Origin of the sequence: Pedobacter sp. R-06 (genome assembly GCF_049913135.1) — a bacterium.
Classification (GTDB): domain Bacteria; phylum Bacteroidota; class Bacteroidia; order Sphingobacteriales; family Sphingobacteriaceae; genus Pedobacter.
This window is the reverse complement of record NZ_CP183977.1, coordinates 5,190,232-5,247,902: the sequence shown is the minus strand read 5'-3', so window position 1 is coordinate 5,247,902 and position 57,671 is coordinate 5,190,232. Positions and strand designations below refer to the sequence as shown.

Here is a 57,671-nt window from a genome sequence, read left to right as displayed (position 1 = left end):
AAAATTGGCTGATTTTGCAGATGTAAATATTTCGGGAAGTAAATCTACCATCGGTTTCGGATCTATCGATTCGAAAGTGAGTGAACGGAACCGTGCCGATAATGTATTGCTGGATGTTTCTTCTGCCATGGAATTAGGTAAGTTTCTGCCGCAAAAATCGGGTGTGAAAATCCCGATGTTTGTGAGTTACTCTAAACAGGTTTCTACACCGCAGTACAATCCTAGAACACCGGATATTGAGCTTAAAAATGCATTGGAGCAGTCGACAAAAGAACAGAAAGATTCGATTTTGAACTTTGCACAGGATTATACCGTTAGAAGAGGCATAAACTTTACCAACGTTAGAAAAGAACGGACCAATAACAGTAAACCTGTTCGCCTATGGGATATTGAAAATTTTGCTGCCAGTTATGCTTATACGCAATATAATCATCGCGATTTTATTAATCAGAGCAGTATTCAGAATACCTACAGGGCATCGCTGCAGTATAGTTATTCTAGAGAAGCCAAAACAATAGCACCGTTTGAAAAAATTATTAAATCGAACATGCTGGCCTTACTGAAGGATTTTAACTTCAGCATTTTTCCAAGCGCTATTAATTTCAGGATTGATGTAGACCGCTTATATTCAGAAAATACCTTACGGAATAACGACCCGAATAATACCATCGGGGTTTACCAGAGTGGTTATGGTACCACCTTTAACAAAAACTTTACCATGAGCCGGATTTATGGTATCGCCTGGAACCTTACCCGTTCGTTACAGTTAGATTTTAATGCCACAAATTATTCGATCATTGACGAACCAGATGGAAGACTTGATGGTTTAAAACGCGATACCGTTTGGCAAAACTTAAAACGTTTAGGGCGTACAACCGATTATAACCATAATTTAAACGTTACCTATAACCTGCCAATTGATAAAATACCAGGACTAAACTGGATTACAGTAAAAACCCGTTATGGTACCAACTTTAACTGGCAAACCGAGCCGCTTTCTACTTTACGCGACCCGAATATTAATTTGGGCAATACCATACAGAACAGCAGAACAGTACAGGTAAATCCGACCTTAAACCTAACTACTTTATACAATAAGTTTGGTTTTATCAGAAAGGCAGGCAACGATCAGGAAGGAAGTGGTGCTAAGACATTTTTTATTAATCTATTAACGAGTGTAAAAAACGTTAATGCCAGCTTTGTACAAACCAAAGGTATTTTCTTGCCGGGCTATCTGCCAACCACCAAGTATTTTGGTATCGATAATGCAACGGGGGCACCAGGTTTGGGCTTTGTTTTCGGAAGTCAGCGCGATATTCGCGATATGGCATTAAACAACGGATGGTTAACTACCGATACCTTACAGAACCAGTTATATGTAAACACGCTCCGAGAAGATTTTCAGCTTACCGGCCAGGTAGAGCCATTTAAAGATTTACGGATTACGCTAAAAGCCAATAAGGCGCAAACAAGAAACTTTTCTACTAATTTCAGGTATGTAGCCAGTGTATCATCGTTCGAAAACTTAAGTGCCATTACCACGGGCGATTATAGCGTATCATATATTGCTTTGGGTACGGCTTTCAAAGAAAATAACTCAACGGTAATTTCGGGTCTGTTTAATCAGTTTATGGCCAATCGGATCATTATATCCCGAAGATTGGGTGCTCAGAATCCAAATTCAGGAGGCATAAACGGCGGTTATGCCGATGGTTACGGTAAAGAAAGTCAGGATGTAATTATTTCTGCTTTTATGGCAGCTTATTCGGGCAAAGATGCCGGAAAAACAAAAATGAATGCCTTCCCTAAAATTCCACTTCCAAACTGGAGTTTAACCTATAGTGGTTTAACACGTATTCCTTTTATCGCCGATAAATTTTCGTCTGTCGATATCAGACACGGCTATCGCTCAGCCTACAATATTAATGGCTTTAACTCATTATTGCGTTATCAGGAAACCAATGGCGCGGTTAGCAGTAGAGATGTAAACAATAACTTTTTACCTGAATACCAGTTTGCTCAGGTAACCATTTCTGAATATTTTTCTCCCTTGGTTGGCGTTGATACCAGGTTTAAAAATAACCTGACTGCTTCTTTCGAATTAAACCGTTCACGTTTATTGGGATTGAGTTTATCAAACAGCCAGCTGGCACAGCTATCAGAAAACAATATGGTTTTAGGATTAGGCTACCGTACCAATAAATTCCGCTTCCCATTTGGATGGTTTAAAAGCCTGAAAATGGATAACAACATGGATTTCAAATTGGATGTTGCTATCCGCGATAATAAAACCGTTATTTACCGGGCTGATGTTACAGAAGCCGAAGTTTCTTCAGGCGCGAAGAACATTACATTAAGGCCAAGTGTAGATTATGTGTTGAATCAGAAATTTAATATCAAATTGTTTTACGATTCGAATATTACAAAGCCATATACTTCGCAAACCTTTAATACTTCATTCAGTAATTTCGGGTTTAGTTTAAGGTTTACGCTGAATTAATAAGTAAGTTGCTTAGGCAGGTAAAGGCTTGTCCTTTTGTGCCGAGAATATTCTGCTAAATACATATGCCGTTAAGAACATAGGGGCATAACTGAACAGCAGGTAATCAAAACTGATGAAATACATGGCCCCACTGATAATCAGATAAAGTAAAAAGATAACAATCGAATGTGCTATCGGTCGATCGTTGATAAATCTTTTATAGCCCGATTTTTCTATAAAAAAATGATTTATCGTAATAACTGCAGCAATTATAGCTACAAAGATAAATAGATGGGTAAAAGGTAGGTTAAAATTAAAACTATAATTAAGCGGTTTGATGAGCATGATTAGTCCAATATAGCCGAATCCAATCGCCATAGTTACCGGAACAGAAACAACTAAAGTGGCGAGACATACTTTTAAAGTATAAATTTGTGTGGGTTTCATGTTTGAGTGTTAATTTGTTTTGTGAATATAATATATTATTCTTTGAATCTGTTTATCTGTACGATTGCCTGCTCGGGAAGCTGTGCTCGAAAAGCAAGATCAAACCTTTTTACGATAAGTTAATTTGCCAGGCATTGCGATATGTTAAAGTAAATTGTATTTTTGGCAGGTAAACGCTGAGAAACGTTTAATCCATACAAACTTAATAAAACAAGAAAATTAATATAACTTATATTCAATAAATACAAACCATGAATTTTCCATCAGAATTAAAATACACTAAAGACCACGAGTGGGTTAAAGTTGAAGGTAACGAAGCTATTATCGGTGTTACTGATTTCGCTCAGCGCGAATTAGGTGATATTGTTTATGTTGATATCAATACTGTAGGCAGCGAAGTAGCAAAAGAAGAAGTTTTTGGTACTGTAGAAGCTGTTAAAACGGTGTCTGACTTATATATGCCAGTTACAGGTACGGTATTAGAAGTTAATGCTGAACTGAACGACAATCCTGAATTGGTAAATTCTGATCCTTATGGAAAAGGTTGGATGGTAAAAGTATCTTTAGCTGATTTAGCTGAAGTAGAAGGTTTATTAACTGCAGAAGCTTACCAGGAATTGGTAGGCGCTTAATTATTATATTTTGTACAAAACACTGAAACAACAAAAATGGGCCGTTCTGTGGACACTTGTTGTTTTAGTGTTTTGTAATATGAGAATATCCGATTCTGTTGGTGAAAGCGGTTTTTTCTTTAAAGGCTTTGATAAGATGACCCATATGGGTTTTTTCTTTGTCTTATCGGTATTACTCTTCTACGGGAAAATAAGATATCAGCATACTTTCGCTTTCCGAACATTAACCATTTTTAAGATTCTGCTCATCAATGCGATACTTGGAGGCGGAATTGAACTGTTACAATGGAAAGTTTTCACCTACCGATCTGCAGAATGGTGGGATTTTGGCTGCGATATGTTAGGTGCATCTATGGCAGTTTTTAGTTATGTATTACTCCATAAATTAAATTTTAATGAAACCATGACGAATACACCGCTTACCAAAAAAAATTAATGTATCCGGAATCGCTTCATTGCAATTGAAAATAAAATAAAATCAATGAAAACGAAAGTTAGCATCATCTGTATAATTGTGGCCATAGGTTTAAGTGGATGCAGTATCTTTAAAAAGAATTGTAACTGCCCAAAAGTGTACTACAAAACTTATCCTTCCCCACAAAAATAGTACCTTTCAGATCGACCTTCCTTTTAGATCTGATCACCTTCCTAAAAAGGCTGTATTTAAAATGTTACCAAGCTTTTAACACACCTTAACAAACCTTTGCGCCTTTCCCTAGTCTGATAGCTTAGTTTTGTATTATAATATCTAATTTTTTTTAATGAAAAGAAACGTTCAGCGGGCAATATTCATTGTGCTCCTATTTTGTGGATATATTGCCCAGGCTCAAAATACTGGCTCAATAAGCGGTAAAGTAATTAACGCGAAAGATAAAAAGCCGGTTGATTTTGCTACCATAGCAATTAAGAGCTTGAAAGATTCGAGCGTTGTGGCTTCAGGGCAAACCAATCCGGATGGATCTTTTAGTTTTAAGAGCATTGCCCCAGGTAAATATAGAATTTACTCCGCCTTTTTAGGTTTAAAAACAGCTACCAAAGATATAGAAGTGGCTAAAGCAGCAGTAAATGCCGGCGAAATTGCCATGAGCGACGATGGCGTTGATTTAAAAGATGTTAATGTTACCGCAACCATTCCAATTGTAGTAAAGAAAGATACCATTGAATTTGATGCCAAATCCATCAAGGTACGTGAAAATGCCGTTGTAGAAGATTTATTAAAGAAAGTACCAGGCGTAGAGGTGGCAAAAGATGGAAGTATTAAAGCCCAGGGTGAAACCATTACCAAAGTAAAAGTGGATGGAAAAGAATTTTTTGGAAATGATCCATTATTGGCTACCAAAAATTTACCAGCCGATATGGTTGATAAAATTCAGGTAATTGACGAGCTTTCCGAGCAGGCCCAGTTTACCGGTATTGATGACGGAACAAGAAATAAAATCCTGAACATTACAACCAAAAGCGGCATGAAACATGGTTATTTTGGAAACAGTACGGCAGGCTACGGTTCCAATGACCGTTATGATGCAAGTTTGAACGTCAACAAGTTTGATGAAGATAGGCAGATCAGTTTTATCGGCCAGTTTAACAACGTGAACAAACAAAACTTTGGTCAGGGCGGTGGTGTAGGCAACGGATTTGGAGGTGGCGGTGGTCGTGGCGGCGGTGGTTTTGGCGGCGGCAGTAGCTCCGGCGGAAGCGGTGGTATCACCAATACCAATGCGGCAGGTTTAAACTTTGCCGATACCTATAAAGATGGTACACAGTTTCAGGCCAGTTATTTCTTTAACAAAGCAACTTCCGAAATTATTCAAAACTCCAATACCCAAAACCTTGCTGGAGCTACCAATAATATTGCTGAAGATATAAATAATAATTCTGATCGGATTAACCACCGTTTTAATTTCATGGTTGATACCAAGATAGACCCATCTTTATCAATTAAAATACAGCCGAACCTGGCCTATACCGAAACCGATGGCAACAATTTGAATAGTTATACCAGAACGCTTGATGATGGCTCAACTGTTGGTACGCAAAGGAATACCACAACTGCTGCTACACCTACGTTTAGCAATAATTTACTGATCCGCAAAAGTTTTAAACGCAGAGGCCGTACGTTATCATTGAATGTAAACACCAGCATAAACGATAATGATGGTACAAACCTTAACTATAGAAATGATAAAATTACGGAAGGTACAGTAACAAGAGATACCATTACCAATCAATTCAATAATACCAATAGCCATTCGATAAGTAATACCACAAGGGCGGTATATACCGAGCCTTTAAACAAAACCTTAAGCGTTGAGTTTAATTATCAGAATGGTTATTCGAATAGCGATTCGCATAGAGATGTGTTTAATTACAATCCCTTAACCCTGCAATACGATCTGGTAGATAATACCTTTTCTAATATTTATAACAACCGTACCTTAACCAATGCGGCAGGTGTAAGCTTAACCACTACAGAGAAAAAATACAACTGGAACATCGGTGTTGCTGCACAGCAGACCAACAGGGTAAACACCAATTTAACTACAGGATTAAAACGTACACAGAATTTTATTAATATTACCCCTTCTGCACAGTTCAGGTATAACTTTAGTAACCGTAAACGTTTGTTCATTAATTACCGCGGTTCTACAAATCAGCCTAGTATCGATCAGATTCAACCGATCCCGGACAATACAAATTCGCAGACACGTTATGTGGGTAACCCCGCTTTAAAGCCTTCGTTTAACAACCAATTGAGGATTAACTTCAATAATTTCAACATCGAAAACGGCCGTTTTTTCTTTGCTGGTTTAAACCTTACCCAAACATTTAACGCCATTGGAAATACTGTTGTGCCTTTGTCAGGGGGTGTTCAACAGGTAAGTTACATCAATGTTGATGGTGTTTATGCCGGTAATGCCAATGCAACATGGTCTTTACCTTTAATGGCAGAGCGTAAGTTAACACTGAATATTTCTGGAAATGGATCGTATAACAGAAATGTGAATTTTATTGCGCAACAAGGGAGATCCGATCTGGTAAAAAATGTGACCAACAGTTATACCATTTCAAATGGTTATAAATTGGTTACCAATGTTGATAAATTCGATTTAACAGGGGGTATAACTGGTAGCTATACCAACTCTACTTTTTCTGCCAGGTCATCGTCCAATACCCAGTATTATACCATTAACCCAAGTTTTGATGTGAGTTATGTATTGCCAGCCAATATCCGGTTAGCAATCGATATCGATTATTTTAGGAACTTTGGCGGCGGCGATCAATTTAACCAGGAATACACCATTCTTAATCCTTACATCAGCCGTCAGTTTTTTAAAAACAGGGGAACTTTCAAGTTTTCTGTAAACGATGCACTTAACCAGAACACCGGCGTAAGCAGAACCGCTACAGGCACTTCAATAGTCGATTTAACATCCAATGTATTAAAACGTTATTATATGTTCTCGTTCACTTACTCTTTAACCCGCATTGGCGGAAGAAATATGGGCGGAGATATGCAGATGCCGGGGCAACGAGGAGGCGGTGGTGGTCAACGCATAAGAATGTAAAAGAAAGTAAAAAAATACTAAAGTCCCGGTTTTAACCGGGACTTTTCTGTTTTTATAGCCAAAGGGGTTTTATGATTAAATGTATTATTGACATTTATGTATTTCAAATGTTACCTAAGTAAAAATAAACCTTTATAAAAGTCAATAGTCTCTATGCTATAAACCAAACTAACCGAATGAAACAAATTTTTACGCTCCTGCTTATTTTATCGTCTTTTTATGTTTACGCTCAGAAAACGGGTTCAGTTAGCGGGCGGGTTATCCAATCAAAAGATAAAAAACCAATTGATTATGCCTCTATAGCCGTTAAAAACTTAACCGATTCTAGTATGGTTGGTGCAGTGAGCACAACAGAAGATGGAAAATTTGTTTTCAAGGGGCTAAAACCTGGCAGTTACAAGTTGTATGCTGCATTTTTAGGCTTAAAAAATACCACTAAAGATTTTACCATCTCAACAGATAAATTTGATATCATCTTGGGCGACATTGTTTTAGAAGGTGGCGCAATAGATCTGCAAACGGTTGATATTAAAGCAGAAATTCCGCCAATTGTGGTAAAAAAAGATACCCTTGAGTTTAATGCAAGCTCGTTTAAAGTAGTAGAGAATGCTGTAGTAGAAGACTTGCTAAAGAAATTGCCAGGAGTAGAGGTAGATAAGGCAGGAACAGTAAAAGCCCAGGGTGAAACCATTACAAAAGTTAAGGTAGATGGTAAAGAGTTTTTTGGAAACGATCCTTTATTGGCCACTAAAAACCTTCCGGCCGATATGATCGATAAAATTCAGATTATAGATGAACTCTCAGACCAGGCACAGTTCACCGGAATCGATGATGGCTCGAGAACCAAAATCATTAATATCACCACTAGAAAGGATAAAAAAAACGGTTACTTCGGAAATAGTACAGGAGGTTATGGATCTAATGACCGTTATGATGTAAATGCGAACATTAACCATTTTAATCAGGATAAACGATTAAGTGTAATTGCCCAGTTTAACAATGTAAACAAACAAAACTTTGGTGGTGGCCTGGGTGGAGGGAATGGCGGTAGTAATGGTGGCCGGGGTGGAATTACCGATACCAAGGCTGGCGGATTTAATTTCTCGGATGAATATGCCGATCAAACCGAAGTTAGCCTGAGTTATTTCGTTAATAAATCTGATAACCTTATCCTGTCGAATAGTGTAAGACAAAATTTATTGGGTAATGAAACTACAGTTTTTAATAACAATCAGGTCAATAATTCCGATCGGTTAAATCACCGCTTAAACTTTATGGTCGATACCAAGATTGATTCATTGACCTCGCTCCGGATACAGCCAAATTTAAGTTATACCGATAACGAGAGCTTGAACAAGAGCACCTATACCCGCGATTTTAATAAGTATATGATTACCGGATCTCAATCGTTAAGAAATCACAATACCGCACCATCCATTAGCAACAACATTTTATTACGTAAAAAATTTATGCGCAGGGGAAGAACGTTATCGTTAAATTTCAGTACCAATATCAACAATAACGACGCTGATAATTACAACAATAACCCTGAGTTAAAAGATAGTGCCAGCGTGCGGACTCCAAAATTAACCAATCAATTTAACGATCAGGAGAGCGAGTCTCTCAGTCAGAATACAAGATTGGTATATACAGAGCCCCTGGATAAAACCTTGAGCTTAGAGTTTAATTATCAGAATGGTTATAACCACAATACATCCGATCGTTTTACCTATAATTTCAATCCAGCTACCTTACAGTACGATCTGTTGGATGAAACTTTTAGCAATGCCTATGAAAATACCATTTTAACCAACTCAGCGGGTTTTAGCTTTAATAAAATGGCGAAAAAATACAACTGGAATTTGGGCATGGCGGTTCAGAACACTGATCGCACAAATAACAATATCAGCAAGGGATTTGTACTCAAGCAGAACGTTTTCAACTATACGCCTTCAGCCATGTTCAGGTATAATTTTAGCAACAGCAAACGTCTGGTATTTAACTATAGGGGCAGTACTAACCAGCCAACCATTCAGCAGTTGCAGCCGATCCGGAACAATACCAATACGCAAAGCGTTCCTGTAGGTAACCCGGATCTGAAACCCGAATTCAATAATACCCTTCGCGTAGCCTACAATACATTTACTGTCGGAAAAAACAGATCCTTGTTCGTGAATTTAAACCTGACCCAAACCGCTAACCGGATCGCAAATAGCAGTAGCTTAATTCAAAGTGGCGAAGACCAGGGGAAACTGGCTATTACCCCGGTGAATGTAAGCGGTGTTTACTCGGGGTCTATTTCCTCTTCATTAAGTTTGCCGATTAAGGCCGAGAATAAGCTGAATTTCCATATCAATGTTAGTGGTAGTTATGATAGGGATGTAAACTTTACCAATTCTTTAAAAAATATTACCAATAGTTGGTCTATTACCAATGGTTACCGCTTGGTTTCCAATTTAGATAAGCTCGATTTAACAGCTGGTTTAAATGGTTCGATTAACCGTGCAACTTACTCGGTTCAACCTACTTCTAATACACGCTATTATACCTTCAGCCCGAATATAAGCGTAAGCTATTTGTTCCCGGGGAATATCCGCTGGGCAATAGATGCCGATTATAACCAGAATACCGGAAGAGGAGAGGGGTTTGATACACATTTTACGCTCGTAAATTCTTACATCAGCAAACAGTTTTTCAAAAACAGGGGAACCTTTAAAGCGGCGGTAAACGATTTGCTGAACGAAAACCAGGGTGTAAGCCGTACAGCTAATAACAATACCATCCAGGATGTGAGTTATAATGTACTGCAGCGTTATTTTATGTTTTCGTTTACCTATTCGCTTAACCGGATGGGCGGTAAAAACCGCATCAGGGGCGGCGAAGAAGGTGGCAGGAACCGTGGTGGCAACGGCGGCGGGGGATTTGGCGGGGGCAGACAACGGAACTAGATCATTTTAAGGTAAAGCTGTGCAATTTATATCCCACGTACGACTATCTTATTTGGAATAAATCTAAAGAAAGGTTAACTTGCGCCAAATTTAGCACATGAAGCTGTCGCATCTAAAAGTTGGAGAAAAAGGAACAATTGTAGCTTTTACAGATTTAGATATGTCTGTAAAGTTAATGGAGATGGGCTGCTTGCCAGGTGAGGTGGTAGAGGTAGAGCGATTTGCTCCTCTAGGCGATCCAATGGCGATCCGTGTTGCTGGTTATCAGCTTTGCTTGCGTAAAAGCGAAGCCGATGTTATCATTATACAATAAATAAGCTGGGTTTGGATATTAAAGTTGCGTTAGTTGGTAATCCCAATACAGGTAAATCTACTTTATTTAATCGTTTAACAGGGTTAAATCAAAAAATCGGAAATTTTCCAGGCATCACTGTTGATAAGAAAACAGGTTTTACAAAACTTGCCAGTGGTAAAGAAGCTGAAATAATAGATTTACCCGGAACCTATAGTTTATATCCAAAAAGTGCTGATGAAAGTATCGTTTTTCAAGTACTTGCCGATAAAAAGAACAATAGCCACCCTGATGTTATTGTCCTCATTGCCGATGCTTCCAATTTAAAGCGTAATATGCTTTTGTACTCACAAGTGGCAGATTTAGGCATCCCTATGATTTTGGCCCTGAATATGATCGATCTTTCGACTAAGCAGGGAATTGAGATCGACCTGGATAAACTTGCAGAGAAACTGGGCGTTCAGGTGGTTCCCATTTCAGCACGAAACAACATTGGGATTGACAAACTAAAACAAGCCATTGCCAATACCAATAAAATTGCCACACAGTTGCAGGATGTGGATGTGAATTTTCTGGCTCCTGAAGCGATTAACGCCATAAAATCGAAGCTTAATTCTGATAACGATTATTATGCGCTGCAGGTTTTGCACCAGCATGAGCATTTAACTTTCTTTACCGAAAAGGAACAAGAAGAAATTGAAAATATAGAGCAGTCGCACCATTTCGAATCTTCAAAAATTCAGGCTGCAGAAACCATTGCCAGGTACAAACACCTTAGTACTATTTTATCTGATGTGGTTGTTGACAAAGGAACGGAAAAGAAGTTTTCTTTCAGTGATAAATTAGATGCTATTTTAACCCATAAAGTATGGGGATTTGCCATTTTCCTGCTGATTCTTTTTGTTATTTTCAATGCCATATTTGCCTGGTCATCCTATCCAATGGATTGGATTGAGACTGGTTTTGGTTTTATAACGAGTACCGGTCACGAGTATTTACCGGCAGGCATGCTTACCGATCTGTTATTGGACGGTGTTGTTGCCGGGCTAGGCGGCATATTCGTGTTTATTCCACAGATTGCAATCCTTTTTGCCTTTATATCCATTTTAGAAGATACCGGCTATATGGCCCGTGTTACCTTTATGATGGATAAAATTATGAGCAAGGTTGGCCTTAACGGTAAATCGGTGGTGCCGATGATCGGTGGTTTAGCCTGTGCAGTTCCGTCTATTATGGCTGCCAGGAATATCGAAAACTGGAAAGACAGGATGATTACCATCATGGTTACCCCATTAGTAAGCTGCTCGGCAAGGCTTCCGGTATATATTTTAATCATTTCGTTAATTATTCCTTCTCAAACCGTTTTAGGTGTTTTTAACCTGCAGGGACTGGCGTTGATGGTGATGTACCTGGTCGGTATTATTGCTGCGGTATTGGTGGCTTGGGTAATGAAATTCATCATTAAAACCAAAGAAAGGTCTTATTTTATCATGGAGTTGCCGGTTTACCGCATGCCAAGGTGGAAAAATGTGTTCTACACCATGTACGAGAAATCGAAAACCTTTGTTTTCGAAGCGGGTAAGGTAATCATAGCCATTTCCATCATCCTTTGGGTAATGGCTTCTTTCGGGCCGGGAAACCGTTTCGAAAGTATCGATAAAAAATACGAAACCGCTTTAACTGATACCACAAAAAATGCAGATCATATTAAAACCCTTGTGGCTACTGAAAAGTTAGAAAACTCTTATGTAGGTATCCTTGGTCATTGGATCGAGCCTGCTATCCGCCCTTTGGGCTACGATTGGAAGATCGGTATTGGTTTAATTACCTCTTTTGCCGCCCGCGAAGCCTTTGTAGGTACTATGGCTACCATTTATAGTGTTGATGGTGGTGATGAGGATACTAGCACCATTAGGGAACGTATGTCGGCCTCGGTTAATAGCCGTACCGGTTTGCCTGTGTATACTTTTGCTACTGGTATTTCATTAATGCTTTTTTATGCCTTTGCCATGCAGTGTATGAGCACGGTTGCAATTGTTTATCGCGAAACTAAGGGTTGGAAGTGGCCTGTAATCCAATTGACCTATATGACAGCCATGGCTTACGTTGCCGCACTTATTGCTTACCAGTTGTTGAAATAAATAGATCCGTCATTTCGAGCGGAGTGCAACGCAGCCGAGAACCACGTAGTGCTCAGCGAAGCTAAATCTATCTAGATAAACCTGGCTCCAGACTTAATATCTCGACTAAGCTAAAATAATAGTTTTTACAACAACATATCCCTGTGTTGTTACCCCGAGCGGAGTCGAAGGGCGTTATTAAAATATTATAATGATTAGAAGAGCAATTCCTGTACAACTTATGTGAGCTACCTCCCGCTTTCCGTTTTACTTTGCCTGCGGCTTCGTGTTCACTTCAATCGGGTCTAGGTGGCCTGGTAAGTGCTACTATTTTTGGCTGGGTGCTTAACCTGCGCAAACCCTCATTTCTAAACCCGGTAGTAGCGGCAACTTCCGATACCAACGCATTCTCTTTCTCGTTTGTCGCCCTGATGGATAAGGAAGGTGAATGGTCTTGAAATATCGTCATTTCGACCGCAGTTGAAGAGTCAATAGGCAAATTGCTGTTTATTGCACAGATCTTCGTTTCTAAACCCGGTAGCAGCGGCAGCTCCTCCCGATTTTACATCGGGATTCATCAGGACTATAGCGGATAACGGGACTGCTGTTCCCGAAATCCTACTGAATGCTTGTTTCCAAATCATCCTTAATAATTTATTTGAATTTTCACCATATAAGACATATAAGCTAAGGTGTCTGTTTCAGCTAAATTTCTGCTTTGGTCTTTCTGCTTTACCCCAGCTCAATCTGGCGCTTAATGCTCTCTTCTAACGAGATTAAAGTCTCCGTACGCTGAATACCGTTCACGGCCTGTATTTCTTCGTTTAAAACGTGGCGTAAATGATTGGTATCCCTACAGATGATTTTGGCAAACATACTGTAGGCACCGGTAGTATAATGCAATTCTACCACTTCTTTAATTTTGCTCAATTGTGCAACTGCATCTTTGTACTGGATTCCTTTCTCCAGGTAAATACCTAAAAAGGCACAAATATCATATCCAGCTTTCTGAGGATCAATGATTAAGTGCGAGCCCTTAATAATGCCCATTTCCTGCAGTTTCTTCATCCTAACGTGTATCGTTCCGCCCGAAACAATCAGATCTTTAGCGATTTCTGTATAAGGTTTAGTGGCATCCTGCATCAATTGCTTTAATATATCGATGTCGAGGTTGTCAATTTCTAAATTGGAATTGTCTTTTTTAAGCATATTTTTGAATTATGATAAGCGAATTTACGAATATTTATCAATATTATAAAAATAAAATTAAATGTTTAAAATATTTGCAAGGTATTGGTTGTTCCTTTACATTTGTATCAAGCAATTAACAAAAAGGAAACGTTCTTTCAAAATTGCTTAACATAATGTAGGGTGGTGAAACAGGCAGACACACCTCCTTGTCTCGGTGGCGGAGAATAATGGGAATATACCGGTTTCGGTACTAACCACTCCTTGAAGGTTCGATTCCTTCCCCTACAGCGGCTTTAGTCCTAAGTCAAGAGTCCACAGTCTTTAGTAGACTTACGACTGCAGACTTTGGACTAATGACTAAAATTGTTGGGTGGTGAAATTGGCAGACACGCCTCCTTGTCTCGGTGGTGGGGAATAATGGGACAAACGCAGTTTATTGGGTTGACCACAAATTAATTTTTTGAACTGTAGCTAACTACCCCTTGAAGGTTCGACTCCTTCCCCAACAGCATTTTTTATGAATAATAAGTTAGTTAATCGAGCAATCCTGGATAGGTTGCTCTTTTTCTTTTTTAGGCTAGTTTTTTTCATATCCATCATATATTTATAGATATATTGTTATATTACCAATCAAATTTTATTCGTTCAATGCCTGTGATGAAGAAACGCGTTTCGATTAAGGATATCGCTAAACAATTAAATATTTCCATTACAACTGTATCGTTTGTAATTAATGGGAAAGCAAGAGAAAAAAATATTAGCGAATCGCTTACCAAAAAAGTTTTAGAACTGGTTGCTGAATTAAATTATCAGCCCAATACCCTCGCAACAAGTTTAAGAACAGGCAAAACAAAAATTATCGGATTCTTGGTTGATGATATTTCTGAACCTTTTTTCTCGGGTATAGCACGCCGAATTGATGAAATTGCTTCGAGCCTTGGTTATAAGATACTTTTTAGCAGTACCAGGAACGATACCGAAAAAGCAATAGAGTTGCTGCAGATTTTTAAAGACAGGCATGTCGATGGCTATATTATGGCCTTGCCTGAGGGATTGGAAGAAGAAGTTAAAAAACTGATTCAAACAGATGCACCTGTTGTGCTGTTCGATCGGTACGTACAGGACGTTAAAACAGATTATGTAATAATCGATAATCAAAGCAGTACTTATGAAGCTACGGAGCATCTCATTAAGAATAATTATAAAAGAATAGGTTTTGTAACCATCGATACTTTACAGCAACAGATGGTAGACCGCTTGGCTGGTTACGAAAGCGCTGTAGAAAAATATAACTTGCCGGCAATTGTAAAGAAGATTAAATATGTAAACTCTGCCGACTCAATTGAGGAGATGATAAAGTTTTTTAAAACAGAGAAACAGCTAGATGCGGTAGTTTTTGCAGCCAACTATATCTGTTTAGACGGATTAAGAACTTTTAGAAAACTAGGTATCCAGATCCACAAGGATATGGCAGTTGTTTCTTTCGATGATTTCGAAATCCTGGAGTTTTGCGAGCCTCCGGTTACGGCTATTGCACAGCCTCTTGAGGCCATTGCCGAAAACGTGATGAAAATTTTATTAAACAAGCTTAAAAAAGCCGGAAAGTCTGTCGAAAACATGCAGGTATCGCTACCCACCATTTTAAACGTTAGAGGATCAAGCGCAAAGAAATAAGGCAATAAAAAAGGGAATAGATTTAAGTCCATTCCCTCTCCGATTGTATTTATACAGATTAAACTGTCATTACATCTTTTTCTTTGGCTTCGGCATGTTTATCAACCTTGATGATATAAGCATCGGTTAATTTTTGCACTTCGCCTTCGCCTGTTTTAATCTCGTCATCAGAAACACCTTCACCTTTCAGTTTTTGAATTTTGGTATTGGCATCTTTACGGATGTTACGAACGGTAATGCGGCCTCTTTCGGCTTCTTCCTTAACTTTTTTCACTAAGTCTTTTCTACGCTCTTCTGTTAAAGGCGGCACAACCAGACGGATAACAATACCATCATTTTGTGGATTGATACCAATATTGGCTACTTGAATAGCTTTTTCAATTGTAGTTAAAAGCGATTTTTCCCAAGGTTGGATTACGATTGTTCTGGCATCTGGTGTATTTATACTAGCTACTTGTGATAATGCTGTAGCTGCGCCATAATAATCCACGAAAATACCATCCAACATTCCAGCTGATGCTTTACCAGCTCTGATTTTAGTTAATTCAGATTCACAATGATCGATGGCCCTTTCCATTGCAGATTGAGCATCCATTAATTGTAATTGTATGAGGTCGTTCATAATTGTGTGTATTTCTACAAAAATAATAATTTTTATTCCTTATTTAACCAGGGTTCCAATAGGTTCGCCATTGGCGATTTTCATGAAATTGCCATGTTTGTTCATATCAAACACAATAATCGGCACTTGGTTTTCTTCGCAAAGGGTAAATGCGGTCATATCCATTACGTTAAGCCCTTTATCGTAAACTTCTCTAAAAGAAATTTCTTCGTATTTAGTGGCCAATGGATCTTTTTCTGGATCGGCAGTATAAATCCCATCAACACGAGTTCCTTTTAAAACAACATCAGCTTTGATTTCGATCGCACGTAAAGCTGCTGCAGAATCGGTTGTGAAGTATGGGTTGCCGGTTCCGGCACCAAAAATAACCACACGGCCTTTTTCTAAATGGCGAACAGCTCTTCTGCGGATAAATGGCTCACAGATCTGCTCCATTTTAATGGCAGTAAGTAAACGTGTTTTAATACCCACTTTTTCTAACGCATCTTGCAGGGCCATAGAGTTGATAACTGTTGCCAACATGCCCATATAATCGGCCTGTGCCCTGTCCATCCCACTTTTTTCGGCGCTTAAACCCCTAAAAATATTTCCTCCTCCAATTACGATTGCGATTTCTAAACCTTTATCGTGTACGGCTTTGATATCTTCTGCGTATTGTTTAACGCGTTCATTATCAATTCCATATTGTTTTTCGCCCATTAGCGATTCTCCGCTAAGCTTTAATAGGATGCGTTTGTATTTCATGACCTCAAAAATATTAACATTTTTTTAATACCAAGCTATGCTTTTTAATAATTGATGTAAATATTTAAATAGAAATATCGGTTTGAAAAAAAAAGGTTAATTTACTAGATGCGCTGCCCCCAAATAGTGTTACTATTTGGGGGCAGCGCAAAAGAAAATTCTAATAAATTGATTACTAATTAAAAATATAACGGACACCGAATTGTGCCTGCCAGCGCGAAATCTGATCGGTAATATTTTTATATGTTGTAGTATACGGAGTTAAATTTGCTTTGTCTTGATAAGGAAATGAATAAGTGGGCTTCCCCGACACTGGATCTAAACCTTTATATGCCAATAATACTGCGGTATTGTAGGTTGATAGCGGAATGTTTGGTGTTTGGTATAGTCCCCAATCGCTATTTAACAGGTTGCCAACGTTGATAATGTCTAAAGTAAACTGAAGCGTACTTCTTTTCCCTTTAGGGCCAACAAAGAAATCCTGCGCGATGTGAAGATCCGCTCTTTTAAAGTACGACATGATGGCGCCGTTTCTTTTTGCAAATTCACCTCTGTGTTTGCTCAGGTAACTATCTTGGCTAATGTATGCATTTAACTGGTTCCAGATCTGAGCCGCTGTACGGGTATCGCCAACAAAATCGGGAACCAAAGTGATGTCGCCTTGGTTTTGTGGGATGTAAAGCAGATCATTTGCGCCGCCATCATTGTTAATGTCGCCAGATGAAACATAACTAAATGCACCATTATTAGCTGATTCGAAAATTAAACCAATTGTGGTTGCTGCATGTTTAAAATATTCTCGTTTGTAGCTTAATGAAGCAATGACTCTGTTGGGTTGAATGAAATTGGTGTTGGCTAAAACATCTGAATTTGCATCTCCTGCAATAGCTCTTTGCGACCAGATTGAGCTTGCAGTAGAACCGCCATCATTAACAGATCTTGATTGGCTGTAAGTGTAAGCTACACTTGCATTAAATCCACCGAAAAAAGATTTTTGCAACTGACCTGTAATGAAGTAAGAATAGCCTTTTTTGGTATTCTGCATATAAATGAATGGCGAAATTGACGGATTTGCCGCAGTAGTGCCAGTCTGTGTGGATTTTACGGTATAACGCTGTTGTCCTTCAATTCCAGGAAGGGTAATTAAACCTTTATCATTGTTTGGCAATGCTGCATTGGAGAAATTTACGGCATTGATATCTTTGGTGTATGAAGCTTCTAAGGTTGCAATAATACCCATTGGTAATTTTTGATCAACAGCAACATTTGTTCTCCAGATCTGAGGGTATTTAAAATCTTTCGAAGCCGCATCTACCTCATAAGAAGTATTGGCGGTTGCGGTACCAGGTGCAGGGCGGTTGGCATTTACATTCGGATTAAAAATCAAACGTGGATCGCCAGGGGTAGAAACGGTACTTGAGCTAAATAATGTTCCAGTGTTAGAGGCCTGGTTAGAGATCCAAACGTAGGGCACCTGACCTGTAAAAATACCGGTTCCACCGCGTAACTGTGTGGTTTTGTCACCAAAAACATCGTAATTGAAACCAACACGTGGCGAGAACAATAATTTTTTGTTCGGGAATTTAGAAATATCTACCTGTAAACCATTTTGGAAGGTTAATGCTGCCAAATTTGGATTTGGATCTAATTTGGTTGGGAAATAGGTATAGTCGGCCCGTATGCCATAAGTTAGTTTAAAGTTATCGCTAACCTGATACTTGTCCTGTGCATATAAACTCAGGTTATAAGATGACATTTTTGCAAATGGAAATGCACCATCCGCCAATGCAGAATTACGATAAGAATAACTTACAGCGGGTTGATTATTGATAAAATCATCAGCAGTTCTGAAATAATATAAACCGTTATAATTTGGTGCAAAACCATTTAAAAATTTATTTAACTGGTTACTTGTTCCGATGGTAATTTCATGTTTACCCGCATAGATAGAAAAGTCATCAGAAAATTGGTAGATATCGGAGTTTAGCAAGTTGTTTGCAGTAAAAACCTCGTATCCAAAACTGGTTAAAATGCCACCATTTCCGTTGCCTATATCAACCATTGGTAATTCTGAGCCATTAGACTCGCGGAAATCTCTCAAAGCAGAGTAGCCAAGTGTTAATTTATTCGACATGCTATTGCCGATTCTGGTATTTAACTCAACTATACCGATGTTAAAGTTGTTATTAATGGTATAACTCGAGCCGAAGTAGGGCATAGAAGTTGAAGAAGGAGAGCGGCTACCATTTAAACCTGCAGGAATACCCGATCCGCTGGCCACAACCTGCCTGTTAGACTTTAAATAGAAATACTTTGTGCTTAAAGTATTGTTCGCATTAATATTCCAATCTATTTTAGCAGTGATTTTATCACTTTGCGTTTTGTAAGGATAATTCTCGTAAGCACCGGTAACATAGTTGTATTTGCTTAACAAATAGTTCGATAATTTATCCAATGTGGCTGCATCTGCACCCGAAACATTGGCTCCTGATAAACCTGGTCGTGAGGCTACAAAGGAAGTAGCAGGTGTGCTGATCCGCTCTTGTTCGCCCGAAACAAAGAAAAATAATTTGTCTTTAATAATCGGTCCGCCAATATTTAAACCGCGTTGGTTATACTTGAAGTCTACAACCGGTATTTTTGTAACCCCCGCTGAGTAGCCTGTTAAATCGGTACCTCTCGTATAGTAATAGGCCGAGCCCTTAAAGTCATTTGTTCCCGATTTTACAATGGTATTGATACCCGCACCGGTAAAAGATCCCTGACGGACATCGTAGGGTGCAATATCTACCTGAATCTGTTCAATCGCATCCAGCGATATTGGCTGAGAGTTGGCCTGTCCACCTAAACTGCCAGATAATCCGAACGAGTTGTTAAACAAGGCACCATCAACGGTTAGGTTGTTATAAGAACCGCTTCTGCCACCAAAACTTAAACCGCCAACTGTTGTTGAATTTGCTGATGGGGTTAATTTGGTGAAATCTGATAATGAACGGCTGATTGTTGGAAGATTATCAATCTGCTGTCTGGTAATGGTTTCTCTGGCTCCGGTCCTGGATGAATTGATTACTTTATCCTGCGTTCCTTTTACTACAACATCGGCTAGGTTTTGCGATGTTTCTGTCAGCGAAGCATCAACCCTTAAATCTTCTCCGATAGTTGTGCTTAGGTTTTCTTTAACCAGCTCGTTATAGCCGATATAGCTTATTTTAATGGTATATGGCCCGCCTACACGTACGTTTGGTAAGTTGTACCGCCCGTCAGCCCTCGTAATTGTTGCGTATCTTGTGCCTGATGGAATATGCACAGCAGTAACTGTTGCACCAGGAATTACCCCTTTTTGATCTTTAACTGTACCAATAAATGATGCAGTGGTAACACCTTGTGCGAAACCATAAACGGTTACCACAAGCATAAATGAGAATAATAGTAGCAATTTTTTCATTAGTTCATGTTTTTTTATTGGTGATGAAGCAATTATAATTTGTTGTTACCCTTATCGTACTTAAAATTATGATATTTCACTCAATTTTCAACAAAAATACACTGACTTAATACTGCTAATGTTCTATTTAAATTAATTAATTGTTAAGTGTCTACCTTGTTCAGGAAATATCAACTTTAAATCTTTCGATTTGCCTGAAATTAATTGTTTTTTTACTTTTTCGGCAGTTTTCTGCGGTGGTTTAGTGTGTGTTACAATAAAAGATATTTTTTTGAAAGCATTTGCATCAGTTAAACTTTCGAGTTTTGATAATTCACTATAAAAAAGCTTTGGTGTAAGGTGCCCGAATAATTGTTTATCAGGTTGTTCATTTGGGAAAGAAACTTCCAAAAAGATTGCTTTTAATTGGCCTTGATTAACCAACGGAGATATGGTTTGCCATAAGTTGGCGAGTTTGTCAGATTTTTCAATTTCATCTGCGCCGGTATCTCCGAGGTACAATACATAACTATCATTGTGACTGATTAAAAAAGCAGTACTTTTATACGGATTTCCATGGCTTAGTTCAAAAGCCCTTACTTTCATTTCCGTTCCATCAAGCGGATAAGTTTCACCTTCATTAAGAGGTGAATAGGTGTACTTTTTTAGCTGTGGCTTTTCGCCTTCATTAGCAAAATTGGCCCAGGCATCCCAGGTAAAATATTTATCCCTCAAAATATTCAGGACAGAAGGTATGCCGTAGATGTTTTTAGATGTATCGGCCGGAGAGTTGATAATCAAACCTGCTACATGATCTAAATGTGCATGTGAGATCAAATATCCCTTAATCTGTTTTCGCTGAATCTCTTCACTTATTCCTCTTAATGATTTATATTCAATGGCTTTTTGAATACCGGCATTTATGGTGCCTGCATCTAAACAAACATAATTTTCGCTGCCTTTGGGAGCAATCATATAAGAGGATAAATTACTCTCATCATCGCCGCCCTTCACCCCAAGGGGGATTATTGTAAAAGTAGTACCTATTTCTTGTCCCCAGGAATTACTGGTATAAACAGACAGTAATATTATTGCCGCAAGGATTTTTTTGAACATGTTTAATTAATTATATCGTTTCGCCTTTAAATATGACTTCTTTTAAATTCAGGTCATCATCAAGTACCAATAAGTTTGCCTGATGCCCGGTTTTTATCGTTGCAGTAAGATTTTCTATTCCGATCAATTGGGCAGGGTAGAGCGTTCCCATTTTAATTGCATCATTTAAGCTGATATCACAATGTAATACACAATTTTTGACAGCTTCTAACATGGTGAGTGATGAACCGGAAAGCGTACCATCAGGCATCACATATTTATTGCCTTTTTGAACATGCTGATACGGCCCTGTTGAACAAGCGGTAACCGCATCGGTGATGAGGAACAAACGCTCTTTTAAAAGTTTTTGGGAAAATTTCACCACTACGAAATCTACATGCTGCCCATCGGCAATAATGCTGGCCATTGCCTTATTGTGGTTAAAAACAGCTGTTGGTATTCCAGGTTCGCGATGGTGGATGGGGCTCATGGCATTAAAGAGGTGGGTGGTGGTTTGAATACCTTTATTATAAGCAGGTTGCTTCATCAAAGGTTGCGTTGCTATGCCCTAATGAAACCACAACGCCATGGTCTAATAAGTACTGTATTACTTCATCATCCTGGATTTCTGGTGCTATTGTCATCATTTTAATTACACCATCTCCAAAATCGATTAGTTTCTTAATTTCATCCAGCGAGGCTTTACGTACAAAGGCCGGAACATGGGCACCTAAACGTTTTGGATTTAAAAATGGCCCTTCTAAATGTAGCCCAAGGAAGTTTTTTGCAGATTTACGGTGTTCTTTAGCTGCTTTGATACATTCATCAAAAACTTCAGGAGAATTTGTTGCCATACAAGCTAAAAAACCTGTAGTCCCTTTTTTAAGCAGGTCATTTTCCATGATGCTTAACGATTCGATGCTCGGCTCGGCTGAAAATAACCTGCCGCCTGCACCATAAATCTGTAAATCTATAAAACCTGGTACAACAAGCGAATGGCTGGATGCTTTGTTGCCGCTTTCATTAATACTGGAAATTAGCGTGCCATTAATTATGATGTCCTGATTCTTTTTTAAATCGTTGTCCTGAAAATAGGAGGTGTTGGAAATTACTTTAGGCATATCAAACGTTTGAGTAAATTTAATCTTACACGGTCAAAGTTAAATATTGTAGCTATATATTTGGTTAATAAGATAAAATAACCAAATGAATGAAAATCAGGCAAATAGGAGAAGTTTTTTAAAGGCCGGACTAACTTTAGGTGCTGCTACCTTAGTAGCGCCATCTGCAGCCATTGCAGGCGTACCCCTTGGAGACGATGAATTTAAAATAGCAGTTGGCCCTTATCTCCAAACCAATTTCAGTAACGAGATGACCATTCTTTGGTTAACCAATAAAAATGCTGCAGGCTGGGTAGAATTTGGAGAGCAGACCGATCAGTTGAGCCAAAAAGCTTATGGAAAGGCTGAATTGGGTTTGATGCAGGCTAATAGTAAGTTAAATGCCGTAACGCTCAAGAATTTAAAACCAGGAACAAAGTATTATTATAAAATTGTTTCGAAGGAAATTAAAGACTTCCAGCCCTATAAATTAACTTATGGTGTAACGGTAAGTAGTGCTGTTGAAGAATTTGTGAATGCCGACCAGGCGAAAGAAGAGGTTTCATTCTTAATGATGAATGATACGCACGATCGCCCGGAATCAATCCCTCAATTGTTAGCGCTGGTTCCAGATAAGAAGCAAGACTTTATTTTCTTTAATGGAGACATCTTCGATTATCAAACAGATGAAAAACAGATTATCGAACATATGCTGCAGCCCTGTGTAGATAATTTCGCGAAGCATACACCTTTTATCTACGTAAGGGGCAATCACGAAACACGTGGTAAATTTGCACGAGAATTTCCGCAGTATTACATGCATGTTGGCCATGCATCTTTTACCTTAGGTCCTGTTCGCTTTGTAATTTTAGATACTGGTGAAGATAAAGAAGATGCACATCCAGTATACGCGGGTATTGTAGATTTTGACGATTACAGAGTTCAGCAGGCTGAATGGTTGAAAACAGAAATAAACTCAAAGGAATTTAAAAAAGCACCATTTAGAGTTGTGTTAATGCATATCCCGCCACGCTTTTCGGGCGATGCACACGGGCCAAAACATTGCACTGAACTATTTGAGCCATTGTTGAATCAAGGTAAAGTAGATTTGGTTTTAAGTGGCCATACCCATAAGTACATGGTGCACCAACCCGATAAAGCATTAAATCATTATCCCTTAATTATTGGTGGCGGGCCAAGGACAGGAACAAGAACAATTACCAAAATAAAAGCTGATAAAAATAAATTAGTTGCGAGTATGCTCGATGATTCGGGCAAGGAAGTAGGCAGCTATACTGCACTTAAGAAGTAGGATAGCACAACTGATCGTCATTTCGAGCGGAGTGCAACGCAGTCGAGAAATCCATCTAGATAGATCTCTCCATTTCACTACGTTTCAGTCGAGATGATGGGGAAATTATTGGAATATAAGGCATAAAAAAAGCTCCCAATGTTAAGTCGGGAGCTTTTTGTTATTTTAGAAATGCTTATGCACCTAATTGTACACGTTTGAAAGCTGTTACTGTTAAACCTTTAGAAGTGTTATCTAAAAATTTGCGAACATCAATAGAGCTATCTTTAACAAACTCCTGGTTTAATAAAGTACTGTCTTTGTAGAATTTGTTCAATTTACCAGCAGCAATTTTCTCAACCATTTCTTCTGGTTTGCCTTCTTGACGGATCACGTCTTTAGCAATCTCGATTTCACGTTCAATAGTAGCAGGATCAACACCGTCTTTATCAACAGCAACTGGGTTCATTGCAGCAATTTGCATAGCAACATCTTTACCAGCTTCAGTAATATCTGCACCATTAGCGCCTTCAAATACTACTAAAACACCCATTTTACCATTAGAGTGGATATAAGAAACGATTTTCTCGCCAGATATATTTGCATACTCTTGAATAACGATTTTCTCTCCGATTTTACCGGTTAGTTCAGTTATCGTTTCGGCAACTGTACGTCCATCTTCCAAAGTAATTGCTGATAATTCTTCAGTAGTAGCAGGATTGTTGGCAACTGCAGCAGCTAAAACAGCTTGAGCTAGGTTACGGAAATCTTCAACTTTAGAAACAGGCTCAGTTTCACAAGCTAAAGCAACTAATTTACCATTTGTGCCATCCGCTGAAACATTGATTGATACCAGACCTTCAGAAGTAGCATTGCCAGAACGAGCGGCAGATACTTTTTGACCTTTTTTGCGCAATAAATCAACAGCAGCTTCGAAATCGCCATTAGCTTCTAATAATGCTTTTTTGCAATCCATCATACCAGCGCCAGTTTGTTGGCGTAGTTTATTTACATCAGCGGCAGTAATTTGTACTGTAGACATTTTATTTCCTTTTTTAAATTTACAATCTTGTTATAACAATTACAGGTTACAAGTTACAAGCGCCAAGTTAAACTCATGTTAAGCCAACTTAAAACCTGAAACCAGTAACCTGCAATTAAAAAATATTACTATTCTTCTGTTTTAGTTTCTTCTGATGCAGACGCTTCAACTTCTGCCTCAGCAGCTTTTTTACGTCTTGGCTCTTTTGCTTCTGGAGCATCAGCCGCAGCTTTAGCAGCTACTGCTTCTTTTTCAGCCTCATCATCTTTTTCGCGTTTACGCTCATCTAAACCTTCTTCAATAGCTTTGATAATTACATCAGTAATTAAAGAGATTGATTTTGTAGCATCATCATTCGCCGGGATAGGGAAATCGATGTTAGAAGGATCAGAGTTAGTATCAACCATCGCAAAAGTAGGGATGTTTAATTTTAACGCTTCAGTAACTGCAATGTGTTCTTTCTTAACATCAATTAAGAATAATGCTGCAGGTAAACGGTTTAAATCAGCGATACCACCTAAAAGTGATTCTAATTTAATACGCTCACGTTGAATCATTAAACGCTCTTTTTTAGATAAGATCGAATAAGTACCGTCTTTAGTCATTTTATCGATGTTAGACATCTTTTTGATTGACTTGCGAACAGTAGCAAAGTTAGTTAACATACCACCTAACCAACGCTCGGTTACGAAAGGCATGTTTACTTTTTTAGCTTGTTCAGCTACGATTCCTTTTGCTTGTTTTTTTGTTGAAACAAATAATACTTTACGTCCTGATTTTACGATTTGTTTAATCGCAGCCGCAGCTTCTTCAGTTTTTGTTAAAGTTTTATTTAAATCTATAATGTGAATTCCATTACGCTCCATGAAAATGTAAGGAGCCATTTTTGGATTCCATTTACGGGTAAGGTGACCAAAGTGTACACCTGCATCCAATAAGTCTTGATAAGTTGTTCTTGCCATTGTCTTTGCCTCTGTGATTAACGTTTACTGAATTGGAATTTCTTACGAGCTTTAGCACGTCCTGGTTTCTTACGCTCAACCATACGCATATCACGCGTCATTAGGCCTTTAGCACGTAATGCAGGTTTTTTCTCCGCATCTAGTTCAACAATCGCTTTAGCAATAGCTAAACGAACAGCTTCTGCTTGTCCCTTTACTCCACCACCTTGTACATTTACAGTGATATCATAACGACCTACAAGCTCAGAAACTTCTAAACTTTGGTTTACGATATATTGCAATGGTAAAGTTGGGAAATATACTTTGTGATCTTTACCGTTAACGGTAATTGCGCCAGCACCATCTTTTAAGTAGATACGTGCAACAGCTGTTTTTCTTCTTCCTGAAGTGTTAGTAACTGACATTTCTTAAAGTTTAATGGTTTTTGGAGATTGAGCTGCATGAGGGTGAGTTTCACCAGCATACACAAAAAGATTGGTGTATAATTTTTTACCCAATTTAGTTTTCGGTAACATACCACGTACCGCTTTCTCGATTACACGTTGAGGGTGTTTCGCCATTAACTCCTTAGGAGAAATAAAACGTTGACCACCTGGATAACCAGTATAAGAAACATATTGCTTTTCGCTGAATTTGTTTCCTGTCAATTTAACCTTGTCTGCATTAATAACGATAACGTTATCTCCGCAGTCTACGTGTGGGGTGTACTCAGGCTTGTTTTTACCACGGATGATCATAGCGATCTTCGATGACAAGCGCCCCAAAATCTCGCCTTGCGCATCAACAACAATCCACTGTTTGTTAACAGTTTTCGCATTGGCCGAGACAGTTTTGTAACTTAACGTATTCACTTGCTTGTATTTAATTTATTAAACAATTTATTATTCCCATTAAATTTGGGACTGCAAAGATAGATAGAATACTTTTATTATCAAATAGTTGATTGAAAAAAGTTTTGCGTTTTACCTCGCGATCGTCATACTGAATTTATTTCAGCATCTAATAGACCGTATCTTTTTTGAGGTTGTGGAAAGCAAAGCCAGAAATTATTTGGGTGGTTCCAGTCGGGCTTTTCGCTAAATCTTTTTTGTTTTTTTAAGTTTTGACAAATTTCTTGCCTCAGTGCTATTAATTTGTCAAGGCAAAAAACAAAAAAAGGATATCGCTGCAATCCCGTTTAGAAAATTCAGGTAGGGTGGTGCTATTAATGGTTAAATTTATGGCGCCAATTTCCTGAATCAAATCTTGAAGTCGCAAATTGCGACTTCAAGATTTTTTAAATATTCATTAAAATCACAAATCATCAGGCATATAGCCAATTCTTTTTCTCGGCCCAATTTTCTTATCGATGAGTTTATCCAAATAGGTAAAAACCAATTCGATGTTTTTATCCTGATTACTTACTTTTTGTTTAATCTCTTCGATTTCAAGTTTGAGTTCGCCGCTATCAATAATGAATTGGCGTATGCGCGAGAAAATCCTTACAATTTGAATATTCACCTGAATCGCTTGCTTGCTATTTAATACACTCGAGAGCATTAATATGCCATGTTCGGTAAAAACATTGGGTAAATAGGTTCTTCCACCTCTTTTGCCTTTTGAGGTCACAGATTGTGACCTCAAAAATTCCCATTCTTCACTGGTTACTTGGAACATGAAATCATTTGGGAAACGTTCTATGTTTCGGCGGATACTTTGATTTAAAACCTTAGTTTCTACACCATAAAGCTCTGCGAGGTCGCTATCTAGCATCACTTTAAAACCTCTTAGCTCATAAATTTTATTAACTACAATATTGTCAGGGATGATAGGAAGCAATTGTTTAGCTGTCATATCATTTTTGGATTTATCTTGAAGATACAAAAAATAGATTCTTTAAACCAAAATTGAATCTATAATCTTTTTGATCTTTTCTTCCCGCTCTCTATAATTACCACTGATCTGAATGTAGTTTATTCCACGTTTTTCGAGCTCATCCTTAAATAGATTAAACATCTCCAGCCGCCTGTCTCCAAAATCACGGAGATGATCGGCTACCCATTCTACATCAATATCTAACAGGAAATATAAATCGTATTTGATTTCATTTTCAAGATCGTTTAGGATATCCGGAATCTCATTTAAATAATATCGCGAGTATATTTTTGTAGTAATTAAATCGGTATCGCAAAAAACAATCTTATTGGCGCTATTGATTTTTTCTTTTACCCTTTCGGTTTGTGCTGTCCCGATTTTGATAATGTCATCAACAGTAATATCGTTCGAGGTAATTAATTCGCGCGCAACTTCCGGAACGAAGGTAGTTTGATAATGCATAGCCATTTTTTCGGCCATGGTCGATTTTCCTGTGCTTTCTGGTCCGTAGAAACAAATCTTCTTTACAAAATATGGCCGGACTTGTTTTGGGATAAATTCCCAATATTGAAACGGATGGTTTCTGATTAGTGTTGCCGAAACGGGAATAGATTTTCTCGGCTCGTCAAATAAGATGTGTTCGGCTTGTAGGTTAAATGCAAATGGTGCTCCATAAAACTCGGAGCTAAAAAGAATATTAATTTTTGGATATGCCTCCCGCATCCTGATCGCCCAAGTATTTGTCCTTTCATCCAATGGTAGGGTTTCATCATCAAAATCATCAGCAATAATGGCCGGTTTGATGTTGATTTGATCTTTAAAAATTTCCTTGATCCATTCAAAACGTAAAACCGGATCAATCTTGTCGTCAGGAGTAAAACTCATTGATACAATCAGCTCATCGCAATGTGATGCAGCAAAATCAATAAGTGCAATATGCCCATTATGAATAGGCATAAACTTGCCAATCACTAATCCTCTTTTCATGCAGTTTTTGAATAGTTTCTGTATTCTTTTATCCAATGCCACAATGCAAAAGCAGCAATGATGGTAAAAATTAAATACTCTACCCCCATAAACTTGATGCCTTTTAAAAAGTATAGGTAAGTAGCCACTACATCGATGAGCAGCCAGATAATCCAACATTCTATCCTTTTCTGGATCATTAGAAAAGTGGTAATTACACTCATTACAAAAATAAATGAATCGACAAAAGGATAGGCACTTGGCAGGTTGAAGAGTAACGGAAGCCAATTGTGGAGCTGACTGGCTAAGGTACCCATCAGCAATGTGCCAACAATACCTATAGCCAATAAGGTTAAAAACTGTCTTACAGGCATAAAACTAATTTTAAGTTCTTTGTTTTTGTCTTCTTCTTCTGGTTTTGGATTTGTCCATCGCCACCAGCCCATAATATTGGTTATAAAAAAGAAAGCCATCAAAAACATATCGGGGTAAAGCTGGTTTTGGTAATATAAAAAGGCCGATAAGAATACATTAACAATGCCAGCGGGCCAGCTCCAAACGCTGGCTTTTGCTGAAAGAATAACTGAAATAATCCCCGTAATTACCGCGAAGAATTCCAGATAGCTCATTTTATATTCAAGAACCGTGAAAAATATACTTTTGGCATCGAAAAAATCCATCTTTTCTTTTTTGAAGATATACAAAAAGCTAATGTAAATAATTTATTTGCGGCTCTTGGTTTCCTGTTGGCAAACAATCCAAAAATATAGCTGTTATAAGAATATCCATTGGCTGATCACCGTATTTATTAACCACAAATTTCGTTTATGCAGTATATCGACCAGATTTTCGGTTATCCAATCCCTTTGTTTTTTAAGAACCTCATTATAGGGGTAATAGCGGTATCTCTTGGTGTTTTAATCAAGTTTATCATTCACAAAACTTTCATCCTGCTTTCGCGTTGGTGGGATTTTATCATTATAAAATCGACAGTAAAGCATTTGAGGAGACCTGTAGCTATTTTTATTCCCCTGTTGCTCCTTAATTTTTCGTTAACGCTGATGGAGATGGCGCCAACATATCGTCTTCCAATAACGAAAATATTAGAAATTGCCCTGACGATTACTTTTGCATTGATTTTGGTTAGGACGATCAATGTTTTGGAAGATTATTTCTACCTGAAATATGATCTAAACAAAGAAAATAACCTAAAAGAACGTAAGATCAGAACGCAGTTGCAGTTTGTTCGGAAGTTTATAGTTTCGCTTATTATTTTAATTACTGCTGCTATTATTTTATTGAGTTTTGAAAGTATGCGTAAAATCGGAGCAGGGCTGCTTACCGGGGTTGGCATCGGCGGAATTATTATAGGCTTTGCAGCGCAGAAGTCGCTCGGCAATTTATTGGCCGGTTTTCAGATCGCCTTTACCCAACCCATAAGGATTGACGATGTTTTGATTGTGGAGGGTGAATGGGGTAAGGTAGAAGAAATTACTTTAACCTATGTAGTGGTTAATATCTGGGATCAGCGGCGGTTAATTTTGCCGATTACCTATTTTATTGAAAAGCCTTTTCAAAACTGGACCCGTGTTTCTGCCGATCTGCTCGGAACGGTTTTCTTATATCTTGACTATACCATCCCGATTGAACCATTGCGACAAGAATTAACCAGGTTATTGAATGCTAATCCACTTTGGGACAAACGCGTAAATGTGGTACAGGTTACCGATAGTACAAAAGATGGCGCCATCGAAGTCCGATTTCTGATGAGTGCTTCTAATTCTTCAAGGGCTTTCGATTTGCGCTGCCATGTGAGGGAAGCTATGATTTCGTTTATTCAAACAAATTATCCTGAAAGCTTACCGAAGAAAAGATTGGAGTTTAAAGACAAGTTTGAAAATGTATAATCGATTTATGTCAGTCTGAGCCTGTCGAAGACTCCTAAAATACTTCAACAGGCTCAGTAGGACAATGATGATTTTATTTAAACATCCCTTTCAACTTTGCTAATTTTTCCTGTAAATCGCCATCAGCATCTTTTGGCTCATTGCGGGGCTTGAAATTAGGCTTGCTGTTATTTTGTTTATATTCTTGTTTCGGTTTATGTTCCTTAGTCTCCCGACTACGGACTTCCGCCTTCGGACTGGCTTCAGTTTTCATCGATAGTGAAATCCTTTTACGGGTAGCATCAACTTCCATAACCGTAACTTCGACCTTTTGATGTACTTTAACCACATCGTTTGGATTAGCCACAAAACGGTTAGCCAGCTGACTGGTGTGAACCAAACCATCCTGGTGTACGCCGATATCGACAAAGGCGCCGAAATTGGTGATGTTGGTTACAATTCCAGGGAGCTTCATACCCACTCTTAAATCTGAAATCTCATTTACACCATCTGTAAAACTAAAAGCTTCAAATTGTTCACGTGGATCGCGGCCAGGTTTTGCAAGCTCTTTTAAAATATCCGTTAATGTTGGTAAGCCAATTTCATCGGTTACGTATTGCTGTGGTTTAATCTGCTTTTGCAGTTGTGTATCTTTCATTAAGGCAGAAACAGTAGTGCCAAGATCTTTCGCCATTTTATCTACTACGGCATAACGCTCAGGGTGAACACCACTCGTATCCAAAACATTTTCTGCATTGCGGATGCGTAAGAAACCTGCTGCCTGCTCATACGCTTTATCGCCCAAACGAGGTACTTTTTTCAAGCTTTCACGGTTTTTAAATGCTCCATGCGTATTTCTGTATTCTACAATATTCTGTGCTAAAGTCGGACCCAAGCCCGAAACATAGGCTAAGATCTGTTTTGAGGCCGTGTTTAATTCTACACCAACAGCATTTACAGCACTGATTACTGTATCATCTAAACTTGCTTGTAGTTTATTCTGATCAACATCATGTTGGTACTGGCCAACGCCGATAGATTTTGGATCGATTTTTACCAGCTCAGCCAACGGATCCATTAAACGGCGACCGATTGAAACTGCTCCACGTACGGTAATATCCTGCGTAGGGAATTCTTCTCTGGCCGCTTCTGATGCTGAATAAATCGAAGCGCCACTTTCGTTAACCATTACAATGGTGACGTGCGGTAAATTTAACGCACGAACAAAAGCTTCAGTTTCTCGCCCTGCGGTACCGTTACCAATGGCAATGGCTTCAACATTATGTTTTTCACAAAGCTGTTGGATCGTAAATTCGGCATTTTTTACATTCCCTTGTCCGGTATGGGGATAAATGGCTGTATTCTCTAACAGTTGACCTTGTTTATCTAAACAAACCACTTTGCAGCCCGTACGGAAACCCGGATCGATAGCCAGTACATTTTTTTGTCCCATTGGGGCTGCCAATAATAATTGACGTGCATTTTCGGCAAAAACCCGGATAGCTTCTTCATCCGCTTTTTGTTTGGTAAATACACGGAGTTCGGTTTCCATGGCTGGTTCCAATAAACGTTTATAGCCATCTTCTAAAGCCTGCTGAACTTGTTTTGAAGCGGCGTTATTACCTAAAATAAACTGGTTCTCTAAAATGGCAATGGCATCTTCTGCTGGTGGAAGGGCGTCTAATCTCAAAATCAGTTCCTTCTCACCACGGCGCATAGCCAGAACACGGTGTGATGCAGCTGTTTTAACCGGCTCGCTCCATTCAAAGTAATCTTTATATTTAATGCCTTCTTCTTCTTTTCCTTTGATCACTTCTGATTTAAAAACAGCTTTTTCCTGAAAATAAGTACGCATTTTGGTCCGCGCCTCCACATTTTCAGAAATCATTTCAGCAATAATATCCCTTGCGCCTGCTAAAGCTTCGTCAAGTGAATTTACTCCCTTCTCAACATCGATGAATTTATCTGCTGATGCCTCTAGATCAAAAGCATTCTGCTCAAATATCTGCAGGGCCAAAGGCTCTAAACCTTTCTCTTTTGCTACCGATGCACGTGTTTTACGCTTAGGTTTAAATGGCAGGTAAATGTCTTCTAAAAGTGAAATGGTTTCTGCTTCGTTGATTTTTTTTTCCAGTTCGGGTGTTAACTTGCCAAGCTCGGTCATCGATTTTAAAATCGCTTCCCGGCGCTTATCTAAATCGCGCAGCTGCAAAACCCGATCACGGATTGCGGCTACTTCAACCTCATCTAAACTGCCTGTGGCTTCTTTACGGTAACGCGAAATAAAGGGTACAGTTGCGCCTTCATCTAAGAGATTTATGGTTGCTGTTACTTGTTTTTCTGCAACTTTTAATTCGGCTGCAATTATTTTATGGTGGGTTAACATATCCTAAAGGTAAAAATTAAAGGGAGCAAAGCTAATCAGGATTTGCGGGATTTAATGATTTTTAGAATGAAGTTTTCCACCGAAATTTGTGAGTAAGTTTTTGAAAAAAGCAACGGTTATTTATCAATGTTCGATCATTTTTCCATTTATAATCAGCCAGTTGTTGGGGAACATTTTTGCAAGCCTTTGTTTTTCAGTATCTGTAATCTGTCCGGTAAGTTCTAATCTCCTGATTTGAATTTTACCCAGTTCATCAGGAATGACAATATTTTTGGTGAACTTGATTCTTAGGGTGCCTATGCTTTTTAATGTATACAGCTCTTTTGGAATTTCGCTAATGTTGCTCATTGAGAGATCGTCGGCATGGGTTTTATTGCTGAAAACAGAGGTTTCGGATGGTGCACTATCTTTATTTACAACAGCCCAGCTCATTTCCGGTCTCATGGTAAAATCTTTGTTGTTTTGGGATAAACCGATAAAGCCCGCCCAGATTTCCATGTTATGTTTTGTATGAGCTTGCGCGTCTTCCAGAATAAAACGAACTTTTACAATCTCCGAAGCCAGATTGTTTATACTGGTAATTGGTTTTAAACCTGTTGTATTTCCTTCTTTAGTATAAGGAAAGAACTTTACAATCCATCCGTCTATTGTGTTTACCGTTCCATATTTCTTTTCGGTATGGTATTTTACCATATTCATCCAGAAATCTTTATTCACTTTTCCTTTTTTTGCTGCTATGATTTCTTCGATAATCGGGACGAGTTCATTTGTCCACCACTCTAATTTATATTTGGAAAGGTATTTGGTCTTTTCTAATAATTTTTTCCAGTCCTGAGTGGTGCCCTCGATGGTTATTTTTGGAATGCCGCAGCCAATAATAATCACTTTAAACTCGAAATAAGATTTTACCGTTTCCATAATTGTAACCTGGCTCACAATTTTTGCAGTGGGGGTGGTGGTGCTAAAATCGGAAGTTAAAATGCCCACCAATTTTTTGCCGGTATAATCGTTAATCTGCTCGTTAAACTGCGGGAAAATTGAAGCCCAATCGGATTGGGGATTGCCAAGTTGGATTTTATCTGAAATAATAGTCAAGGTTTTTCTGCCCTCAAAGTTTACCATCTGCGACCTTAATTCTTCTGCATTTTGAGTAATATGCCTTGCAAAACCCTGACTAATCAATAACCAGAAAATATCAGGCGAGATCACAAACGGTCTGTGATCGATGTAAGAGTTTAAAATACCGGTCAAAAAAGGGTGTTCACCATAATAAACTAAACTGTCGGGTAGGTTTTCGACGTTTCTTTCTACATCTGCTTTCAAAACTTTAAGTATTTCCTGATTAGGAACAACAGGAATCAGTTTTGCTGGTTTCGAGAGTGTTTCAATTTCTACAACTGTTGCTTTCTGGCAAAATGATTTGGTAGAAATAAAGATGATTATGAGTAAAAGTATTTTTTTCATCTGGTCGGCGTCTATTTAGTAAGATTTTACTAAACGGATGCTTTTTTGAACTGTATTCCATAATCTACAGTTCCATTTTCCCCAGATAGGAAACCAGAGCTATTATGATTTCTTCTTTTTCACTTTCTCCAAATCCCTTTCTGCTTTAAACCTGGTGATTCTGGCAATCAGATCTAGGGGTAAAGGCTTGTCTAAAGGAAACTGAACAGCTCCCTTACTCCATTTATACTGAGCAAATTCTTCTTTAAATGCTTCAATGCCCGAGCCGGTTGGATAAAAGCCAATGTGTTTAGCATAGCCCGCAAAATAAACCAGCACCGTGTTTTGTTTAAAGGCGGGCATCCCATAACTGATTACTTCTTTGGCTTCCGGTATGGCTTTGTGTATAGTTTCGCGGATTTGCTGTAATAGCTTTTGCGTTTCTATTGGGAAATTAGCAATGTATTGATCAATGTTTTCTGGTTTGGGCTGTTCCATGATCGGTGGTTTTGTAAGCTGAATTTACAAAATTTCTTAAAAATCTATTCGCTGACCTAGATATCGTGTTTGTGTAATAGTTGGCAATGTAAAGCACATTTGGATGTTGCCCTGAAAGAGGGGAATAAAAAAATCCCCCAAATTGCTTTGGAGGATTTATATCTTTTGGTCTTCGACTAAGCTCAGACTAACAATTTGTAATTACTTTTTAACGTACATTACTTCTTTTACTGCTTTAACCACACGCTCAGCATTTGGTAAGCTTGCTGCGATTAAAGTTGGTGAATATGGAAGTGGAACGTCTGCACAAGTGATACGTAAAACCGGTGCATCTAAATAATCGAATGCATGTTTTTGTACCATGAAAGCAATCTCTCCAGAAAGAGATGCTAAAGGCCATGCTTCTTCTACAACAACCAAACGGTTTGTTTTCTTAACAGAAGCGATAATGGTATCATAATCGATAGGACGTACAGTACGTAAATCGATCACTTCAACATTGATTCCTTCTTTAGTTAATTCTTCTACAGCCGGGTTTACAACGCGAGTTAACATTTTACCGAAGGTTACGATGGTTACATCAGTACCTTGTTTGGTTACGTTTGCTTTTCCTAATTCGATATAGTATTCTTCTGCAGGAACATCGCCTTTATCGCCGTACATTACTTCAGACTCCATGAAGATAACCGGATCCTGATCTATTATTGATTGCTTTAATAATCCTTTTGCATCGTAAGGAGTAGCCGGAACTACCACTTTTAATCCTGGCGTATTTGCAAACCAGTTTTCGAAGTTTTGAGAGTGTTGTGCACCTAATTGACCGGCGTTACCTGTTGGGCCGCGGAAAACCATAGGGCATGAGAACTGACCACCACTCATTGATAAAATTTTTGCAGCACCGTTGATAATCTGATCGATAGCTACTAATGAGAAGTTAAAGGTCATAAATTCCACAATTGGAATAAGGCCTGCTGTTGCTGCACCAGTTGCAATACCTGCGAAACCTAGTTCGGCAATCGGGGTATCGATAATGCGTTTCGCACCAAACTCATCAAGCATACCCTGACTTACTTTGTACGCACCGTTATATTCTGCTACTTCTTCACCTAATAAAAAAACGCGGTCATCTTTACGCATTTCTTCGCTCATGGCTTCGCGTAGTGCTTCTCTAAATTGGATTTCTCTCATTGTAAATTTTAATAACGGTGGCAAATATAATTATTAATCGCTTTGAAACCAAAGGCTAAAATGCCTATGTTTTGTAATAATTATAGGTAATCTGCCTAATTATTCAGGCTTTTTGATGCTGTATTTTTTGTTTATCTGCTAAAAGAAGAAATAATATTGGGCGATTGTGTTTTTGGTTAGCTTATTGTATCAAAGCTTATGCTTTTTTCGAAATTTTTTCTTCAAAATGAATAATATTACTGCTATGATTTAAAATAGCAAAACTGGTTCATCCCTAGGGCATATTTTAATTTTTAAGAACAAGGCTTAAAGCAGTTAGTTGGGATTATTATCTAAATTTAATGATTTGGATTTAACAGTCCATAAATCTCGCTATCAAGAAACTTGCCCCTAAAATAATAATCTTGCTTAAAATGTGCTTCTTTTACAAAACCATGTTTGATCAGCATCTGCCTTGAAGCATCATTTTCTACATTAATATTAGCGCTGATGGTATGTAAATTAACGTCTTCAAAGCCAAATGCAATTGATCTCTTTAATGCCTCGGAGATAATCCCCTTTCTCCAATAATCGGGATGGAGCATGTAACCAATTTCAGCCCTGTGGTTAGCAAAATCAGTGCGCCAATAACCTACGGATCCGATCATTTGTTCAGGGGTTTCTTTTAAGGCAATTACCCAAGCCAGGTTATCGCCATTTTCGTAGCCATTTCTAAAACGGGAGATAAAATCTTTGATCTCAAAAATATCTTTTGGCCTTTCTCTGTCAATATATTTCATTACCGTTTCATTGGTACGCATGGCAAAAAGGGTTTCGGCATCGGCAAGATCGTGTTCACGAAGGATTAAACGTTCGGTTTCGAGGATAGGGAATTTTGTGAAATTTAAGGTTAGCATTTTTAAATTTAAGAGATTAACCGCAAAGCGCGCAAAGTTTTTCACAAAGGACACAAAGTTTTGTTACCACAGCGTACACGGAGATTTTCTCGGACACGAAGTTGATATTTTTCAATCCAGATTTGAGTACGCTGCGGCTTACTTTGTGTGCTCTGTGGTTATTTTACTAAGCACCTGGCGCGCTTTGCGATTTACTTTATTTCTTTGCGGTTGAAACTATTTCCCAAACAGCGTTTTATAAATAGAATATTTGTAATTATCCTCAACAGCGCTGGCTACAAAATAAGGAGCTTCGAAAAGTTCGGTCAGTTTTTTTCTTAACTCGGCAAGAAATTCGGGTTTAATTTCTTCTAAATAAGCTCCTGATAGATTTTGTCTGCCTGATTTAAACCAAACGCCATCGACACTCATGGTTTTTACCACGTATAAATTAGGTTCGACAAAGCTTTTGCCCGAAAACTGTTCATAAGCATAGGTGTACAATAAAGTTTGGATTAAAGCTTTGTTAATATGTTTGCCGTCTGAGTTGAACAGTTCAGGTATATCTTTAAAGGTCAGCTTATCACTTCCGGTTTTGTAATCAATAATTTTTGTTACCCCGTCTTTTACATCAACACGGTCTATAAAACCGAATATTTTGATGCTGGCTTCCCTGTCTTTAAGCGGGAAGCTGATTTCAGCTTCTACTTTTTGCTCAAGACTGATGATTGTAAATGGTGTTTGTGCTTCGTCCTGATTTAATATGATGTTTACATAAGCATCGACAATTGATAAAATTACCTTTTGCATCCCCTTATATTCCATCACTGTATCTGGATTTTTAAACATCACAGCATTAAAACCTTTTTGTATTAAAGTGGGAATCTGTTTCCGCTTTTCTTTAATCCGCTCTGCAGTAATTTCAGCCGACCTTAAATCCTCGTAAAAATACTCCATCACTTTGTGTAAAATCGAGCCGATTTCGTTGGCTTCTACCACGGCACTGATCTCTTTAGGCTCTTTAATGCCTGCAATGTAATTGAAAAAGAAGTCTATCGGGTTGGAGATGTATTGCGTAAGTGCCGATGGCGAAAGCACCTTCTTTTTATCGAGGTATTTCTGAAGTGTTTCCTGGATAAAGGCATTATTGGTTTTCTCGATTTTTACTTCCTTAAAGGGCTCGGTTTTTACCTCCAGATTAAGCTCATTATAAGCAAAATCGAAACCACTTTCGTACTCGAGCTGTTTTAAGATTCTGCTGGGTTCGCCCGAAGTAGATTCGTCTGTTAAGCTATTATAGACAAAATTGATATTCTTTGCTCTCTGTAATAGACGGTATACCATGTAAGATGAAATGGCATCAAGATTTTCGAGAACCGGAAGGCCATAAACACGACGTATGGAATCAGGAATAAAACTATTACCGATGGAAGATTTTGGAATAATACCTTCATTAAAACCTAAAATCACCACTTTGTCGAAATTTAAGTTCCGGGTTTCAAGCAATCCCATTACCTGGATGCCATTCAGCGGATCGCCAGAAAGCGGTACCGCAATGGCTTGCAGCGATTTTTGAACGAGATAAATTACAAAAGGTATTTCTTCTTTCCCGATATGGTTGCTAAAAGTATCGTGCAGTCTATTTAACTCCTGAATGGTTTTTACAAACAGTTCTGCATCGATTTTTTTTAATGTTTTTGCATTCGATAATCTTGTTAACACATAATCCAATACGTCGAGTAAATTGGTGACTACATGCTGCGGATCATCGATTTTTTTATAAAAAGTTTCAAACAACCCACTTTGGCGTAATAAGCGTTTATGGTCGATCTCCACCTGGTTTTCTTCCAGTAATGCTGTTAAAATTTTGTCACGCATTTTTTGGGTAAGGCCTGTTAAGGGATGGGTTAAAAAAGCTTCTACATTTTTGTAGCTTACTTTATCGCGCTGTAAAACCTCCAACTGACTGCCCAGCCATAAATCGACCAAACCAAAAATGCTTGAGGTTGACAGCGCAAACCCCATCGTTACATTAAGATCGATTTCTTTTCCATTAAATGTAGTTGGAATCGTTTGTAAAGTTGGAATCAACAAACTCTCATCTGCCAAAACCACCACTGTTTTGCCAATAGTTTCAGTATCTGTATAATCTTCTTCTAAAATATTATTCAGGATTTTGGCCTGTGCCGATTGCCCCTGAACTTTGAAAACATTTACTTGATGCTTTGCTGATTTTATTAAACTTTCCTGTTCAGCAAACACATTTTTTAGGCCAAGCTGATTAATGTTTTTTCGCAAAAACAAACCGGCTTCCTGCGATATATCATCTAAATAATAAGTATCAGTATCAAAATAAAACAATGCTTTGTCAGCTTCTTGTAGCTTGGTAAATATTTTGGCTTCGGCACTGCTCAAAGCATTAAAACCTACAAAAATGATCTTGCCCTTATCAAAATTCGAAATAAATTCCTGGTGATTGGTAATGTCATCGGCCAGATGGCGATAAACAGAGCCATTGGTTAAATATCCCTGTTCCTTAAGCATTGAGTGGAATTTATGGTAAAGCTTGGGCATCCTGCGCCACATCTTGATGAACAGTTCCTGCTGTTTTTTGTGTTTTCCTTCAGAATAGGAAGTCCAGAACTGGGAGAGAAATTCGTACTGCTCGGGACTTAAATAATCGAAATCCTTATTGATAACCGAAATATCTTCCAGATCGCGATACAATTTTTCTGCATCGACCAGATCGGCATCAATCTGGTTAAAGTCACTTAGGATAATTTTGGCCAAGGGAAAAAACTTATGGCTCGAAATGCCTTCCAATTGCTCTTCGGCAAGCAGTTGGTTATAAATACGGTGTAAAGTAAAAAACTGGAGATAAAAATCGGCTATCTTATAACTGGTAGAACTGGCGAAAAATTCTTGGATGGTGAAAAAAGAGGGACTGAAAAAAGGCTTACCAATGATGTCGGCAAAGTGTTTCTGTAAATAGGCTGATGGACGCTTGTTATTAAACACAATGGCACAGTTTTCCAGCTGATTTCCAAACCTGGTGACTAAATCTTCGGCAACTTCCTGTAAAAATGCGATCATCCTTCTAAATATTTTGTTTTTACTTATTCTTTTCTTAATCTGAACGATTTACCTCCAAAAGTCGATAAATTATAATTCAATCCAAAAGTCACAACGCGCATAACCTGATTGGTTCTACTCTCTATTATGGAATTCCCTAGTACCCGCTGGGAAATGTTGTTCCCTTGGTTAAGGAGATCGCTAACGCTAATGTTGCAATTTAACGCTCTGTTCTTTAAGAAAGATTTTTCGGCTCCAATATTGATCATGAGCGGGTTAATGTTGGTTAGGCTATACCCTTTTGTAATTCTCTTATTTGCATTGATAGTAAAATGATATGATTTAAATATTGTTGCATTACCCGATGCTCCAAAGTTAAACGATTGTATTCTGGTATTTACATTGAGGGCTGTATTGTTGTTATCGTTCTTACTATTATTATAGCTGGCGTTAAAGCTCAGGTTTAAGTTTTTTAGCCTCAAGGAAGTCGAAAAGCGACTGTTAAAATTTTTGGTCTTAAAAAAAGACTGGCCTGTGTTGAGCAGTAAGTTATAAGGGGTTTGGCCATTAGTGGAAAATTCTCCTAAACTATTATCATTGTTCGTGCTCGTCGAATAGCCCATGCCCATATTTGCGTTGAACTTCTTAACGGTAAACGAGCCTGAGATATTCTGAGAAAAATTAAAGCCTTTATTAAAGGTTCTATTATTATTGATTATGGCCGTTTTTTTTGAATTGCCTGCAGTTCCATTGAAACTGATTACATATTTACGTGATTTAAAAGGAATATTTAAGTTATAGTTAAGGTTTGCGTTATAGTTCCCATTTACATTTTCAAAACGGGTTTCTTGTTTAAATGCACCCAAAGTATCGGGAATGATGATAATATTGTTAACAACTTCGTTACTGGTTGTGCTGAAACCTAGCCCACTTTGGAAAGAGAAATTCGATTTTTTTCCGAAGTAATTAAAATTAGCAGAAATAGAATGGCTAAAAGATGATTTCAGATTAGGGTTTCCAATCACAATGTTCTGTAAGTTTTGAGTATTCCTAACCGGTTGCATCTGTGAAATGGATGGGTTACTGTTTTGTCCATTATAATTAACAGATATTGATTTTGATTGGGTTATACTTCTGGAATAGTGAAATATTGGGGAAAAGTTGATATAGGTGTTGTTAAAATTGCTATTAAGTTCCGGATAATTATTCCGGACCAGATTTGGCCTGATATTTAATCCACCCGTTATCCTGTTTTTCTTCCCTGATTGATAGTACGAAAGATTAAGCGACTGATTGATGGTTGAATTATTGGTGAATACACCTAAGGAATCTACTTTAACTGAGGCCATTGATAATGGATTGAGTACATAAGTTTGAAGATCGCTCTGTGTGATATTCACGCTGCCATTATAATCGAAAGAAATACTTTTTGTTGCTAGCGAATCTTGTTTAAGCATGAGTGCATAACTCAACCCAAAACCAAATTGTTTACTGTTGTTGCTGTTGTACACACTTCGGTTAAGTAAAGAGTCCTTTTCTAAAGTGCCATTTGCATCATAATATAAAGTATTGGTTATGATATTTTGATCAGATCGGTTTGACGATGTTGATACGGAAAAATTTCCTGATAAAGTATTTTTCTTGAACTTCCTTGAAAAATTTAAACTGGCACGCAGTGAGGGAGAATTACTATTGTTATTGGCATTGTTTTTAAAGTCCTGTCTGCTAAAACCCGTTTGATAATTTAATGAACCTGTACGCGAATCATTGTTGTTATAATTGACGTTGATCGAACTTGATAAATAGATCTTTTTTGTTCTTTGATTAAAATTTAAACCCAAACTCTGTCCATTGTTTGCAGCGTAATTGGTGTTTTCTAGCTGGCTATTTAATTTTCCTAAAGAATTAACGGTTTCTACTGCCTGAAAGGTTTTAGAATTGTTGTTGCCTCCATTGTAATTATAATTCAGGCCAAAGTGGGCATTGGTTCCAATTTTGTTGCTATGGCTTATTCCGATATTTCTACTTTGAGAAAGCCCAGCTCCATTGTCTCCGATATTATAACCTAGGCCTGCACTCGATTGTTTCGAGCCATTCCATAAGTTAGCATTGCCATGGCTTCCAATTTGTTTATTTGTGCCCCCATTAATGGATAGGCCTCCAAATTGACCATTATCCATGCCGGGCTTGGTTAGAATGTTTAGCATTTTTTGCGATTCTCCAATTTTTATCCCTGTAAAGTTTGCCTGATCGCCAAAATCATCTATTACCTGTATTTTTGCCACAATGCCAGCAGGTAGTTTTGATATAAAGTCCTTAACATCATTGGTGAAAAAGTCCTGTCCGTTAACGCGGAGTTTCGTCATGCTTTTTCCCATAGCCGTAACATGCTCGTCTTCATCTACCTCTACACCTGGCAACTGTTTTAAAAGATCAGTAACCCGGTCATCTTCCTGTACATGAAAAGCATTTGCATCGTATTCAACAGTATCTTGCTTGTATTTTATAGCAACGGGCTTCGCTTTAATGATAACATCGGCTAGTGCGATTTCTCCACCTTTCAAAACAATGGTGCCCAAATCTATTTCTTTCATGCCGGCCTTAATATTATAATTCGCCAGGTACGTTTTAAACCCTATGCCACTTACCTTTAGGGTGAATTCTTCAACCTTTATGTTTGAAAAAGAAAAATACCCCTTATCGTTAGTGCTGGTATTTAATGAATCGTTACCAAAATAGAGCCTGACAGTGATATTGCTGATCGTTTTTTTTGCAGAATCGGCAATAATACCATTGATGTTGCAGTTGATTTGTGCGCTAACTGGCTTACAGTAAACCACGATGATTAATAAGAGTGAGAGCAGAAAGTTTTTCAATGAGATGTTAATTTGTTAAAACGGGTTTTTAGTTTAAGATGGATGATTTAATGATTTTCCATAAGCTTTTTATTTTTTAATTACATATTATACTAATTTCAATTTGCCTTTAACCGCGTAGAAAAGATAGGTTTTGATATTCTGATAACCCATTTCTGAAAGCAGTATTCTGTAACAATTTACCTGCTCGATATGTTTGTCGCTTTCTTCCAAGGTAAATTTATAATCGAGAATAATTACTTCATCGGTATTGATCAACACCCTGTCTGGGCGATGAAGCTTACCGTGGGCATCAATAATATTTTTTTCTACGATACTTTCGCTCGCTTTACCCAAAATGGCCTTAAGTTCGGGATTGTTTAATACTTCAAGTGCCGAATCGATTAATTTCTGTTTTTCTTCTTCCTTGATAATGCCTTGCAAAACCAGGTTGGTGCTATAATCATTCACTTCTTTTTCGGTACTGGCACTGGCCAGGATATCATGTAACAACGAACCTTTTCTTCCTGATTTTTCAATATTGACCAAATGCTTTAAATGTTTGTCTTCTGATGGGATATATAACTCTGATAAGCGGGTTGTGGTTGGATAACTATTTAAGTCGATAAAACTCGAATCCTCTGATTTGCTTTCAACGGATACATAATCAACAATTTCATATACTCCGTTTTCATCAAACTGCTCATCGAAAGTAAAGTTGATCACATCGCCCATGTTGGATAATTTCAATTCCTTTTTTGCCATTGTGGCGATGTACAAATAATCTTTGGAACGTGTGGTAGCCACATAAAGCATATTCAACGCATCCATATTATTATAAAGTAATTCCTCATAATATGCTTTCGCAATTGCCGAATCTGCCAAAGCTTCATTGTATTTTAAAGGAATACCCTTAAGTTCCTTGTAAACGGTTTCTTCTGAAGATACCCAGAAAGTACCATTCGGTTTGCCTTTAATCTCCCAGTTGCAAAACGGGACAAAAACAGCTCTAAAGGCCAGTCCTTTAGATTTATGTATGGTGATGATCTGTATGGCATCTGCACCTTCTGGTGAGGGTAGTGATTTTTTAATGCCATCTTCTTCCCACCAGGTTAAAAATGAAATAATACCTTTTTCGCCAAGCTTGCCAGCAGAGGCGGTTAAATCTCTAAAAGCCAACAAATAGGGTAAATTGGCGGTGAGATTTTTTAATCCATAGCTTTCAATTAAAATCTCAACCAGCTCTGGCAGTGGAAGCTGTAACCAACTTTGCCAGTTCTCGCACAAAGCTACAGGTAAAACTTCGGTGAGTGTGTTTAAAGGCTTATTGTTAAGGTTTAAATAATAATTGGCGCCGATCTCTTTCTCGTGCAAGGAATGGTATAGCGCAATACAATTCGCTTTGTACAATGCTGTTTGCGATTCTAAACCGATGAGTACTTTTAAAGTGTTGATGATGAGCTGTATCGCCGAGTTGCTCGAAATCAATAAAGCATCGCCTGATAAAACCGGTAAGTTATGCCCCATTAATTTTTTAACTGTTAGTAAGGCTTCACTATTCGAACGAACTAAAATGGCAATATCCTTTAGGGCATATTGCTGCTGGTTTTTGAGATAATTTATTTCTTCAACAATATCGTCTAAAGCAATGTCCCTGAAAACGGTTTCAGTAAAACGCGCTTCATTTGGTGCATGATCTTTGCCGAACTTTTTAATTTTGATGGTTCCGCCTTTTAAGGTATTGGTGGCAAAGTTTTGGGTTGAGCCACTATAAATATCGGTAATAATCTGTTGGTAATGCTGTTCCTGCCACCATTTAGAGATGCTTTCAGGTTTGCTTGTCAGATTTTCGTTCAGTTCGTTCTGCAAGGTTAATGGGATAGCCTTGTAAAGGAAATTGTTAAAGGTGATGATGTTCTCGGCACTTCTATAATTTTCTTCCAAACTTTCCTCCAATACATTCTCTGCGCCAACATCTAACTTGGCGTGTTTATGCAGGATGTTCCAATCTCCATTGCGCCAACGGTAAATAGATTGTTTGGTATCGCCAACAATCAGATGATCGATCAGATCCTGGCTAGGCGTGGCCATCGCATTTGTTAAGAGCGATTTAAAACTTCCCCATTGGCTGGTAGAAGTATCCTGAAATTCGTCGAATAAGAAATTACGGTAGCGGTTGCCAACTTTTTCCCAGATAAAAGAAGGGTTATCGCCTGCATCTTCGGTAATACCGGAGATCAGTTTTTGTGCATCGCTAATGAGCAGATTGTCATTTTCAGCCCGGTACGCTTTTAATAGTACGGCAATTTCCTGCATCAACCTTAAATAGTAAAGATTTTTATTAAAAGCGATGGCCAGGCTGTAATTTGGTAAATGTGCTAAATAATGCGTTTTTAATTTCTGGAGGATCGGATTTACCGTATCGTAAGCCTCTGGAAAATTTGCGTTTTTTTGAAACCACTCATCTGGTTCGTCGATTAAATTGAAAAGCGGCTCAATTTTAGAAAAATCGCCCCTGGCCACCAAAATAATCTTAGCCAGCGGACTACGCGATTTCCCTTTGAGGTGCTCCGTTTCTACACCGATTACATTCAGGGCTTCATTAGCTTCGGTTGCTAATGCAACCAGCTCTTCTTCAAAATTTTTAATTTCAGCCTTGGTAACACTGATGTATTTTTTAAATAATTCGTCGACGTTTTCTAAACCAAGGGTGCTTACCGCATCTTCAAAAATCTGGAAACGTTCAGAAAATATCTCTCCAATTAAGTTATAAAGTTCGAATTTATAGTTCCAGCTTTTATTGTCGCTAATGCGTTCGATAGCCAGATCGATTATCCATTGTAAGAGCTGTTTATTATGGTCTAAAGCTTCGTCCAGTTTGTTTACAAGGTCATCTTTAACCTTGTCATAATTCATTTCTAAATTATAATCTGCGTTAAGACCCAGTTCGAATGCAAAACCACGGATTACTTTTTGCACAAAACCATCTATCGTGCTTACCGAAAAACGGCTGTAATCGTGCAAAATTTTTCGGTAGATCTTATCCGCTTTAAACTGTAATTCCTGCGGGCTTAATATCGGATAGGCAAGCAGAATAAGTTTCCGATAGTCTTCGATTTTTTTCGATGGATTGCCCTTTGCCAGCCCGAGCAACACCTCCAGGATTCTCGTTTTCATTTCTTCGGTCGCCTTGTTAGTAAAGGTTACCGCTAAAATTTCGCGGTATTTGTTCTCTCCGCTAAAAAGCAGCGTAAGGTAATGAGCGGTAAGACTGAATGTTTTACCTGAACCTGCGGAGGCCTGAAGAATTTTGAGGGGTTGGGGCATAATATGATTTCTCTCGAATTTTAAACTTACAACAATTTAAAATTTTCCCGAAATCATGATATCAACAATTCTATCTCTATTAAGATTTTTTGCTTTTCCGTTTATTGAGTGTTTTATGGCTAATCCTTGCAGGGCGTTCAGCCATTTCGATTGGCAGACCAAGCAGATCGCGGATTACAACCGAGGCGCAGGCACCGCCAAATGCTGCAGGTAGGTAAGAAACTGTGCCATAAGCCGAACGCTTGAAATTACTTCCATCAGTCATGATCATGGAATTTTTATCCATTTCTTCTGTTGAGAAAACAGCTTTTATTTTGCTGGCATTTGCAAGTTTGTTCAACCTCTTACGCACGTAACTGGCAAAAACGCATTGATAGGTATCCGGAAGCATGGTAATTCTTAATCTAGTTGGGTCCATTTTACCACCTGCACCCATCGAGCTTACAATAGGAATATTCTTTTCAAGGGCTGTTCCCAACAAAGTGATTTTTGGCATTACACTGTCAATGCAATCCATAATGTAATCAAAGCCAGATTCTAAAATTTCCCTGCATTTCTCGGGGGTAAGAAAAGTGTTTACCACATGGAGTTTTAATTCAGGATTAATGGCTAATAAACGCTCTTGCATGATTGCAGCTTTGCTTACACCATGATTGGTCGCCAAAGCAGGTAGCTGCCTGTTCCGGTTGGTTGGGTCAACTACGTCTCCATCAACAATGGTCATTTCGCCAACGCCTGAGCGGCAGATAAATTCGGCAGCAAAAGAACCTACTCCGCCCAAACCGATCACTAAAACATGCTTCGATTGGAGTTTATCTATTCCATCATTTCCAACAAGGAGGGCAGAGCGCGAAAGCCAGGTAACATCAGACATATATTTACTATTTACCATAGATGAAAAAGACGAACACAAATGTTATTTATCTGCGTGTGTCTGTGCTAATCTGTGGTTAATTCTTTAAAATCAATTTATTCCAGTCTGCAAAAATACGAGCTTTAAGCTCATCAACTGTACATTTTTTTAAATTGGCTGCGGCTTGGTAAATTTCTTCAATTGAGATATCAGAATCGTCAGTTTCCAGGAAAAATTGATCGGTACTTTGAATCAGCTTAGCTGTGCCCGAATTTTCTTTTAAAGCAGTTATTCCAAAGGAAAGAAGGAAACCTTTATCCAGTAGCTGCTGGCCAAGCTGCTCATTTTTGTTGAAACCATGGATAATCATCGGTACTTTAACTTTTAATCGTTCTTTAATTGCAATTAATTCTGAAAAACATTTAACACAATGTAAAATCAATGGTTTATTGATTTTTTCTGCCAATTCGATCTGATTTTCTAGGATTATAGTCTGATTTTCCAGGTTTTCACCCCTCAGCCTATCTAAACCACACTCTCCAATCTGTTTCACGTTTGTTTGATTGGCCACAACACTTAGGTATTTCATCTCTAGTTCGAGTTGATCAATTTTAGCAAACCAGGGATGTAGCCCAACAGAAATCGGCTTGGTTTTAGGCATTGCTAAAAAGATATCGCTAGTTAACGACAAACTTTGAATGCCGATTACCCCAGGTTGGGTGGCAACTTTGTGGGTATGTATGTCTAAAAAATCCATTGAAAAACAAAGATAGGTAAAAATGGAGGACGGAGAATGGAAGGTGGATAAAGTAAAGATATTGATTAAACTAAACCTTCCACATCGATGCAGTTCCATTCTATGGACTATGGACTATGGACTATGGACTATCATCCGTTTTGCCTATCACATTTTCCATGTCTCTGTAAAGAATTTGCGAATAATCTATTGTAATACTAGACTTTATTACATTTGCTATTATTATTCATCGAAAATCATGAAAAAATTAATCATTTTATTAACTGCTGTATTGATTTCGACAGCGGCGTCTAGTCAGGCGAAAAAAGAAGGCGTTCATATTTATAACCCTCAAGCGGATGCTAAAACCGAAATTGCGACGGCGGTTGCAAAAGCGGCCAAAGAAAATAAGCATGTTTTGTTACAGGTTGGTGGTAACTGGTGCAGCTGGTGTATTGCCTTTCATAATCTGGTTGACAGCACAGCAACGCTGAAAAAATATATTAACGATAATTTTGAAACCGTTCTGGTGAATTACAGTCCTGAAAATAAAAACGAAAGTGTTTTAGCGAGCTTAGGATATCCTCAACGTTTTGGCTTTCCTGTGTTTTTGATTTTGGACGGCAAAGGAAAAGTATTGCATATCGAAAATTCCTCTTACCTGGAAACAGATGAATTAGCAGCCAATGGTAAAAAGAAAGTTGGACATGATGTAAAGAAAATCACTTCGTTTTTAAAGGGATGGACGACCACGGCGGTGAATCCGGAAACTTATAAACCGAAGGCTAAGTAAGGTTTAAGGTAAAAGGCATAGGGTTTATAGTAAACCTGGTAGAGAGTATAAAAGCCGTCCTGATGTGAAATCGGGACGGCTTTCTTGTTAGTCGCCTAAATCATCTTCGTCTAGCTCATCATCTAGATTTAGCTCATAAGAGGCTCTTGATGCTTCATCAGCTTGTTCCAGCAGATTTTTATCGTGTTCAATGCTGGTGTCATCGCCGTTAAGTTCATTGATATTTTCAACATCATCCTCTCTGCGCAAGGCATCGTTCGGATCGTTTGAATAATTGTCATCTTCTGGATCTATCATAACATTAAGGTTTTATATTAGATAATCGTTTTGATAGTGAAATTGTTTTAGGGAAAGCCAAAAGGCTGAAGATAAAACTATTAATAGAGACCCTGAAATAAATTTACTACGTAGCTTTCCGCTTCGCTACAGGTCAGGGTGACGATATGGTTGAGGCTAATGCGGAATATTAATCCACTTCTCGGTGGCAAAAGATTCTTCGCTGCGCTCAGAATGACAAAATATTCTCACCTGATATTAATTCTTTGTGTCTTAGTGGTAAAAACTTATAATCCGTCGCCGAATTTATAAAACGGCGCTACACCTACAGGCAATTTTCCTGTTGGTACCAATCTGTTGTTAATTACGGCAGCAGCTGAGATCTGCATATAATCTTCTTTTTGATAGGCAACAACCAAACCTTTACTGTTTTCTAAACCAGATAAACCGGCCAGATTATATGGATTTGCAAAGAGCGCAAAAACAGCATTCTTTGCCGATAATTCTTTAATAAAATTCTTTACGCCTGCATTTAGTGGGATATTATTAGCTGGTCTTGCACGACTATCGTGAATACCCACAATTACCTGGTCAAATGCGCCGATTTCGCGGGCGATGTTCGAAATCTGAGTAGCACTGGCATCTTTATCCAGCACATAATAAACAGAGTTATAATAACCTTTCGAAACCTCTTTTTGGAAAGTGGTAACCGAAGGTACACCGATGCTGATAATGGCGGTTCTTCTGATTGGGATGAGGCGCTTGATATAATCTTTGCCTTTTAACAGCGTTACTGATGCATTGGCAAGTTCCTGCACCAAAGCATTGCTAGACTTGCGGTTTACACCTGCAACAACACCTTGGGTTACAACCGTGTCGCGTTTGGCCAGGCCAGCCCAGTATTTTGCGGTCAATATTTTACGCACACTCTGGTCTATTTCGGTCATGCTTACACGATCCTGCCTTACGGCTTTACGCACCAGTTTAATGGCCCTGTCGCTGTTTTCAGATAGCTCAATAATGTCGTTTCCGGCAATGATACCCATTAAATCAGCTTCTCCATCTTTGAAATATTTTACCACGCCTTTCATATCCATTGCGTCAGAGATAATCAAACCTTTAAAGCCTAATTTCTGTTTCAAAATGCCCGTAACAATCGGTTTAGATAGGGTAGAAGGTAGGTTGGGTGTGGCATCTAAGGATGGGATGTTCATGTGGGCGATCATCACGCCTGAAGCTCCCTGTTTAACCAGTTCTTTAAAAGGATACATTTCCAACGTATCTAAACGTGTAGCAGAGAAAGTAAGCTGTGGTAAATCGTAATGCGAATCTACATCAGTATCACCATGACCAGGGAAATGTTTCAGTGTGGTTAATAAGCCGCCATCCTGCATGCCTTTCATATAAGCGGCAACCTTAGTGGCTACGTTATATTTATTTTCACCGAAAGAACGGTAATTGATTACGGGGTTCTTGGGGTTGTTATTGATATCGGCATCAGGAGCTAAATTCATCTGCATTCCCATGCGCTTGTAATCTTTAGCCACTTCAAGGCCCATTTTATACAATAACTCTTTGTTTTGGATAGCACCCAATGTCATTTGATAAGGGTAAGAAATGGTACTGTCCAGGCGCATACCTAAGCCCCATTCGCCATCATTGGCTACAATTAATGGTACCCTGCTTAATTTTTGATAGGCATTGGTGGCTAAAACCTGCCGACCGGGACCTCCCTGAAAAAAGATAACCCCACCCAATTGTTCTTTTTTAATTACCTGGCCGACCGAATCGGTATATTTTTTACCCAGATTGGTGTGTGCCCGAACAAAGAACATCTGTGCAATACGTTCTCTGCGGTTAAGTTTGTTAAAAACCGAATCCACCCATTTAGGTTGATTGGCCAATAATTCTAAATAGGTTTTCTGTTGTGCGCTTGCCGAAAATGCAGCGCCAAAAAAGGCAATGAGTATAAATAAGTTTTTTTTCACGTGTTTTGTTGTATCTGCTGCCGCTAAATTAGTAATCAAAAGGCGAATTAAACAAAAACCAATCCAAGTAATCGATTTAATACAATTTGTTGTAAGCCTGTTGCTTTTTTAGGTGCTGTATAGGTTACAAATATTGATCTCTGCTATTTATACATTCCCTTGCCTTCAATGAAATCGATCACTTTATCAGGCAGAAAAAACTGAACATTCTTTTTCTCTTTAATGGCTTTGCGGATAAAAGTTGACGAAATTTCCATTAAAGGGGTTTTGGTAAAAGTGATGGAAGGGTGATTTTCCCATTCACTTACATTCGCCCCAGGGCGCGGGTAAACATAAATCTGGTAGTTTTTTAAAAGCACCTCGTAGTTTTTCCACTTTTTAAATGACACCAGATTATCAGCACCCATAATCAACACAAATTCCTTATCAGGATATTTCTCATGGAGATAGGTTAAGGTATCGATGGTATAAGAAGGCTGCGGCAATGCAAATTCGATATCGCTAACACGGATATGTTCTGCATTTTCTGTAGCCAGTTTGGCCATTTCCAAACGGTCGTACATGTTGGTTAAACCACTTTTGTCTTTTAAGGGATTATGTGGAGAAACCACCAACCACACTTCATCAAGCTCAGTATGGTTAGCCATGTAATTGGCAATAATTAAATGCCCTGTATGGATTGGGTTATATGAACCGAAGAAAAGACCAGTTTTCATGTTTGTGGTTTACCAAATTGCTTTAACGTTATAAAAGCTAAAATTTTGGTCTTTGTTAATATCGTTAAGTTTTCAGAAATGCCTTGGGCAATCAAAATCCGATCGAATGGATCGCGATGATGAAAATCTAATTCATTCAGCTTCATAATATGATCAAATGAAATTGGCAATATTTCTATTTGATTTTGATCCAGAAAGTCTAAAATTTTACCGAAATCTGCACCTAAAGAAAGTTTGTTTAATTTAGACTTTATTGCAATCTCCCAAATGCTGGCAATGCTAATATAACATTGATTATTTAGGTTTTTGATTTCATCAACAATCTTCTTTGGCAAAGATGAATCTCCATTTATAAACCAGATAAATGTATGCGTATTTAACAGAAACTGCATTACATATAATCTTTAAAGTCTTCTAATGGTTCATCAAAATCAGCAGTCATTTTAAAGAAATCTTTGGCATAACCAAATTGTCTTTCTTTCAATTTTTTACTGGCTTTCGATTTTTTCTTTAAGGATAAGACGAAATCAGACACTTGCTTCTTCAGGTCTGAAGGCAATGAAGATATTTGGCTATATAATTGAATATCAGTCATCACCCAAATATAAAGATTTCTACTTTCTTAAGAAAGTTATTTCTTCAAGAAATCTCCTACTAACTTTTCGGCTTCTGCACAAGCTGCAGCCAGATCATAATTTTTTAAAATCACATCAAACTTATCTGCATAAAGCAATTCTTTTTCAGCTTTGATAAAACGTTCCTGTAATTTTTCCGGACTATCTGTTCCACGACCGCTTAAACGTTCTTTTAAAACATCTAACGATGGTGGCTGAACAAAAATGGCCAAAGCATCTTCTTCATATTTTCTTTTCAAACGGATACCGCCTTCTACGTCAATATCGAAAATAACATGTTTGCCATCATTCCAGATCCGCTCGATCTCGGAGCGTAAGGTGCCATAAAAAGTTCCGTTATAAACTTCTTCAAATTCCACAAACTCCTGGCGGGCAACTTTGTGTAAAAACTCTTCCTTACTAATAAAATAGTAATCGTTTTCATGTGTTTCAGCACCTCTCAATTCGCGCGTGGTTGCAGAAATAGAAAAGCTCAGCTCAGGAAATTTCGTTAATAAATGATGTACTATGGTGGTTTTACCTGCTCCTGAAGGTGCCGAAAATATGATTAATTTGCCTTGCATTTTTAAAAGTTTTGCGATTGGCGTTAGGCGTTAAGCGCTTATCGCTTTCCGCCTAACGCTATAACACATTCAATAATTGTTCTTTTATCTTTTCTAATTCTTCTTTCATACCAACAACAAATTGTTGCATCTGGGCATCATTTGCTTTAGCGCCCATGGTATTAATTTCTCTTCCTATTTCCTGAGAGATGAAGCCCATTTTCTTTCCATTTGCTTCTTTGCTTGCTAATGTTTGCAAGAAATAATCGCAGTGGCTTTTTAAACGTGTTTTTTCTTCCGTAATATCGATTTTATCGATGTAATAGATTAATTCCTGTTCGAAACGGTTCTGATCGATATTTACTTTACCAACCGCATCATCCAAAAACTGGCTGAATTTATCGCGGATAGCGGTAATCCTTTTAGGCTCTAATTCCTCTACAGATTTAAAATAAGAAAGAATATTTTTAATTCTCAGCTCCAAATCGGCCTTTAAAACAGCACCTTCGTCTTCTCTGAATTTATTGAAATTGGCCAATGCCGAATTGAAAATCTCGAATAAATGGTTCCACTCATCCTCACTTACACTTTCTTCCTTGTAACTGATTACATCAGGAAAGGTTAATGCTGTTTGCAATAAATTACTGCTATCAGCACCTAATTCGTTGTTAACGGCAATAAGCTGTTTGTAGTAGTGGCTTAATAACGCTGTATTGATGGTAGCACCCGTAACTTCACCATTGGTACGCTCTACATTGATGCTTAAACTTACTTTTCCTCTTTCGATGTCTTTACTGCATATGTTGCGCAGAATCAGCTCTTTATCAGAAAAAGCTTTAGGATATTTTAAATTCAGCTCCAGGAATTTACTGTTGAGCGATTTGATTTCGACACTATACTTCGCATTTGCATAATCGGCTGTTGCTAAGCCGTATCCTGTCATGGATTTTATCATGCGCAAAGATAGGGTTTTAAGCGGAAAGGAGAAATAATAATGGTCGTGGCGCCAGAGTAAAGCTTGCGGGATAAAATACTTTTACATTCAGAAAACCAGCGTTCCGTATTTCTTTGGTAATTGCAGCCCCGCTTTACACTTTACTCCGTTACACTCCGTGTTCGTTTCAATCGGGTTTATGTACAACGTGGAATAGTTTTTGGCAGGGGCCTGTTACCTACATGGTGCAGAACTTCTCTTCCTAAACCTGATGGAAGTGAACATCCCGATTCTTCCATCGGGATAAAACGGACAGCAGGGCTGGTTTAGCCAAAAGTACCAAAGCCTTCATTTCCTAATAAAATGCAACATTACGCTACTTTTCCAACAAGCTCAAAATGGCATTAAATGTTTTTCGCTTCAGTTCTTCAATATCTTCGGCAACCAATCCCTTCGCCTCAATGGCTCCTCCAAATACTGTTCTAATCATCCCGGGGTTGAGTAAAAGTGGATTTGTCCTTGGCAAATGCACTCTACTGTTCAATATCGCAAAAGGTAAAATCGGTGTTTGGGTTTCTATGGCTAAGCGAAAGGCGCCATCATAAAATGGATTTAAAGGGTTGTCTGATTTATTCATCGTTCCTTCGGGGAAAATCAGGATCGATTGTCCGTCGGCCAGGTCTTTTCTCAGTTCGGCTACAGAATGGTCGCGGCTTTCCCTGCTACTCCGGTCGATCATCACCACTAAACGTTTGTAAATCCAACCAAATACCGGGATTTTAAGCATTTCTATCTTCCCCAGTGGACTGAAGGCTTGTGGAATACAGATTACAATAGCAACAGCATCTAAAAACGAACTGTGATTGCCTACATAGATATAAGCCCGAGAAGTGTCAATTTTTTCTCCTGCGGCAGAAAACCATAGAAAAGTGAAAAGACTAAAAGCCCATGCCCAGAATTTTAAAAAATAGAAGGAAATTTTTCTTCCTGTTTTCTCCTTAAAAATACCTGTACTGATCAGGATAAAAGGGCAAACGATAAGCATGAGTATAAAAAATACAATTGCCGAATAGAGTAAATAAAATCCACCCATTAGTTTTCTCATGTTTATTAACGTTTATTTAACAGTTTTCAAGGTTAACAAATGTTAATTTTACAAAAATAATAGTAGATAAGAAAGTATTTTTCATCCCTTTTAATTCATTAAGGGAGATGAATTAGTTTTCTGGTCAGGATGTAACAATTAAAGCAACAAACAAACAACAAAACCGATCTGCTGTTAAAATAGAAACCAATTTTCGATACCAGATAATTTAACTTGCCATTTAACGCGATGAAGCATTTGAAAATTATTCCTCTATTGTTCTTCTTAATACAGGGCTTAAAAATAAAGGCTCAGGATTTTGTACTTAGAGGTGTTGTCATTGAAAAAGGTTCAAATGTGCGGATTGCTTTGGCTGGGATTACCAACATACGTAATAAAATGGGTGCCACAAGTAACGATATTGGCCTATTTCAGTTAAATGCCCGGATTGGCGATACGCTGTTAATTCAAAAAAGGAACCTGAATGAGCAAAAAGTGGTGGTTAAAACAGACGATGACCTGGTTGTTTATCTGATCAGAGGAAGTACTATGTTAGATGAGGTTACAGTTAAAGGGCAGACCAAAAAGCAGGAAATGGAAAGTATAACAAGAGACCTGAAACGAAATGGCTCATTTTATGCAGGTAAACCCCCATTAATTTTGTTAAACCCTTTTGGTGGAAGTCCGATAACATTTTTTTATGAACTTTTTGGAAAAACACCGGCAAGAGCGCGTAATTTTAACCGTTATTATAAAAAGGAGCTAAGTTTGATTGAGGTAGACAAGTTTTTTAATAAAAGTTTAGTCTCGAAGAATACTACATTAACAGGGAAAGATCTGGACAAATTTCTGCTCGATTATTACCCAACACGCAGCATGACCATTAATTGGAGCAATTACGATGCTGTTAAATACATCAAAGAATCGGCTAAGAAATATACCGATACTTTGAAACATACAAATTAACACACCATGAAAAACTTTAAATTTGCCGTTATACTCTTCGTTTTTACCTTAGTCAGCTTTTTCGTAAAGGCACAGGATTTTATTGTGAAAGGTGTGGTGATCGAAAAAGGTTCAAATATCAGGATTGCCCTATCTGAAATTACCAATCTGCGCACCGGAATTGGTGTAGGCAGTAATGATATTGGTATGTTTCAGCTAAAAGCCAGAATTGGCGATACACTGCTGGTAATTAAAAGGGATTTGATCGATCAGCGTGTTGTGGTGAACAGCGAAAAAGACCTGGTAATTTATCTGATTAGGGGAAGCACAACCTTGGCTGATGTAACCATTAGAGGGAATACCAAAAAAGAGGATCTGGACGAAATTAAACGGGAATTTAAAAATAAGGGCGTATATAATGGCGGTAAAACAACGGTTTTGTCGGCTATATTCAGTCCGTTAAATGCACTATATAACTTATTTGGCACTGATCCTAAAAATGCACGGAGATTTGGCAGATATGCCGATAACGAAATTAAACAATCACAGATAGATGTATACTTCAACCAGAGTATTATTAAAAACAATACCGAATTAAGAGGCGATACCTTAGAGAAATACATGCTAAACTGCCGTCCTGAGTTTGATAAAGCACAGCATTGGAACAGTTATGATTACATTAAATACATTAAAGAATCTTCGAAGAAATTTACAGATACGTTAGGTAAGGGGAAGTAGGTTTAGTCGGGAGTCTTTAGTCCTGAGTCAGTTTGGAGTTGGGCATTTGGAGTGATGAGTTTTGGTTGTATAAAATAAGTCCGAAGTCCGGGGTCGGAGGTCTGAAGTGTTTGGTCCTGAGTTGAGAATTTAGCGTTAGTGGAAGTTTTAACCCACCTGTACAATTAACCAGTTTATACAGTTAACCAAATCCCCCAATGAACAAATGACCACTGAACAATTAACCGATTTAAACAATTAACCAATCTTCTATATACTCAACACTTCGCAAGCCTTCTCTGCAGCTAGTTTTTCTGCGTTTTTCTTGTTGTAATCCCGTCCGGTACCCACTTTTTCGCCTTCTACTACAGCACTAATGGTAAATAATTTAGCGCTTTCACCTTCGCCATTCTCAGCCAGTTCGAACATAACGTCCTTACCATGGCGTTGGCACCATTCGATCAGTTTACTTTTGAAATTGGTTTCTGTAAGTTCTAAGGTGTGGATATCGATATGAGGTTTTACAATTCTACGCAATAAAAATTCTTTGGTAAAGTTGTAGCCCTTATCCATGTAGATGGCACCCACTATGGCTTCAAAAGCATCGCCCAGCATTGAATTGTGCTTGGTTTGTATGCTAACCGAACGCTGATCGAACTGAATAAGCTTATCAAAACCGATTTTCTTTGCCAGCTGGTTTAAATTGGCCCGGTTTACAATCTTCGAACGCATTTCGGTTAAAAAACCTTCTTCTTTGTAGGGGTAATGTTTAAAAAGCAGCTCTGCTATCACCGAACCCAGAACGGCGTCGCCTAAAAATTCTAAGCGTTCGTTGCTGCTCCTGCTTCCATTTTTTAAAACTTTTGCTACAGAACGATGCCTGAACGCCATTTTATAGAGCGTAACATTGCCTGGAACAAAGCCTAAAATGTTTTTCAGCTTTTTAACAAACTCCTTTTCGGGAGAGAGATAAAGTTTATATAATTTTAATATCGGCATTAAATAAATAACACAATTAACGGCTAATTAGCATATTTAACTAAGTTATCTATTTTTAACTAGCATACAAAATTATATAGCAGGGCTGTTTTAAATTAATCTTCGTATTTCTTAAAAATAACAGAAGCGTTATGGCCGCCAAAACCGAATGTATTACTTAGAGCAGCTCTAACGGTACGTTTTTGCGCTTTGTTAAAAGTAAAATTCAATTTAGGGTCAAATGCAGGATCATCTGTAAAGTGATTGATTGTTGGAGGAACAATATCATTTTTAACAGAAAGAATTGCTGCAATAGCCTCAATAGCTCCGGCTGCGCCCAAAAGGTGGCCAGTCATCGATTTGGTTGAGCTGATGTTTAAACGATAAGCATCCTCACCAAATAATGTACCAATGGCTTTGGTTTCACTAATATCGCCCAAAGGCGTAGAAGTACCATGTACATTGATATAATCTATATCAGCAGTTGTTAAA

At 38.2% G+C, this 57,671-nt stretch carries 50 protein-coding genes and 1 tRNA gene (2 of these 51 only partly in view); 14 read left to right on the top strand and 37 right to left on the bottom strand.

What is annotated here, in order from left to right; all coding sequences use genetic code 11:
* Positions 1 to 2,500 carry the 3' end of a cell surface protein SprA gene (gene sprA, locus ACN9MR_RS21145; protein ID WP_426326493.1) on the top strand. Its footprint begins 4,700 nt before the window's first position, so the window shows 2,500 of its 7,200 coding nt (coding positions 4,701-7,200); the start codon falls outside the window, past its left edge; it ends in the stop codon at positions 2,498 to 2,500.
* Between the two features lie 12 nt (positions 2,501 to 2,512).
* Here the strand turns inward: sprA and ACN9MR_RS21140 are convergent, their stop codons facing one another.
* Positions 2,513 to 2,929 carry a hypothetical protein gene (locus tag ACN9MR_RS21140; protein WP_426326492.1) on the bottom strand — a complete coding sequence of 139 codons (417 nt, stop codon included), beginning with the start codon at positions 2,927 to 2,929 and terminating at the stop codon, positions 2,513 to 2,515.
* Positions 2,930 to 3,180: 251 nt separating this feature from the next.
* On the opposite strand from ACN9MR_RS21140, the gene gcvH reads away from it, so the two are divergent.
* The 6 genes from gcvH to feoB all read left to right on the top strand — a co-directional run bounded on the left by gcvH (position 3,181) and on the right by feoB (position 12,508).
* Complete coding sequence (gene gcvH / locus ACN9MR_RS21135) at positions 3,181 to 3,561, top strand: glycine cleavage system protein GcvH (RefSeq protein WP_426326491.1); 381 nt, start codon at positions 3,181 to 3,183, stop codon at positions 3,559 to 3,561.
* A gap of 79 nt (positions 3,562 to 3,640) precedes the next feature.
* Positions 3,641 to 3,997, top strand: a complete 357-nt coding sequence (locus ACN9MR_RS21130) for a VanZ family protein (protein WP_426326490.1) — start codon at positions 3,641 to 3,643, stop codon at positions 3,995 to 3,997.
* A 325-nt stretch (positions 3,998 to 4,322) separates the two neighbouring features.
* A complete protein-coding gene (locus ACN9MR_RS21125; protein WP_426326489.1) occupies positions 4,323 to 7,127 on the top strand; it encodes an outer membrane beta-barrel family protein in 2,805 nt (934 codons plus the stop codon).
* 176 nt (positions 7,128 to 7,303) lie between these two features.
* Positions 7,304 to 10,075, top strand: a complete 2,772-nt coding sequence (locus tag ACN9MR_RS21120) for an outer membrane beta-barrel protein (protein WP_426326488.1) — start codon at positions 7,304 to 7,306, stop codon at positions 10,073 to 10,075.
* Between the two features lie 97 nt (positions 10,076 to 10,172).
* Positions 10,173 to 10,388, top strand: coding sequence for a FeoA family protein (locus tag ACN9MR_RS21115; RefSeq protein ID WP_055913318.1), 216 nt, complete (start codon positions 10,173 to 10,175; stop codon positions 10,386 to 10,388).
* Positions 10,389 to 10,393: 5 nt separating this feature from the next.
* Positions 10,394 to 12,508: a ferrous iron transport protein B gene (gene feoB, locus ACN9MR_RS21110; protein WP_426330238.1), complete on the top strand. Its 2,115-nt coding sequence runs from the start codon at positions 10,394 to 10,396 to the stop codon at positions 12,506 to 12,508.
* A gap of 274 nt (positions 12,509 to 12,782) precedes the next feature.
* Here feoB and ACN9MR_RS21105 read toward each other — a convergent pair whose 3' ends face one another.
* From ACN9MR_RS21105 to ACN9MR_RS21095, 3 genes are all read right to left on the bottom strand, one after another.
* Complete coding sequence (locus tag ACN9MR_RS21105; RefSeq protein ID WP_426326487.1) at positions 12,783 to 12,956, bottom strand: hypothetical protein; 174 nt, start codon at positions 12,954 to 12,956, stop codon at positions 12,783 to 12,785.
* 19 nt (positions 12,957 to 12,975) lie between these two features.
* Positions 12,976 to 13,131 carry a hypothetical protein gene (locus tag ACN9MR_RS21100; RefSeq protein WP_426326486.1) on the bottom strand — a complete coding sequence of 52 codons (156 nt, stop codon included), beginning with the start codon at positions 13,129 to 13,131 and terminating at the stop codon, positions 12,976 to 12,978.
* Positions 13,132 to 13,219: 88 nt separating this feature from the next.
* Positions 13,220 to 13,696 carry an Lrp/AsnC ligand binding domain-containing protein gene (locus tag ACN9MR_RS21095; protein ID WP_025145395.1) on the bottom strand — a complete coding sequence of 159 codons (477 nt, stop codon included), beginning with the start codon at positions 13,694 to 13,696 and terminating at the stop codon, positions 13,220 to 13,222.
* A gap of 346 nt (positions 13,697 to 14,042) precedes the next feature.
* On the opposite strand from ACN9MR_RS21095, the gene ACN9MR_RS21090 reads away from it, so the two are divergent.
* A tRNA-Asp gene (locus ACN9MR_RS21090) sits at positions 14,043 to 14,187 on the top strand.
* Between the two features lie 148 nt (positions 14,188 to 14,335).
* The gene (locus ACN9MR_RS21085) at positions 14,336 to 15,352 is read left to right on the top strand and encodes a LacI family DNA-binding transcriptional regulator (protein ID WP_426326485.1); all 1,017 of its coding nucleotides are present in this window, start codon (positions 14,336 to 14,338) and stop codon (positions 15,350 to 15,352) included.
* Between the two features lie 58 nt (positions 15,353 to 15,410).
* On the opposite strand, the gene frr is transcribed toward ACN9MR_RS21085, so the two are convergent.
* From frr to ACN9MR_RS21055, 6 genes are all read right to left on the bottom strand, one after another.
* Positions 15,411 to 15,974 (bottom strand): ribosome recycling factor, encoded by a 564-nt coding sequence (gene frr, locus ACN9MR_RS21080; RefSeq protein WP_426326484.1) that lies wholly within the window; start codon positions 15,972 to 15,974, stop codon positions 15,411 to 15,413.
* 39 nt (positions 15,975 to 16,013) lie between these two features.
* On the bottom strand, positions 16,014 to 16,718 hold the full coding sequence (gene pyrH, locus ACN9MR_RS21075) for a UMP kinase (RefSeq protein WP_090498094.1): 705 nt from the start codon (positions 16,716 to 16,718) through the stop codon (positions 16,014 to 16,016).
* A gap of 175 nt (positions 16,719 to 16,893) precedes the next feature.
* Positions 16,894 to 20,163, bottom strand: a complete 3,270-nt coding sequence (locus ACN9MR_RS21070; protein WP_426326483.1) for a TonB-dependent receptor — start codon at positions 20,161 to 20,163, stop codon at positions 16,894 to 16,896.
* A 132-nt stretch (positions 20,164 to 20,295) separates the two neighbouring features.
* Positions 20,296 to 21,258: an MBL fold metallo-hydrolase gene (locus ACN9MR_RS21065; protein ID WP_426326482.1), complete on the bottom strand. Its 963-nt coding sequence runs from the start codon at positions 21,256 to 21,258 to the stop codon at positions 20,296 to 20,298.
* Between the two features lie 10 nt (positions 21,259 to 21,268).
* Positions 21,269 to 21,784 carry an amidohydrolase family protein gene (locus ACN9MR_RS21060; RefSeq protein WP_426326481.1) on the bottom strand — a complete coding sequence of 172 codons (516 nt, stop codon included), beginning with the start codon at positions 21,782 to 21,784 and terminating at the stop codon, positions 21,269 to 21,271.
* Positions 21,765 to 22,358, bottom strand: coding sequence for an amidohydrolase family protein (locus ACN9MR_RS21055; RefSeq protein ID WP_426326480.1), 594 nt, complete (start codon positions 22,356 to 22,358; stop codon positions 21,765 to 21,767). The genes ACN9MR_RS21060 and ACN9MR_RS21055 overlap by 20 nt, the downstream gene beginning before the upstream one ends.
* 85 nt (positions 22,359 to 22,443) lie before the next feature.
* On the opposite strand from ACN9MR_RS21055, the gene ACN9MR_RS21050 reads away from it, so the two are divergent.
* The gene (locus tag ACN9MR_RS21050) at positions 22,444 to 23,649 is read left to right on the top strand and encodes a metallophosphoesterase (RefSeq protein WP_426326479.1); all 1,206 of its coding nucleotides are present in this window, start codon (positions 22,444 to 22,446) and stop codon (positions 23,647 to 23,649) included.
* A 175-nt stretch (positions 23,650 to 23,824) separates the two neighbouring features.
* Here ACN9MR_RS21050 and tsf read toward each other — a convergent pair whose 3' ends face one another.
* The 7 genes from tsf to pnuC all read right to left on the bottom strand — a co-directional run bounded on the left by tsf (position 23,825) and on the right by pnuC (position 29,132).
* The gene (gene tsf, locus ACN9MR_RS21045) at positions 23,825 to 24,670 is read right to left on the bottom strand and encodes a translation elongation factor Ts (protein WP_426326478.1); all 846 of its coding nucleotides are present in this window, start codon (positions 24,668 to 24,670) and stop codon (positions 23,825 to 23,827) included.
* A 128-nt stretch (positions 24,671 to 24,798) separates the two neighbouring features.
* Positions 24,799 to 25,632: a 30S ribosomal protein S2 gene (gene rpsB / locus ACN9MR_RS21040; RefSeq protein WP_057931874.1), complete on the bottom strand. Its 834-nt coding sequence runs from the start codon at positions 25,630 to 25,632 to the stop codon at positions 24,799 to 24,801.
* Between the two features lie 17 nt (positions 25,633 to 25,649).
* On the bottom strand, positions 25,650 to 26,036 hold the full coding sequence (gene rpsI / locus ACN9MR_RS21035) for a 30S ribosomal protein S9 (RefSeq protein WP_029279076.1): 387 nt from the start codon (positions 26,034 to 26,036) through the stop codon (positions 25,650 to 25,652).
* 3 nt (positions 26,037 to 26,039) lie between these two features.
* Positions 26,040 to 26,483, bottom strand: coding sequence for a 50S ribosomal protein L13 (rplM, locus tag ACN9MR_RS21030; protein ID WP_010602007.1), 444 nt, complete (start codon positions 26,481 to 26,483; stop codon positions 26,040 to 26,042).
* Between the two features lie 442 nt (positions 26,484 to 26,925).
* Positions 26,926 to 27,465 carry an ORF6N domain-containing protein gene (locus tag ACN9MR_RS21025; protein ID WP_426326477.1) on the bottom strand — a complete coding sequence of 180 codons (540 nt, stop codon included), beginning with the start codon at positions 27,463 to 27,465 and terminating at the stop codon, positions 26,926 to 26,928.
* Between the two features lie 42 nt (positions 27,466 to 27,507).
* The gene (locus ACN9MR_RS21020) at positions 27,508 to 28,473 is read right to left on the bottom strand and encodes an AAA family ATPase (protein ID WP_426326476.1); all 966 of its coding nucleotides are present in this window, start codon (positions 28,471 to 28,473) and stop codon (positions 27,508 to 27,510) included.
* Positions 28,470 to 29,132, bottom strand: coding sequence for a nicotinamide riboside transporter PnuC (gene pnuC, locus ACN9MR_RS21015; RefSeq protein WP_426326475.1), 663 nt, complete (start codon positions 29,130 to 29,132; stop codon positions 28,470 to 28,472). The genes ACN9MR_RS21020 and pnuC overlap by 4 nt, the downstream gene beginning before the upstream one ends.
* A 147-nt stretch (positions 29,133 to 29,279) precedes the next feature.
* On the opposite strand from pnuC, the gene ACN9MR_RS21010 reads away from it, so the two are divergent.
* Positions 29,280 to 30,359 (top strand): mechanosensitive ion channel family protein, encoded by a 1,080-nt coding sequence (locus ACN9MR_RS21010; protein WP_426326474.1) that lies wholly within the window; start codon positions 29,280 to 29,282, stop codon positions 30,357 to 30,359.
* 73 nt (positions 30,360 to 30,432) lie between these two features.
* On the opposite strand, the gene ACN9MR_RS21005 is transcribed toward ACN9MR_RS21010, so the two are convergent.
* From ACN9MR_RS21005 to ACN9MR_RS20960, 10 genes are all read right to left on the bottom strand, one after another.
* Entirely contained in the window at positions 30,433 to 32,724 is a 2,292-nt protein-coding gene (locus tag ACN9MR_RS21005; RefSeq protein WP_426326473.1) for a Tex family protein, read from the bottom strand.
* Between the two features lie 123 nt (positions 32,725 to 32,847).
* Positions 32,848 to 34,188 (bottom strand): DUF4419 domain-containing protein, encoded by a 1,341-nt coding sequence (locus ACN9MR_RS21000; RefSeq protein ID WP_426326472.1) that lies wholly within the window; start codon positions 34,186 to 34,188, stop codon positions 32,848 to 32,850.
* Between the two features lie 102 nt (positions 34,189 to 34,290).
* A complete protein-coding gene (locus tag ACN9MR_RS20995) occupies positions 34,291 to 34,665 on the bottom strand; it encodes an iron chaperone (RefSeq protein ID WP_426326471.1) in 375 nt (124 codons plus the stop codon).
* 201 nt (positions 34,666 to 34,866) lie between these two features.
* Positions 34,867 to 35,853: a pyruvate dehydrogenase complex E1 component subunit beta gene (locus ACN9MR_RS20990; protein WP_029275017.1), complete on the bottom strand. Its 987-nt coding sequence runs from the start codon at positions 35,851 to 35,853 to the stop codon at positions 34,867 to 34,869.
* Between the two features lie 338 nt (positions 35,854 to 36,191).
* Positions 36,192 to 36,749 (bottom strand): GNAT family N-acetyltransferase, encoded by a 558-nt coding sequence (locus ACN9MR_RS20985; protein WP_426326470.1) that lies wholly within the window; start codon positions 36,747 to 36,749, stop codon positions 36,192 to 36,194.
* A 216-nt stretch (positions 36,750 to 36,965) separates the two neighbouring features.
* Complete coding sequence (locus ACN9MR_RS20980) at positions 36,966 to 39,821, bottom strand: PD-(D/E)XK nuclease family protein (RefSeq protein ID WP_426326469.1); 2,856 nt, start codon at positions 39,819 to 39,821, stop codon at positions 36,966 to 36,968.
* A 23-nt stretch (positions 39,822 to 39,844) separates the two neighbouring features.
* Positions 39,845 to 42,676, bottom strand: a complete 2,832-nt coding sequence (locus ACN9MR_RS20975) for a TonB-dependent receptor (RefSeq protein ID WP_426326468.1) — start codon at positions 42,674 to 42,676, stop codon at positions 39,845 to 39,847.
* An 87-nt stretch (positions 42,677 to 42,763) separates the two neighbouring features.
* The gene (locus ACN9MR_RS20970; protein ID WP_426326467.1) at positions 42,764 to 45,982 is read right to left on the bottom strand and encodes a UvrD-helicase domain-containing protein; all 3,219 of its coding nucleotides are present in this window, start codon (positions 45,980 to 45,982) and stop codon (positions 42,764 to 42,766) included.
* A 79-nt stretch (positions 45,983 to 46,061) separates the two neighbouring features.
* Entirely contained in the window at positions 46,062 to 46,874 is an 813-nt protein-coding gene (locus ACN9MR_RS20965; protein ID WP_426326466.1) for a tRNA threonylcarbamoyladenosine dehydratase, read from the bottom strand.
* 58 nt (positions 46,875 to 46,932) lie between these two features.
* Positions 46,933 to 47,592 (bottom strand): TatD family hydrolase, encoded by a 660-nt coding sequence (locus tag ACN9MR_RS20960; protein WP_426326465.1) that lies wholly within the window; start codon positions 47,590 to 47,592, stop codon positions 46,933 to 46,935.
* Between the two features lie 238 nt (positions 47,593 to 47,830).
* On the opposite strand from ACN9MR_RS20960, the gene ACN9MR_RS20955 reads away from it, so the two are divergent.
* On the top strand, positions 47,831 to 48,364 hold the full coding sequence (locus ACN9MR_RS20955) for a thioredoxin family protein (RefSeq protein WP_426326464.1): 534 nt from the start codon (positions 47,831 to 47,833) through the stop codon (positions 48,362 to 48,364).
* 87 nt (positions 48,365 to 48,451) lie between these two features.
* On the opposite strand, the gene ACN9MR_RS20950 is transcribed toward ACN9MR_RS20955, so the two are convergent.
* From ACN9MR_RS20950 to ACN9MR_RS20915, 8 genes are all read right to left on the bottom strand, one after another.
* On the bottom strand, positions 48,452 to 48,661 hold the full coding sequence (locus ACN9MR_RS20950) for a hypothetical protein (protein WP_426326463.1): 210 nt from the start codon (positions 48,659 to 48,661) through the stop codon (positions 48,452 to 48,454).
* Positions 48,662 to 48,927: 266 nt separating this feature from the next.
* Positions 48,928 to 50,628 (bottom strand): glycoside hydrolase family 3 protein, encoded by a 1,701-nt coding sequence (locus tag ACN9MR_RS20945; RefSeq protein WP_426326462.1) that lies wholly within the window; start codon positions 50,626 to 50,628, stop codon positions 48,928 to 48,930.
* A gap of 143 nt (positions 50,629 to 50,771) precedes the next feature.
* Entirely contained in the window at positions 50,772 to 51,344 is a 573-nt protein-coding gene (gene nadD / locus ACN9MR_RS20940; RefSeq protein WP_426326461.1) for a nicotinate (nicotinamide) nucleotide adenylyltransferase, read from the bottom strand.
* A complete protein-coding gene (locus ACN9MR_RS20935; RefSeq protein WP_426326460.1) occupies positions 51,341 to 51,736 on the bottom strand; it encodes a type II toxin-antitoxin system VapC family toxin in 396 nt (131 codons plus the stop codon). Before ACN9MR_RS20935 ends, nadD begins: the two co-directional genes overlap by 4 nt.
* The gene (vapB, locus tag ACN9MR_RS20930) at positions 51,736 to 51,939 is read right to left on the bottom strand and encodes a type II toxin-antitoxin system VapB family antitoxin (RefSeq protein WP_426326459.1); all 204 of its coding nucleotides are present in this window, start codon (positions 51,937 to 51,939) and stop codon (positions 51,736 to 51,738) included. The genes ACN9MR_RS20935 and vapB overlap by 1 nt, the downstream gene beginning before the upstream one ends.
* 36 nt (positions 51,940 to 51,975) lie before the next feature.
* Positions 51,976 to 52,542: a guanylate kinase gene (gmk, locus tag ACN9MR_RS20925; protein ID WP_426326458.1), complete on the bottom strand. Its 567-nt coding sequence runs from the start codon at positions 52,540 to 52,542 to the stop codon at positions 51,976 to 51,978.
* 58 nt (positions 52,543 to 52,600) lie between these two features.
* Positions 52,601 to 53,464, bottom strand: a complete 864-nt coding sequence (locus ACN9MR_RS20920; protein ID WP_426330237.1) for a YicC/YloC family endoribonuclease — start codon at positions 53,462 to 53,464, stop codon at positions 52,601 to 52,603.
* Positions 53,465 to 53,831: 367 nt separating this feature from the next.
* The gene (locus ACN9MR_RS20915; RefSeq protein WP_426326457.1) at positions 53,832 to 54,560 is read right to left on the bottom strand and encodes a lysophospholipid acyltransferase family protein; all 729 of its coding nucleotides are present in this window, start codon (positions 54,558 to 54,560) and stop codon (positions 53,832 to 53,834) included.
* A gap of 228 nt (positions 54,561 to 54,788) precedes the next feature.
* Here ACN9MR_RS20915 and ACN9MR_RS20910 point away from each other — a divergent pair, with 228 nt between their 5' ends.
* Together ACN9MR_RS20910 and ACN9MR_RS20905 are read left to right on the top strand one after the other, a co-directional pair.
* Positions 54,789 to 55,505 (top strand): hypothetical protein, encoded by a 717-nt coding sequence (locus ACN9MR_RS20910; protein WP_426326456.1) that lies wholly within the window; start codon positions 54,789 to 54,791, stop codon positions 55,503 to 55,505.
* A gap of 6 nt (positions 55,506 to 55,511) precedes the next feature.
* Positions 55,512 to 56,222 carry a hypothetical protein gene (locus ACN9MR_RS20905; protein ID WP_426326455.1) on the top strand — a complete coding sequence of 237 codons (711 nt, stop codon included), beginning with the start codon at positions 55,512 to 55,514 and terminating at the stop codon, positions 56,220 to 56,222.
* A 249-nt stretch (positions 56,223 to 56,471) separates the two neighbouring features.
* On the opposite strand, the gene rnc is transcribed toward ACN9MR_RS20905, so the two are convergent.
* Together rnc and fabF are read right to left on the bottom strand one after the other, a co-directional pair.
* Complete coding sequence (gene rnc / locus ACN9MR_RS20900; RefSeq protein WP_426326454.1) at positions 56,472 to 57,200, bottom strand: ribonuclease III; 729 nt, start codon at positions 57,198 to 57,200, stop codon at positions 56,472 to 56,474.
* A gap of 95 nt (positions 57,201 to 57,295) precedes the next feature.
* A protein-coding gene (fabF, locus tag ACN9MR_RS20895) for a beta-ketoacyl-ACP synthase II (RefSeq protein WP_029274997.1) crosses the window boundary here: on the bottom strand, positions 57,296 to 57,671 show its final stretch. Its footprint extends 878 nt past the window's final position; the window shows 376 of its 1,254 coding nt (coding positions 879-1,254); its start codon lies off the right edge, out of view — the gene reads right to left on this strand; its stop codon occupies positions 57,296 to 57,298.

Coding starts and splice junctions, on each gene's coding strand:
- ACN9MR_RS21140 (WP_426326492.1), bottom strand. CDS start 2,929: ATGAAACCCACACAAATTTATACTTTAAAAGTATGTCTCGCCACTTTA.
- gcvH (WP_426326491.1), top strand. CDS start 3,181: ATGAATTTTCCATCAGAATTAAAATACACTAAAGACCACGAGTGGGTT.
- ACN9MR_RS21130 (WP_426326490.1), top strand. CDS start 3,641: ATGAGAATATCCGATTCTGTTGGTGAAAGCGGTTTTTTCTTTAAAGGC.
- ACN9MR_RS21125 (WP_426326489.1), top strand. CDS start 4,323: ATGAAAAGAAACGTTCAGCGGGCAATATTCATTGTGCTCCTATTTTGT.
- ACN9MR_RS21120 (WP_426326488.1), top strand. CDS start 7,304: ATGAAACAAATTTTTACGCTCCTGCTTATTTTATCGTCTTTTTATGTT.
- ACN9MR_RS21115 (WP_055913318.1), top strand. CDS start 10,173: ATGAAGCTGTCGCATCTAAAAGTTGGAGAAAAAGGAACAATTGTAGCT.
- ACN9MR_RS21105 (WP_426326487.1), bottom strand. CDS start 12,956: ATGACGATATTTCAAGACCATTCACCTTCCTTATCCATCAGGGCGACA.
- ACN9MR_RS21100 (WP_426326486.1), bottom strand. CDS start 13,131: ATGATTTGGAAACAAGCATTCAGTAGGATTTCGGGAACAGCAGTCCCG.
- ACN9MR_RS21095 (WP_025145395.1), bottom strand. CDS start 13,696: ATGCTTAAAAAAGACAATTCCAATTTAGAAATTGACAACCTCGACATC.
- ACN9MR_RS21085 (WP_426326485.1), top strand. CDS start 14,336: ATGAAGAAACGCGTTTCGATTAAGGATATCGCTAAACAATTAAATATT.
- frr (WP_426326484.1), bottom strand. CDS start 15,974: ATGAACGACCTCATACAATTACAATTAATGGATGCTCAATCTGCAATG.
- pyrH (WP_090498094.1), bottom strand. CDS start 16,718: ATGAAATACAAACGCATCCTATTAAAGCTTAGCGGAGAATCGCTAATG.
- ACN9MR_RS21070 (WP_426326483.1), bottom strand. CDS start 20,163: ATGAAAAAATTGCTACTATTATTCTCATTTATGCTTGTGGTAACCGTT.
- ACN9MR_RS21065 (WP_426326482.1), bottom strand. CDS start 21,258: ATGTTCAAAAAAATCCTTGCGGCAATAATATTACTGTCTGTTTATACC.
- ACN9MR_RS21060 (WP_426326481.1), bottom strand. CDS start 21,784: ATGAAGCAACCTGCTTATAATAAAGGTATTCAAACCACCACCCACCTC.
- ACN9MR_RS21055 (WP_426326480.1), bottom strand. CDS start 22,358: ATGCCTAAAGTAATTTCCAACACCTCCTATTTTCAGGACAACGATTTA.
- ACN9MR_RS21050 (WP_426326479.1), top strand. CDS start 22,444: ATGAATGAAAATCAGGCAAATAGGAGAAGTTTTTTAAAGGCCGGACTA.
- tsf (WP_426326478.1), bottom strand. CDS start 24,670: ATGTCTACAGTACAAATTACTGCCGCTGATGTAAATAAACTACGCCAA.
- rpsB (WP_057931874.1), bottom strand. CDS start 25,632: ATGGCAAGAACAACTTATCAAGACTTATTGGATGCAGGTGTACACTTT.
- rpsI (WP_029279076.1), bottom strand. CDS start 26,036: ATGTCAGTTACTAACACTTCAGGAAGAAGAAAAACAGCTGTTGCACGT.
- ACN9MR_RS21025 (WP_426326477.1), bottom strand. CDS start 27,465: ATGACAGCTAAACAATTGCTTCCTATCATCCCTGACAATATTGTAGTT.
- ACN9MR_RS21020 (WP_426326476.1), bottom strand. CDS start 28,473: ATGAAAAGAGGATTAGTGATTGGCAAGTTTATGCCTATTCATAATGGG.
- pnuC (WP_426326475.1), bottom strand. CDS start 29,132: ATGGATTTTTTCGATGCCAAAAGTATATTTTTCACGGTTCTTGAATAT.
- ACN9MR_RS21010 (WP_426326474.1), top strand. CDS start 29,280: ATGCAGTATATCGACCAGATTTTCGGTTATCCAATCCCTTTGTTTTTT.
- ACN9MR_RS21005 (WP_426326473.1), bottom strand. CDS start 32,724: ATGTTAACCCACCATAAAATAATTGCAGCCGAATTAAAAGTTGCAGAA.
- ACN9MR_RS21000 (WP_426326472.1), bottom strand. CDS start 34,188: ATGAAAAAAATACTTTTACTCATAATCATCTTTATTTCTACCAAATCA.
- ACN9MR_RS20995 (WP_426326471.1), bottom strand. CDS start 34,665: ATGGAACAGCCCAAACCAGAAAACATTGATCAATACATTGCTAATTTC.
- ACN9MR_RS20990 (WP_029275017.1), bottom strand. CDS start 35,853: ATGAGAGAAATCCAATTTAGAGAAGCACTACGCGAAGCCATGAGCGAA.
- ACN9MR_RS20985 (WP_426326470.1), bottom strand. CDS start 36,749: ATGCTAACCTTAAATTTCACAAAATTCCCTATCCTCGAAACCGAACGT.
- ACN9MR_RS20980 (WP_426326469.1), bottom strand. CDS start 39,821: ATGATCGCATTTTTACAGGAAGTTGCCGAAGATTTAGTCACCAGGTTT.
- ACN9MR_RS20970 (WP_426326467.1), bottom strand. CDS start 45,982: ATGCCCCAACCCCTCAAAATTCTTCAGGCCTCCGCAGGTTCAGGTAAA.
- ACN9MR_RS20965 (WP_426326466.1), bottom strand. CDS start 46,874: ATGGTAAATAGTAAATATATGTCTGATGTTACCTGGCTTTCGCGCTCT.
- ACN9MR_RS20960 (WP_426326465.1), bottom strand. CDS start 47,592: ATGGATTTTTTAGACATACATACCCACAAAGTTGCCACCCAACCTGGG.
- ACN9MR_RS20955 (WP_426326464.1), top strand. CDS start 47,831: ATGAAAAAATTAATCATTTTATTAACTGCTGTATTGATTTCGACAGCG.
- ACN9MR_RS20950 (WP_426326463.1), bottom strand. CDS start 48,661: ATGATAGATCCAGAAGATGACAATTATTCAAACGATCCGAACGATGCC.
- nadD (WP_426326461.1), bottom strand. CDS start 51,344: ATGAAAACTGGTCTTTTCTTCGGTTCATATAACCCAATCCATACAGGG.
- ACN9MR_RS20935 (WP_426326460.1), bottom strand. CDS start 51,736: ATGCAGTTTCTGTTAAATACGCATACATTTATCTGGTTTATAAATGGA.
- vapB (WP_426326459.1), bottom strand. CDS start 51,939: ATGACTGATATTCAATTATATAGCCAAATATCTTCATTGCCTTCAGAC.
- gmk (WP_426326458.1), bottom strand. CDS start 52,542: ATGCAAGGCAAATTAATCATATTTTCGGCACCTTCAGGAGCAGGTAAA.
- ACN9MR_RS20920 (WP_426330237.1), bottom strand. CDS start 53,464: ATGACAGGATACGGCTTAGCAACAGCCGATTATGCAAATGCGAAGTAT.
- ACN9MR_RS20915 (WP_426326457.1), bottom strand. CDS start 54,560: ATGAGAAAACTAATGGGTGGATTTTATTTACTCTATTCGGCAATTGTA.
- ACN9MR_RS20910 (WP_426326456.1), top strand. CDS start 54,789: ATGAAGCATTTGAAAATTATTCCTCTATTGTTCTTCTTAATACAGGGC.
- ACN9MR_RS20905 (WP_426326455.1), top strand. CDS start 55,512: ATGAAAAACTTTAAATTTGCCGTTATACTCTTCGTTTTTACCTTAGTC.
- rnc (WP_426326454.1), bottom strand. CDS start 57,200: ATGCCGATATTAAAATTATATAAACTTTATCTCTCTCCCGAAAAGGAG.